Genomic DNA, 56,478 nt, shown 5'->3' on the forward strand with positions numbered 1-56,478 from the left:
AGCATCTTCCTTTGGTTCTTCGCCCACTGGATCGAACAGCTCAACAAACCTTTGCGCTGGGCGGATGCGCTGGGCTTGTCTGCCTATTCCGTGATGGGGGCGGCCAAGGCGATGAGCGTGGGCGACACCATGCTGGTGGCTGTGCTGATGGGCGTTGCGACCGCCACCTTTGGCGGCGTCTTCCGGGACACGATCGCCCGGGAAGCGTCCTCCATTGTGAAGCCGGAAATCTATGTCAGCGCCGCCTTTGCCGGAGCGGGCGGTTTTGTGGCCCTGTCGGCTCTTGGACTGCCGCAGACTGGCGCGGCCGTTGCCGGAGCGTCGCTGGCCTTGGTGCTGCGTGGAGGGGCGATCCTCAGGGACTGGACGCTGCCCGGCTACCGTGCCAAGAAAGAAACCTGATTTTTTTCGGTATTTGATCCGGCGCGGTGTGCTCTTTCAGCGGGCCGGACGCAGCCAAACGGCAGGGAGGCCGGTATGGTTCAGGTTGAGCATGGTGTTTTCTACTGGAATGAGTTGATGACCCGGGACACGGAAAAAGCCAAGGCGTTTTACGGTAAGGCCCTCGGCTGGACCTTCACCGACATGCCCATGGAAGAGGGTCCTGTCTATACGCTGGCTACTCTCGGCGATACGCCGGTGGGGGGCATCTTCCCGATGGCCGGGCCAGACTATGACGGCATGCCGGATCACTGGATGAGCTATGTGGCCGTTGACAATGTGGATGAGCGTGTCGAACTGGCGCTTGCCCATGGCGGCGAAGTCATCCGCCCGCCCTTTGATGTGGCCGGAATTGGCCGGATTGCCCTGTTGAAAGATTCTGGCGGCGCCGTTCAGGGCTGGATGACCCCGAGCGAGATGGCGGGCTGAGGGGCGAGGCTGGGTGTCGTTTCAAACCGGGAGGGCCCGCTCAAACCGTGAAGGCCCGCAAGCTTCAAGCTGGCCCGCCCACTGCCTGGCGTCCCACTGCCAGCCCCCACTGTCCGACCGCATGTTCTTCGTCCCACGACCAACCTGACCCATGCCACAGTCTTCTGAATTGCCGGGGATCGGCAAGCTGCCTGTCTCAGGCCAGAGTCGTCTGGATGCCTACTGGTTCTGGGGGGCGCTGCCCTCTGAAGAGGACATGCGAGCGCAGCTGGCCGGGTTCCGGGCGCAGGGCTTTCAGCGGATTTATATTCAGGCCCGGCTTTCCCTGCCGCGGCCTGTCTACCTGTCTGACGCCTGGCTGACGGCGTATCGCAAGGCGGTCGACCTCATGGCTGGGCTGGGTCTCACGGCCGGGCTTTATGATGACTATGCCTGGACCAGTGGCCAGGCCGGGGGGCGCACCGTTGCAAGCGCGGATCATCTGCGAGAGACCCATGTTTTCTGGGCTCGTGGATCGGCGCGGGAGATCCGGATCGACGGCATCAGGGCAACGCTTGGTGCAGCGCTTGGCCCGGCGGTTCAATCCTGGATCCATGAGAGCGGCACTCCGGAATTCGAGGACTGGAGCGTGGTGGCCGCTGTGCTCAAGGAGCCGGGGAAAGCGCCGCAAGACATCAGCTCCGGCGTTCGGCTTGAATCGTGTGATGCACAGCAGGCAACGGTCCGCTTGGTGTGGGACATGCCCCCTGGGGCCAGCTGGATGGTCTTTGCCCGCGCCCGTGTGCGGACCTCGCGGATCATCAACTATCTCCTGCCGGAGGCGGGCCGCCGTTTTGTGGAGCTTGGCCTTCAGCCCTATGCGGACGCGCTCGGCCCCCATTTGGGCACAACCGTGGACTGTCTCTTTTTCGATCAGCCGGCCCCTGTCCTTTACGACTGGCCGGGCCGCTATGGCAATTTGCGCAACAGCCTGCCCTGGAGCGATGCCTTTGCGGACGCCCTTGCCGCTGACGGGTCTGTGGCGCTCCAGCTGGCTGCGCTCTTGGACGGTTCCGACGCCGGTCCCGTCCGCGCCCGGGCCTACCATTTGCTCAACACAATGATGCAGAAGGCGTTTTTTGAGCCGGTTCGCGGATTTTGTGACCGTCATGGTTTGACGCTGACGGGTCATGAGATTTTGCCTCATGTGGGCAGCTTTGCGCTGAATGGCGGCTTTTCCGGCATTGATCCTCGGGTGGCAATGGCGGCGGATTTTTTTGGTCTGGACCGCTGGCGGGACGAAACGGCTGTTGATGCCAACAATCTGGGGGCCCAGCTTGCTCCGCTCCTGGGGGACAGTCTTGCCAGAGCCAGCGGGCGGAGGGGCTGCTGGACGGAACTCTATCTGACCGCAGAGCGCACACCGCGCAGGGCCGCAGGCCAATGGGAACTGACGCCTGCGGCCCTGCGCAGCCAGCTCTTGCGCCTGCACATGCTGGGGGCAAGCCGGATCATCCTGCATGCGCTTTATGCCGGAGGCGGCCGCTGCGACAGCCTCGGAGACGGGCCACCGGAGCCGCTTGAAACCCTGCTATTCGATTTTCCGCCGGGCTATAATCTTCAGCCCTGGTGGCCGGTTCTGGGAGACCTTTCGGAAGAGGCGGGCAGGCTGGCCGGGTTTTTGGAGGCGGCAAGCCCGCCGCCGCAGGTCGCACTGGTCTATCCGTATGAGACCGCCTTGCGCGAAGGTCCGGCCCATGCCCATGGTGTTGCTTTCGGGGCCTGGTGCGAACAGCTGCTGGCCCATGGCCACCGGCCTCTCATCTGCGACGAGGCCGGATTGGATCACCTTTGCCGCACCGGACAGCTTTTCGGATCTCAGATCGTGGCGGTAGCTCTGCCCGGAGAAATCACCTTTCAAACCCCGGGACTGTGCGCGCGCCTCGCAGATTTGAAGATCCCGGTGCTTGGAAAGCCGCCGGTATCCGTGTCCGGCCTGTTCCCGCAGGACGTGCCGGTGCTGGAAAAAGGGGTGGGCGTCCGCGCCTTGCTGGCTGGACGGGATGCTGCGGGACACTGGCAGGTGGTGCTTTTGAACGAAAGCGATCAGCCGGGCGAAGCCACTGTTCTGTCCTCTTTGGGGCTTGCTGTTTTGGAAAGTGATATCCCGGCGGCGAGAAGGCTTGATGTCCGGCTGGCACCCCAGGAGTTACGCTGTCTGCGCTTGCAGTCAATCCGGGCGGAGACCGGGAGGGTCTGGCTGCCCTCTGCCCATCCAACGCCCGGTCCCGCCTTCCAGGTCTTGGACACCGGATGGACGTTGGCAAGAGGAGACGAGATCAGACCGATCCGGGTTGATGAGGGCTGGCAGGCTCAAGGGCTGGCAGACTGGTCCGGAACCGGGCTCTATGAATGCCGCTTTGTGCTGGACGAAGACAGGGCGCTGATGCTGGACCTGCCCGGTGTGGCCTGTGTTGCGGAGGTCTTTTTGAACAGTCATCCGGCCGGGCGCCGCCACCACGCACCTTTCCGCTTTGAACTCGGCCTCCTGGCAAAGGGCGAGCATCATCTGGCCATCCGTGTTGCCAATACATTGGCCAATGCCCTTTATGCCGGGACGGAGTTTGCCGGGAGCCTCTGGCCGGATGCATCCGGCCTCACGGCCCCGCCCGTTTTGCGGGATCTGCCGGCGGACTGATGCCCTTATTCGCCCGAGAGAACAGTCTCCGTCGACGTGATCTTAAGCATCGGCGCGCGGTCGGCCATGACGGCAACGGCCCCTTCGTGCAGACCTTGGCTGCCTGCGGCGCAGGCATCCGCAACAAGGCGCAGATGACGGCCCGCATCCACTGCTTCGACGGCGGTCCCCAGAACACAGCAATCGGTCGCAACGCCGCATAACGTAATCCTGGCGTCCCCCGGCAGCACGGCTTCCAGTTCGCGCCATTTGGAAAAGCGGTGGCTGGTGACGCTGGGCCGGTCCTGCCAGCGCGGGTCGAGCTCCCAGACCCAGCGCATCTCAGGGCTTAAGGCAAAGGGCCATTGCTCATAGTAAGCCTGCCAGGCGCCCACGGGTTCGGCGGGGGGCACAAAACGGGTGAACAGGACCTTTTCGCCATAGCCGTCCACCATCCGGCCGATTTTCTCTGCGCAGACCTCATAGCCCGGCGTGCACCACGGGCTGTCGGGATGACCGAAGCCGGGCTGCATGTCGATCACCACCAGCCAGTCGGTCATGCGGGCACTCCAATCGTGTCTTCCACCGCCCAGCTGAGCCAGACATCACCGTCTCCGGCAAGTTCCGGAATATCCCGGTCCCGGGCAATCAGTTTCCAGTCCTGATCCTCCACCTGGATCAGGCAGGTGGCCATAGCCCCGGCAAACACCCTTTGGGTCAAACGCCCCTGAATGGCATTGTGACCGGGGACAGGGGCCGTGCCAATGGCAAGGGCTTCCGGGCGCACGGCGAACCGGCTCGGCCCCGGCCGGTCGGGCAGGGTCAGCCCGTCAAGGCGGGTTTCGGGAAGCCAGTTGGCTTCGCCCAGAAAGCTGGCGGCAAAGGCGTCGGCGGGCCGGTCATAGACCTCGCGGGGGGGACCGGCCTGGACAATGCGCCCATCTTTCAAGATCCCGATCCGGTCGGACAGGGTCAGCGCTTCTTCCTGATCATGGGTGACAAAAATCGTGGTGATGCCGATTTCGCGCTGAATGCGTTTGAGTTCAATCTGCATGTCGACCCGCAAGGTCTTGTCGAGCGCAGACAGGGGCTCGTCAAGCAGCAGCACCTTTGGATTGGTCACGATGGCGCGGGCGAGCGCGACACGCTGGCGCTGACCGCCCGACAACTGGGCAGGGTTGCGGTCCGCAAGACCCGAGAGCTGGACCAGTTCCAAAGCCTCTGCGATCCGTCGCCTTTCCTCCGCAGCCGGAACTTTTCGTACCCGCAGGCCGAAGCCGATATTGTCGGCGACGGACATGTTTGGAAAAAGGGCGTAGTTCTGGAACATCATGCCAATGTCCCGCTTCTCCACGGGCACTCGCTCAACATTGTGTTCGCCGATACGAATGCTGCCCGTGTCTGGAAAGCTGAAACCCGCAATGGTGCGCAACAGCGTGGTCTTGCCGGAGCCGGACGGGCCGAGCAGGGCGAAGAAACCGCCATTGTCAAAACGGATGGTCACATCGTCCAGCGCCGCCACGCGGCCGAAAGTCTTGGTCACATTTTGAACGTCGACAAGGGACATCAGCGGCTTCCTGCGAATTTGGACTTGCGGGTGGCCAGGAACATGACCCCCATGGACAGGGTGATGATGAGGGTGGAAATCGCATTGATCTCCGGCGTAAAGCCTTTGCGGATCGCGGTATAGATCAGCACCGGCAAGGTGCTGTCCCCCGGTTTGGAGAGAAAGTAGCTGACGACGAACTGGTCGAAGCTGACCGCAAAGGCGAAGAGTCCGCCTGCCACGATGCCCGGCGAGATCCAGGGAAGGGTCACCCGGCGCAGAACGGTCAGGGAACTGGCCCCAAGGGAGCGGGCAGCCTCTTCCAGGGCAATGTCGAAGCTGGACAGGCGGGCCGTCACCGTGACGATGACATAGGGCAGGGCCAGGGCCACATGGCCGATGATGACCGCCGGTGTGCCCCGGCCGATGCCGATGAAGAAAAAGAAGATCAGCATGGCCGTGCCCGTGATCAGCCAGGGAATGGCAATCGGGGGAAACAGCAGCGCCTGGAACACCCGCTTGCCCGGAAAGTCGTAGCGGAAGAGGGCAATGGAAGCGGCGGTGCCGAGGCTGGTGGCAATCACGGTGGTGGCAATGGCAATCAGGATGGAGCGGATCGCGGCCGCAATGATCTGATCGTTGCCGGCCATCTTCTGATACCAGGTCCAGGAAAAGTCGAAGGGCAGCTGATAGAAGGGCGAGGCGTTGAGGGACATGGCGGCCATGACCAGGATCGGGGCATAGAGAAACACCAGGATCAGGGCCAGCCACAGACGGCCGAGCACGGATAGCAGAGAAGGTCTCATGGGGTGGCCCTCCGCAGGATAGGGCTGGCACAGGCAAGGATCAGCAGCACCACAGCCAGCAGAATGAAGGAGAGGGCCGCGCCGAGCGGCCAGTTATAGACGGCAACGAACTGGTCTTCGATCACCGTGCCGTAATAGGTGCCGACCCGGCCGCCGAGAATACGCGGTTCCATGAAGGAGCCGACTACCGGCACGAAGACAAGCATGGCCCCGGCCAGCAGGCCGGGCATGGACAGCGGCAACAGCAGGCGGCGCAGGATGGTCAGTTTTGACGCGCCCATGGACCGGGCCGCCTCGATGATATCATCGTCCACCGCCTGAAGCGCCAGATAGGAGGTCAGCACCACATAGGGCAGGTAGCTGTGGACCAGGCCGATGACCACTGCCGTGGTGGTGAACATCAGGTTCAACCGGATGTCGAAGGGTAGGAAAAACTCGATGCTGCGCTCCAGCACCCCGTTGCCGCGCAGCACGATGGCCCAGGAAAAGATCCGCACAAGGGAATTGGACCAGAAGGGCAGGATCACGAGCAGGAACAGGGTTTCGCGGGCCCGGCCCCGGATCGTGCGGGCCAGGACCAGGGCGCAGGGATAGCCGATCAGAATGCACAGCAAGGTCACGGTCAGGCCCAGGGTGAGCGACTTCCACAACAGCTTGCCATAGGTCGGATTGGTCAGGAACCGGTCATAATTTTCAAGCGTAAATGCCCAGTCGGGCGTTTGCTGGGGCAGGTCGGTCAGGAAGCTGAAAAACAGCATGGCCGAAAGCGGCAGGAAGACGGCCACCAGAAGCCACAGATATGCGGGGGACAGATGCGCTGCGAGGCGCATTCGGTCCTGCGCGGACGTGAGTTCAGCCATGCGCATGTCCTTGCGTCGCGGAGGTCAGGAAGCGGGACGGGCCGGGATCTGACCGGCCCGTCCGCAGAGCATGTGTGGACTACTGCGCGGCCTTCAGGCCTTGCCACAGTTCAAGATATTTCTCGCGGGTCTCGTCCGAGATGGGGGCCATGAATTGGACACGGGCAGCCACACCCGGATCGCCCAGAACGCGCTTGTTGAAGGCGTCATCCGGCAGGGCCGCCGCCGCGTCCGCATTGGCCGAGGCCGGGGCCCCTTCCTTGTCCCACACGGTGTAGAAGGCCGGATCAATCATCCAGTTGATGAATTCCAGCGCCGCGTCCTTGTGTTCCGACGTGGCCGGCAGGGACAGGCCGTCAAGCCAGCCAATGGCGCCTTCCTTCGGCACCACGAATTCAATAGGCAACCCTAACCCGATGGACCGGGCCGCAGATCCGGACCAGTAGGTGGCAAGATCCAGTTCGCCGGCGGCCATGTACTGGTTCCAGTCGTTTTCACTGCTCCAGAAGGTGCGCAGGTTTGGCAGAAGAGTTTCCAGCTTTGCCTTCACTGCGTCCAGGTCTTCAATGTCATTGATGTTCTGGCCCGTTGCCAGTGCACCGAAATGCATGGCCTCAACCGCATCATCGCGGATCGCCACCCGGTCCTTGTGGGCTGGGTCCCACAGGGCTTCCAGCGTGTCGGGCACCTCGGACATGGCCGAGGTGTTGATGGCGAAGGAGGTCAGGCCCCAGACCCACGGAACCCCATAGACCTTGCCGTCCGGGACCAGCTGCGGATCGGTGGCAAACTTTTCCGAAATGCCTTTGAAATTCGGCACCTTGGTCGTGTCGATCGGCTCAATCAGGCCTTCGGATGCGGCCTGCTGGGTGTAGATCGAGTTGATCAGCACCACATCATAGGCCCCCGGATTGGTGCGCAGCTTGGTGAGCATCTCCTGTTCGGAGTTGAAATATTCATGCACGACCGTATGGCCCGTGGCCTTTTCGAACGGCTCCACGGCGAAGGACTGGTCCGTGCCGTAGCCCTGCCAGTTCAGGACACGGATTTCATCCGCGACGGCGCTCCCGGCCATAAGAGCCAGGGCAGAAAGGGAAATCAGGACTGTTTTCATCTGGTGTCTCCTTGTGAAGGTCATCGGGCCGCTTCTGTCTGGCGGGCCTCTTGTTTTGAAGTTAAAGCAGAGCTGCGACCTCCTCCCGCGCGGGGGGCGTGGCAGGTCCGGTGCGGGTGGTGGACAAGGCTGCAGCGATATTGGCGTAGCGGGCCGCCTGGAGCGGATCGCCGGTGCGCGCAAGTTCGGCGGCAAAGCTGCCGATATGGCAATCTCCGGCACCGTTGGTGTCAAGGGCGGTCACCTTGTGCGGGGGAAACTGAAGGATCTGTTCTCCCGTGGCTAGCAGACAGCCCTTGTCCCCGTCCCGTAGCAGCGCGCCGCGCCGCCCCGCGGCAAGTGAGGAAAGGGCTTTGTCTGGCGCGGTTTCTCCGCTTATGGCCGCTGCCTCGTGCCGGTTGGCGCTAATCCAGTCGGCCCGGCCCAGAACCGGGCCGAGAACAGCCTGCTCAAGACGGGCGGCCACCGGGGCGGGATCGAACATCACCGTGATCCGGGCGGGAAGCGCAGCGACCCACCTGGCAAGCGCGGTGCAGGTGCCCGGATGGGTGAGCGTGTAGCCGGAAAGAAGAACGGTGCTGACCTCTTCCAGGGCGATTCCGTCGAGGTCTTCGGGCGCGATCCGGCCTTCAGCACCGGGTGCGCTGAGGAAGCTGCGTTCTCCATCCGGTTCCAGCAGCACGGTGCAGCAGCCCTGGTCGATGCCCTCGAGAGGTGGGCGGGCCCGGGAAATGCCCAGCTGGTCGAGGCTTTGCGTCACGAGCGCAGCCAAAGGCCCGCTGCCCAGCGAGCCGCCCAGGCGGACCGGGATTCCGGCAGAGCGTGCTGCGGCCATGGCATTGAAACCACCGCCCGGTGTAACGCTAAAACCGGTCACTTCGGCTTCCGTTCCGGAGGCTGGCAGCGCTTTGACCGCATAGACCATGTCCACCACCGGAGCGCTCATTTGCAAAAGCAGGCTCATGCAGCGGCCCCATTCATGGAGGCTGCCCGAAGGGCCAGAAGATCCCGGACAAGCGGATCGATGCCGAGGTGATTGGCGGCCTGGACCGTGGCTTGTGCGGCATCCGGAATGGTACCGCCAAGGGCACCGGCCAAAGCGCCGGTAATGGCGCCAATCGTGTCGGTATCGTCCCCCGCATTGGCCGCGATCAGAAGGGCCTGCCAGAGATCTCCCTTGGCCAGCTGCAAAATTCCGAAGGCCATAGGCACGCTTTCCCGGCTGGCGACCGATGTGCCGATGCCTGCGATCAAGGCCATTTCGCTCCCCCGCGCAGCCAGCTCCAGAGCCAGTTCAATCCGGCCAGCCATGTCGGGCTCTCCGGCAGGATAGCCGCATGCCTGTCCGGCGCGGCAGGCCGCAAGGGCTTTCTTGAAAGCCGTGTCCCGGTCCTGTCCGGCAATCCCGCAGGAAATGGTCATGGCGACCGCAGAGGCAGCGGCAATGGCTTCGCCGGTATTGTGGGTGACACGGCAAGTGCGGGCGGTCCGGGCAACGAGGGTCTCAATGTCCGGCCCGGTCATGATGCCGACCGGCGCGATGCGCATGGCCGCGCCATTGGTGGTGCCGCTTTTACCGGTCTCCTCCGGCGCGGTGCCGGACAGAAGGGCTTTGATGGCGGCTTTGGACGAGGGGCCAAGCAGATCGGACAGTCCCTTGGCCCGGATGTCCTGTTCCCAGGACAGCAGGTCCTGTGCCCAGGCCGCTTCATCGAACCGGCCGGGGTCTGCAATCAGACGCCGGGCCAGCAGCAGGGTCTGCTCCGTGTCATCCGTTACCTGGCCTGCCGCAAGTCCGTGGGACACGGGATGGCCGGCAAACGGGGCCATGAACCCGTCAATCCGGCCATAGTGCATGGCAATTTCCGCGCGTGGCAGGGTCTGGGACGGCATGCCAAGGGCATCGCCGATGGCAAGTCCCATCAAGGTGGCGCGGGCGCGCGCCGTGATGCCGGTCTCGCTCATGCGGGTCAAAACTCCATATGCAGCCCGAACAGGGCCGGATCGAGCAGGCTTTCCACATATTCCATGACGGCCCCTTCTGCTGTGCGGGTCAGGCGGCGCAGACGCAGCATGGGCTCTCCCGCCGGGCGGCCCATCACCCGGGCATCTGCCTCGCAGAGCGCGGGCAGCACATTGGCCCATTCTTCTCCCGATGCAGGCCGGAGGCCGCACCGGTCCAGGGTCCGGCTCAAGGAGCCATTGTCCAGTCCTTTGTCCGGAAGGGCTGCGAAATCCGGCTGCCAGGGCACCCGGGCCCGCTCCAGTGTCAGCGTCTGTCCGAGCCCCTCATGGACCCGCACCCGGTCGACGGCGAGTACATCACCAGCTGCAAAGCCGGGCGCGTCCAGATCCATCGGCTGGCGGGTTATGGACAAAATGCGGGTTGTCAGTGTGGCGCCGGTATCGGACAGGGCAAGGCTCCAGCCCAGGTCGCTGTCGATCACCGCGCCGCCATAGGTCACAAAGGAACCGATGCCGACCCGTGTCTTGATCAGGCCCTTGGCAGCAAGAATACCAAGGCTCTTGCGCACGGTGCTCCTTGAAACGGCAAAGCGTTCCACAAGCGCGTTCTCGCTCGACAAAGCTTCCCCGTCGGGAAGCGCGCCGGAGCGGATTTCAGCTTCCAGCAAACGGGCAATGCGTTCCGGTTTGGTCTTGGGAGACATGTGCGGCATGTGGTCCTCCTGTCTTAATTTTAGACAGGTTCAGACAGGTCTGTCACCCTTTGAGCTGCATAAATTTTTGCCATGCTTTCAAAGTAGCTGATATTTATGCGTAAACAGGCGGCAAGCAGAAGCTCCGAGGCCGCCGCTTGCCCTATCCGGCCCGCCTGGCCAATTCGTCCCGGCTTGCGGTCAGGTAGCGTTCGGCATTGCCGGAGAGGGACGGGCCGAGATAGCCGCCTTCTTGAATGAGGGCGGTGGGCAGGCCCATGCGCACGATGCTGCGCGCCATGGTCTCAAAGCCGTTGCCCGTCATGCCGACCACTGACAGGGGATCGTCCCGGGCCATGTCGAAGCCGAGCGAAATCACGAGTGCCTCTGCGCCCCAGGTTTCAAGCGCTGTGATCCCTTCGTGAAACCGCTCCAGGATGACGGCTTCATCGGCACCGGGGGAGAGCAGGAGGTTCAAGCTGGTGCCATATCCGGCGCCTTCGCCGGTTTCATCCGCATAACCGAGATAGAAGGTCGGATAGTGTGCCGGGTCCACATGCAGAGAGCAGACAAAAATGTCCGCCTGATCATAGAAGATATCGAGGGTGCCGTTGCCCGTGTGGGTGTCGATATCAAACACTGCGACCTTGCTGAAGCGTTTCTGAAGCGCCTTTGCGGCAATGGCCGCATTGTTGAAGAAGCAGAACCCGTTCGCCCCGTTCTTCAGCGCATGGTGGCCCGGCGGGCGGCACAGGCCATAGGCCATCCGGTCCCCGTCCAGAACCCGTTGGGCGGTTTCAATGGCTGTCTGGGCGGACCAATAGACCGCCTCATAGGTGCCTTGGGTCAGAGGAACAGAGGTGTCGGTTGCATACCAGCCGAGCTGGCCGAAAATCGACGCGGGCACCCGGCCAGGCCTGTGACCGGGATGATAGGTCGGGATGGGTTCGGCATCGCCCGCTTCCGCGCACCAGCGGTCATAGGCATCTTTCCAGAATGCGACATAGTCGGGGTCGTGAACAGCCAGAATGGGCGTAAGGCCATGGTCCTTTGGGGCCTCGATGTCGAACCCGTTCCGGAGCAGCATGTCCCGCAAAAGGACGGCCCGTTCGGGCTGCTCCGGATGGGGAATATAGGCGCCCCGGCGGAAATACCGTTGCGGATTATGTTTGAGCTGACGCTCGTCGAAGATCGCTTTCATCAGGTCTCGCCTTCCTGAAAAGTGGTGGCCGCCCGGTCAAACGGCAGCTGCAAGGTCCTTCTCCCGTCCGGGGATCGCATCGATCAGAGACCGGGTATAGGCAGATTGCGGGTTTTCAAAAATCTCGAAGGCTGTGTTCAGCTCAACGATCTGTCCCTTTTGCATGACCGCGATCCGGTCACAGATCTGGGCGGCCACCCTTAGGTCATGGGTGATGAACACCAGGGAGAGTCCAAGGCGGCGTTTAAGATCCGCGAGCAGATCGAGAACCTGCGCCTGGATCGAGACATCAAGCGCGGAGACGGCTTCATCGGCAATGATGATTTTCGGGTTCAGGGCAAGTGCACGTGCAATACCGATGCGCTGCCGCTGCCCGCCGGAAAACTCGTGAGGATAGCGCTCGCTAGCCGCCGGATCCAGACCAACCAGATCAAGGAGCTCCCTGGCTTTTGCAAATGCCTCGGCCTTCGGGGTGCCATAGGCGATCGGTCCGTCGGCAAGGATGCGGCCGACTTTGGAACGCGGGTTCAGGGACGCGAAGGGATCCTGAAAGATCATCTGGATCGACTTGCGCGCAGCGCGCAGTCTTTCGCCGCGCAAATGGGCCATGTCGTCCCCGCCCAGAAGCACGGCACCCGCATCTGGTTCCATCAGGCGAACAAGACAGCGGCCGACGCTGGATTTGCCCGACCCGCTTTCCCCCACAATGCCAAGGGTTTCCCCTTCAGCCAGCCGGAAGCCGACCCCGTCGACCGCCTGCACCACCCTGCGGGCGGCGCCGAAGAGGCCACCGCCGGAGGTGTAACGCTTGCTCAGGCCGACCACTTCCAGAACCGGCTTTCCGGCCGGTGCGGCCTGTTTCCGCTTTGCCTGAAGCCGGGGGATCGCCGCGATCAGCTTTTGGGTGTAGCTGTGCTCCGGATGATCCAGCACCTTGGCTGCCGTGCCCCTCTCCACCACCTTGCCAAGCTGCATGACCGCAACACGGTCCGCAATTTCGGCGACAACTCCAAAGTCGTGGGTGATGAACATCACCGCCATGCCGTGCGTTTTCTGAAGATCCCGGATGAGCTCAAGGATCTGCGCCTGGGTGGTTACGTCAAGGGCCGTCGTCGGTTCGTCGGCGATCAGAATGTCCGGTTCCAATGCAAGGGCCATGGCGATCATGACGCGCTGGCGCTGACCGCCGGAAAGCTGGAACGGATAGGCCTTGGCCGCTTTGTCAGGTTCTGGAATGCCGACTTCGGTTAACAGGCTAACCGCGCGCGCAGATCTTTCTTTCTTGCTCAGAAGGCCGTGGGCCTCAAAGACTTCGGCAATCTGGTCGCCAATGCGCATCAACGGGTTCAGCGCCGACATGGGTTCCTGGAAGATCATGGAAATCTTGCGGCCCCGGAGCTTCAGCAGCTCCGACTCCGGCACTTTGAGCAGATCCCTGCCTTCGTACAAAATCTCGCCGCCTGTTGGATGGACACCTTCCGGCAGGAGCCCCATCATGGCATTGGCGGACATGGACTTGCCCGACCCGCTTTCCCCGACAATGCACAAGATCTCTCCCGCATGCAGGTCAAGGGAGACGTCGTCCACTGCAAAGGGCCGGTCGGCGCCTGTCGGCAAGGCGATCTGTAGGTCCTTGATGGTCAAGAGCGCAGCGGCCCGGGTCATGCCTTTCTCCCCTTTCTGGAAAGTCGAGGGTTCAAGGCGTCGTTCAGGCCTTCGCCGATCAGATTGAGGGCCAGAACCGTTACCACGATGGCAATGCCGGGAAAGAAGGACAGCCACCAGGCCTGGCGGATGACGGTGCGGGCCGCGCCGATCATATAGCCCCAGGACATGAGATTGGGATCGCCCAGTCCGAGAAAGGACAGGGAGGATTCCAGCAAAATGGCGGTTGCAACCATCAGTGAGGCCAGAACAATAATTGGCGACAAGGTGTTTGGCAGGATCTGGCGCAGGATAATGTTCCGGGTTTTCTGTCCCGAAAGGATCGCCGCTTCCACATATTCGCGTGAGCGCAGGGCCAGTACCTCGCCGCGTACCAGCCGGGCGACGGGCGGCCAGCTGACAATCGCGATGGCACCGACAATAGAATAGACGCTCGGTTCGAATATCGCGACCAGCACGATGGCAAGCGCGAAATTCGGCACGGTCTGGAAGAACTCGGTAAAGCGCATCAGCGCGTCATCCACCAGGCCGCCAAAATAACCGGCAAGTGCACCGATCGGAATGCCGATCAGAAGGGCGACCAACGTTGAGGTCAGGCCGACCAGCAGGGAGACCCGGGCCCCATGGGCCAGTCCGGACAGCACATTGCGCCCGAGTGCATCCGTGCCGAGGGGAAAGGCCTCCATGCTCAGGGGCGGCAGGAAGGGCCGCTGTACCATTTTCCAAGGAGATTGCGGAAACAGCGCCGAGGCGAATAAGGCGATCAGGATGACGCTGGTCAGGATGACGAGGCCGGCGACGGCGCCCTTGTTGGTTTTGAATTGGCTCCAGAAGCTCCGCATCATGCCACCCGGATTCTCGGGTCGACAATCCGGTAGAGAATGTCGGTCACCAGATTGAAGACGAGCACCATGGCGGCGGACACAAAGAAGACGCCGAGCAGCACATTGTAGTCCCTCTGGGCGAGGGCCTCGAACATCAGACGGCCAATGCCCGGCCAGGCAAAGACGGTTTCGGTCAGAACGGCTCCACCGACAAGCTGGCCCGCCTGCAGACCTGCCAGAGTAACAACAGGCAGGATGGCATTGCGCAAGACATGGCGGCGCTGGATCACACCGGGCCGCAGTCCCTTGGCCCGTGCGGTCTTGACGAAATCCAGCGTGTTGACCTCCAGCATGGAGGCCCTTGTCATGCGCATATAGACGGCCATGAAGAACAGGCCGAGCGTGCCGGCCGGCAGGATCAGGTGTTTGCCAATGTCCAGGACCCGGTCCAGACCGGTAAAATTGCCGCCTACGGTCTCATAGCCGAAGCCGGGCAGCCAGTTGAGTTGGACGGAAAACAAAAGCACGGCCATCAGCGCGATCCAGTAGAGCGGCGTGGCATAGAACAGGAGCGCCAGCGTGGAAATGGCCGTGTCGGACCATTTTCCGGCACGCATGGAAGCCAGCACCCCGGCAAGGGTTCCCAAAACCAGCGAAATCACGAAAGCGGTGACGGTCAGAAGAAGGGTCGCGGGCAGCCGCTGCAGGATCAGATCCAGAACCGGCATCTGCTGGCGGTACGAATAGCCGAGGTCAAATTTCAAGATCCCGCCGAGATAGATCCCAAGTTGGGTCAGGAGCGGTTTGTCGAGGCCGAATTGTTCCTTGAGTTGTTGAAGGAACACTTCATCGGCCGCCCCGGCTTCCCCGGCCATGACAGCAGCCGGGTCGCCCGGGGCAGCGTGAATGAGAAAGAAATTCAAAGTCACGATGGCGATCAGGATGAACGCCGCCTTGACCAGTCGCAGAGCGATGAAACGAAGCATGAGCTGTGTGGGCCTGTTGTCATCCGGACGAAACAGGGGCCTTGCGCCAAGACCCGGCAAAGGGGCGGCGTGCCGCAAAGGCCACCGCCCCGATCAGGCACTGCGCCTAGTTCTTGTCGATATAGGCGTCCCGGAACCCGTCATTGACGCCGATGGCGGTGGTGACGAGATCCTTCACATTGCAGCGGTAGATGGTGGGAAAGCCCAGTTCCAGGAGCCAGGCAACCGGAACATCCTCCGTCAGGATCTGCTGGACCTCCGTATACAATTTCTGGCGCTCGTCCTGGGAGGCGGTCACTGCAGCCTTGGCGAACAGCTCATCCACCTTGGGGTTCTCATAGCCTTCCACATTGTTCCAGGGTGAGCCCTTGGCAATGTTGGAGGAGATATAAGTCCGGGACACGCCCAGGGCCGGATCGCCATACTGGTAGAGATAGGTGAAGGCGAGGTCATAATCCCACTCGCTGATCTTCTGGTTCCAGCCAGCCACGTCAGAGGCGACCATATCGACCTTGATACCGACCTCTTCAAGGTTCTGCTTGATGGCCTCCGCCCACCGCTGCCAGGTTTCCCCGTAGGGCAGGGGCAGCAGCCGGACGGCAGTGCCGTCATAGCCCATCTCTGCCAGTAGGGCCTTGGCCTTTTCCGGATTGTAGTCATAGTGGGCCACATCTTCGGAAAAGAACCGGGTGGAAGAGGAAAGCGGCCCCTGGGCCACCTTGCCGAGACCGTTCCAGAGCGCGTCCTTTGCAAAGCCCCGGTCCATGGCGAACATGACCGCCTGGCGGAAGCGTTTATCGGCCATCGGGCCTTCCCGGTTGTTGAGCCACAGGAAGGACAGCGGCCCGAAGAACTCCCAACCTTTGTCGGTGACGCAGGTGTTGTCCAGGGCAGTCAGGCGGCCGACATCGAAGTTTTCAACGGACCCGCCTGGCAGGATATCGACCACACCGGTTTCATAGGCAACCGCGCGGGAGGCAGCATCCGGAATAACATGCCAGTAGATCTCGTCGAGATAGGGCAGGCCGTCGATATAATAGTCCTCGTTCTTCGTCAGAAGAATATGGGAGCCTTTGACCCATTCGGTGAATTTGAATGGACCGGTGCCAATCGGAGTATTGTTGGCCGGATTTGTCTTGAAGTCCGTGCCCTCATAAATGTGCTTGGGCACGATTGGCATAGTGCCGGATTCAAAAATGCCGATGAACGGGCCGAAGGGCTGCTTCAGCTTGAAGACCACCGTGCTGGCGTCCGGCGCCGTTACGCTGTCCACATGGGTAAGGGAAGCGCGCAGGCGGGGATTGGTTTCCCGCAAGAACGTGTCGACTGAGAAGACCACGTCGTCTGCGGAAAACGGTTCGCCGTCATGCCACTTCACATTGTCATAAAGATGGAACGTGTAGGTCAGGCCGTCGTCCGAAATCTCCCAGGACTTGGCCAGTTGTGGCTTCGGCTGCAGTTTATCGTCGTAGCGCAGCAGGCTTTCATAGATATTGCCGGCCACCATCTGGGTCGGGCCGTTCTGAACCACGCCGAGCATAAGCCCGGGCGGCTCGGGCTGAATAACGACATTGGCGCGCCCGCCGGAAACGGGATCTGCAAATGTTGCGCTGGTGGAAAGCAGAAGGCATGCCGCGAGCGCGGCCAAACGCTTTTTCATAGTTCATAGTCCCCTTTGGCTGCCGGCTCTTGGTTTTGATCTGTGCCGGAAATCTTTGTGCTGGAAGGTGCCGGTTGTCCGGCTTATGTCGAAAGATCGGGATAGTGTTTCAGGGCCAGGCGCTGGAAAGCGTCCCATTCGGGATCGGCCTTCTTGCTGGAGTGCTGGTCGCCCCAGGCCTCATATTGACGGGCGGTCTTCTCCGCCAGATCCCCGCCGACCGGCCGGGGCGTCCCGCCGGAGGACATGATCGCCAATTGTGCCCGGCAGGCCCGTTCCAGATTGAACATTAGGGAAAAGGCTTCCCCCACCGAGTGGCCGCAAGTCAGAAGGCCGTGATTGCGCAATACCATCACCTTGCGTGTGCCAAGATCGGCGACCAGCCGTTCCCGTTCTGCGAGATCGAGCGCAATGCCCTCATAATCGTGAAAGGCCAGACGGCCGTGGAATTGCAGCGACCACTGGTTCAGCGGCAGCAGCCCTTCTTCCATGGAAGAGATGGCAACCCCGGCCACGGTGTGGGTATGAAGAACACAGTGCAGATCGGGTTTGGCGGCATGTACCGCACTGTGAATGGTGAACCCGGCCTGATTGATCCCCGCGCCATAAGGATCGTTCAGCACTTTGCCGTCCACATCCACGGTGACCAGATTGCTGGCAGTCACTTCGTCAAAACGAAACCCATAAGGATTGATCAGAAAGGCATTCTCGCCTTCCTCCACCGGGGCCTTTGCCGAAATATGGGTGAAGATGCTGTCATCAAGCTGGAAGTGGGCAATCAGCCGGTAGGCCGCAGCAAGTTCAAGCCGCTCTTTGGCCGGTGAAGAGGAGGGAATGGGTGAAACTGTCATGCGTCCGCCTTGGAAATGGGGCCTTTGAACGCGCATCGGATATTGGAACGTGATGCCCGGCCCTCTGAAGTTCCTTAAGGCAACCATGCAAACTTTGGATTGTCAATTGTCGACAATAAACATAAATTAGGCATTCTGCCGTATTGCGGAGCAGGCCCTGGCCAGGGACGAAATGCGCTTTCAGGTCCGGAGAAGACCTGTTCAAAGCAGCGGGCGTTGCCGGTATAAACGGTCGTCCGACAAGATTGGAAAGACCGCATGTTCTCAACCGTCACCACCACTGATCTCGTGCGTCAGATCGCCCGGCAGATTGCCAGGGCCATCACGGAGGGGCGCTTGAAGCCGGGCGAACGGTTGACTGAGTTGCGGCTGTCAAAGGAATTCGGCACCAGCCGCGCCCCGGTCCGCGAGGCCGCGCGTCTTTTGGAAAGCCAGGGTCTGGTGGTGTCGAGCCCACGGCGCGGGTTTTTTGTGCGCACGCTTACGGCCACGGATCTGAAGGATATTTACGAGCTGCGCATGGCCCTGGAATTGCACGGCGTCGATCTTGCCCTGCGGGATCTCGATGAGGCGAAACTGAACCGCCTGAAAGCGCAACTGGCGAAACTTTTCGAAATGGCCGAAAGCAAAACGGCCGAAGAGCAGATTTTTGAAGATCTCCGGTTTCACCGCATGCTGTGCGAGTTCAGCGGCAATGCGCGCCTGTTAAAAACTTATGACGACCTGGCTGTGGAACTGACCGCCGGTATTACCTTGATCGGGAAACTTTATGACGATCCGCAGCGGATCGCCGAAACCCATGTACCGATCATCGAAGCCCTGGAGCGCCGGAGCCGTGACGAACTGCGCGGTGCGCTGGAATATCACATCGGCTATGCGCGGGATCAGATTGTGGATCTGTTCAGCACCCTGTCTGATGACGATGAGGATTAAGGCTCGCTCCTCTGAGAGGCTGCGGCGGTAAAAGCCGGCCACGCCGCCGCAGTGTCAGGAGACAAGTCCCGAACTGTCTCAGTAGACAAGCCCCGAAGTGGCTGACACGAACACGATCAGCCCGATGGAAATCGCGGGGAGGCTTGCCGAATAGGCAAGGGTCGTCAACATGTTCTGCTCCTTTGCAAAACGGTTGGAAAGCGCGCTTTGGTCCAGCTGGTCTCTGGAGTGCTGTGCGTTCTTCTGGTTCTACCGGACTGTCTTGCCGCGCCAACATCAAGGAATGTCAGGCGGAAAAAAGGCAGTGCGAATTTGCGGCTGCAAGCTCCAGATCAGACAGGTCTTTAAGCATCTGCTTTCAAGGTCTGCCCCCTCTGACCGCATATATCGGGGCTACACGCAAAAGTTCCAGATCTTATGACCTCAAAAAAATGTGTGCGGCGAGAGCGTGGTCGGCAAGGCCTGTTCTGGCACCAGGCAGAAACAGGGTCCGCTGGCCATAATAGCGGCGGCCCGCCTTGCTGCCCTTGGCAAGATCAGCCAGATCAGCGGCAAATTCCAGGTCCGGAAGCGGCGGGGCTGCTAGGTCCGAGGTGAAGAGCCTGGCGTCGTCCAGAAGCTCCCCGGTGAGGTCTGCGTCCGGATCGGCGACATCGATATGGCATCCGGCGGGCGGGTCAAGAAACCGCAGTGCTTCATAGGCGCCCGACTGCCAATCGGGTCCGGCAATGCAGATCATGTCGGCTCCGTCCTGAGCAGCGTCAAGTTCGCTGGTTTCCCCCAGGCTGACATTGGCAAGTGCCGGTTGAAGGGCGATCTTGCGCCGGACCTCCGCCGAGGTTCCCAGGCACAAGACGGAGGTCAGGTTGCGCACCCTGGCAAAGGCGGAGAGCATGCGCGGCAGACGCGGATTGTCGCCGATCACGAGCAGCCGCGAGGTGTCCTCCCGGGACAGATAGGCAGCGGCAAGTGCGTGGAGCCCTGCCATGCGCCACACTGCCAGCCTCATGCCGTCCAGAATGGCAATCGGCTGGCCCCCTGTCCCGGAAAACAGGAGATAGAGATTTGACCGGAATTCCTCGGATTCGGGAAGGCTGAGGGACAGGCCGCAGCCCACATAGCCCCGTGTCACATCGTTCTGGGCGGGAAAATCGGTCCAGGCGGGCTGGAGCGAGAGATGGCCGGTCTGGTCACGCAGCCGTGCAATAGGCTGATCGGGAAGAAACGGTGCGATGGTGGTGGACCGGTAACCACGCCGGAGGGTCTCCAGAACCTCCCGGTCTTCCAGACAGGCATCGATTTCGTCGGTGGAAATAATTCGCATTCATGCTCCGTGATGGAACAGTCTGCGCGTCAGGCGGCCGAGCGTTTGCCCGGTGCCAGCAGTCCCTTGGCGTTTGAGGCGGCAGGGGCTGCGGCCGTCATCTCACGCAGCTGGTCGGCTTCCTTGTGCCACTTGTCGGCTTCGCGGCGCTTGAGGCGCGCTTCCTTGCGCCAGCGGCCCTGTTTGGCCCAGGCGCCCATGCCTCCCACCAGGATGCCGACACCAAGGCTGGCGAAAATCACCCAGAACAGGGGAACGCCGGTCAGGGTCAGGCGGGGGTCCTGGGGATCGAACGGGTTGAACGACAGGAATACCGTGTGACGGTTGGCCACGGAGAGGGGGACCAGAACCGCCGCAATGGCAAGAAGGATCAGGTTCCTGATGAAGCGGGTCAAAGCGGTCTCCCCCGGATATATGTCTCGTCACATGTCGGTGGTCAGGCACTGCGGCAAAGCCCTGCCTCAGTCGTCGCCGTGATCGACCCCGTCATTCAAACGTATACGCATTTCCTTACCGGTTTTGAAGAAGGGAACGAATTTCTCGTCGACTTCCACCTTTTGGCCGGTGCGCGGATTGCGTCCGGTCCGGGCCGGACGGTTCTTGACGGAAAACGCGCCGAAGCCGCGCAGTTCGACCCGGTCCCCGCGCATCAGGGCTTCCGTGATCTCATCGAGGATGGCGTTGACAATATTCTCGACGTCCCGCTGGTAAAGGTGCGGGTTTTGTTCTGCGATGTGCTGTACCAGTTCCGATTTGATCATGAAAAGCCCCCTCGATTACTGTTTATTATCTGCCGCGTCTGAAGCCTGCCAAACAGATACGAGCCCGTCAAGCGTAAGACCTCGAGGAATCAGCCCCTTAGCATCATCAAAAGGGATTAAGAGAGCCGATCCGATCCCTTTTCCGAATTCCCGGGAGATCCGGGCGGAAAATGGCAGTTCGTCCAGGTTTTCATTTGGTGTCCATGTGACAATAGGAAGGTCTTTCGCAACGCCCTTTTCCGAGACCAGCCATTCCACCGCCTTGTCTTCGCCGCCAATGGCGTCGACGAGCTTCTCCTCCAGCGCCTTGTGACCGGTCAGAATGCGGCCATTTGCCAGGGCTTTTGCCTTGACGGCGGCCAGTTGCCGGCGTTCGGCCACGAGGCCGACAAACCAGTCATAGGAATCGTTCACCAGCGACTGCAGCATGGCCCGTGCTTCAGGAGTTGCCTCGGAATAGAAGTCGGGTTCAGCCTTAAGCGGCGCGCTCTTGACCGCTTCCATCTTGACGCCCACCGTCTCAAGCAGTTTTTGCACATTGCCGAACTGGAACAGGACGCCAATGGAGCCGGTGATGGAATTGTACCTCGCGACAATGTGATCGGCGGCCAGCGCCACCATGTAGCCTGCGGAGGTGCCCACCGTGCGGATCTCGGCAACAACCGGTTTCTTTTGCGACAATTCGCGCAGCGCTTCATACAGCGCTTCGCCGCCGGTGGTGCTGCCACCGGGAGAGTTGATCGAGATCACCACGCCCTTGACCGCATCGGCCTTGCCGATCTTTTCGATCATCTGAAGCGTTTTCCGGTTCTCCATGATCACGCCTTCAATCGGAATGCGAGCGATATGAGCCGAGCGTTTGGACAGTCCGGACAGGCCGGACACATAGGCAAGGGAGCCCAGAAGGGCAGCTGCGATCACGACAAAGGTCGCCGCGCGCCAGAACGTCACCTTGCGCCGCAACCGTCGTCTATCCACCAGCGCATCAACATCTACAGGCATGAACAGGGCATCTCCCGGCAAGATCGTATGAAAACCAATAACCTACATAGGAACACAAAGTTCAAAAATGCAATTGAATATAAATACGGCTCGAACACAATGCCGCAGTTTCGGGCAAAGTGATGGCGAAAATGACACTTCTGGACAGATTGATCAAAAAAGCGGCCGCTTGGCCTGCCTGTGAGCCCGGAATCCCGTGCAAGAGCTTTGAAACACCGGGAAAAGTCCGGGAGGACGGTTTCAAGCATCTTGACGACAGCGGCTCCAACGGGCGCTGAACAGCGGCCTTGGAGTGGTCCCGGCAGGGTGAGGGCCGGTCTCCTTTGCCCGCTGACATCGTTGGATCGCATGTGTGGAGGGAAAACACCACATCGCGCAATCCGCCTCCTCAGCAGACAAAGCAGATCCGGTTAAATCGTGCTGACTTATCGCCCGAGGCTCTAGTTGATGCCTGTGAGCTGGATTTCGAAGGTCAATGCCTTTCCCGCCAGCGGATGGTTGGCGTCCAGTACCACCTCGTCGCCGGAAATCTCGACAACAGTGACCGACATGGTCTGACCGTTCTCGGTCTGGGCCTGGAGTTGCAGGCCGATTTCCAGCGGCACATTGGCCGGGATGGTCGTGCGTGGCACGGACTGGCGGGCGTCCGGGTTGTGCGGGCCATAGGCTTCGTCGGCTTCCATGCGCACGGTCTTTTCATCGCCGATCTTCATGCCGGGAATGGCCTTGTCGAGGCCGGAAATGATCTGGCCCGAGCCGACAGTGAATTCCAGCGGCTCGCGTCCTTCCGAACTGTCGAAGACGGAACCGTCATCCAGGGTGCCCTTATAGTGCAGGCGAACCGTGTCGCCATTTTTGGCTTCGGTCATGATGGGGTCGCAATTCTGTCTGGGGTGGGTTTTGAGGCCGCTTCCTTTTGGCGGGTACTCGTCGTATTTTTCCCAGCCTAAAGAGCATGGAGCAAATGTAAAGGGTTGTGTCCCTTAGGTTAGAAAAAGAAAACCCGGCATTTCAAGCCGGGTTTTTCAACTCTATTGTCAATTCAGCCTAGTGTGTTGAATCTGAAATACGACTCATCTTGGCAGTAACCGCCGGAGTGTATTTCAAATTCGAAAACCACACTAGAAACATAAACTTGCTAGTCACCTTCTTGAATCTGAAGTTCGTTCGGAGCGCACCGGGAAATCTGGCGAACTTCAGTTTCAGGTGATTAGCGTTTGGGCAGCGGAATCCATTCGGCAACGGACACATTTGCATGCTGGAACTGGGGCATCTTCTTGCCCAGGTCTTCCATGTTGCGCACGTCCTGTTCGTTCAGGAACTCCTGGGTGATCAGGGTCGGCGGGACGATCACCTGTTTGCCCGGATCTTCTCCTGCCAGCATCAGGGCCAGGGTGCGCACACTCACCTCGCCGACCACGGCCGGGTTGGTGGCCACAGTGGCCGCCCAAGCGGAGTCCGGTTCGCGCATGGCGGAGATATCCGCCGTTGAGACATCGGCGGAATAGATCTTGATGTCCTGATTGAGACCGGCTTCGTCAACGGCAATCTTCACGCCCTTGGCAAATTCGTCATAGGGCGCGAACACCACGTTGATATCCGGATGGGCCTGCAGTACGGACCGCGCCTGGTTGGCCACCGAATTGGCAATCGGGTTGTCGAGCGTGCCGAACATGGCCGCTTCCTTGATGCCCGGATTGTCCTTCTTCACTTCCTTCCAGGCAACGTCCCGCCGGTCGAGCGGGGCAATGCCGGGCACATAGACATAGCCTGCGGTGAAATTTGTGCCATTGTCCCTGATGGCCTGTTCCAGCGCCAGCTTGCCAAGCATGTAGTCGGACTGTTCGACCTGCGGGATGGCATCGTTTTCCACGTTCACATCAAATGCAACCACCTTGATCCCGGCCTCAACGGCGCGCTGGGCAGCCGGTTTCATGGATTCAGTCAAGCCGTGCTGGATGATGATGCCGTCCACGCCAAGGGCAATGGCCTGATCCACCATGTCGGCCTGGAGCGCAGCGTCCTGGCGGCTGTCCAGCACCCGCAGATCCACGCCGAGGGCCTGGGCCTGCTGTTCAACGCCCGAAAGATAGGACTGAAAGAAGTCCCCGGTCGACAGGTAGCGCACCAAGGCGATTTTCACCTCGCCCGGTTTGTCGAAAGGGGCGGGCATGTCGGCGGCAAGAGCGGCGCCGCTGAGGCTGCCCCCAAGGCCAAGCGAGGCCGCAACGGCCAGTTTCACGAACTCACGTCTTAGCATTTTTTTCCTCCCGTTAATGGCGCCGGACCGGCGTCACGCTGTTCGCCTGCCGCCGCGCCGCGACGACAGGTAGAATGTGAAGACAAGGGCGGCGACGAGCACGGCGCCCTTGACGAAGTCCTGCATGTAATAAGGGGCGTTCATCATGGTCAGGCCCTGCAGCAGGATGCCGACAAACAGGGCGCCCGCCGCTGTTCCGAACGCGTTCGGCCGCGCAGCGCCCAGAACCGCAAAGCCGATCAGGGCAGCGGCCACGCTGTCGAGCAGCAGGTTGTTGCCGGAAGCAATGTCCCCGCGCCCGAGCCGGGCCGCCAGCAGAATACCGCCAACGGAAGCCAGCATGCCTGAGATCATATAGGCGGTGATCTTGTAACGGTGCACATTGGTGCCCACCAGTCCGGCGGCCCGTTCATTGGAGCCGATGGCATACATGAGGCGGCCATGGCGTGTGTAGCCCAGAAACAGCCAGATCAGGAGGGCGATCAGCAGGAAGACGACCACCGGTACCGGCAGCAGCCGGTCCAAAAAGAGGTCGAACCGGTGACGTCCGAGCCACAGAAACGCGGCTGAAAAGGTGCCTTCGGCAACCGAGCCGTCCGCAAGGCTCATGCCGGTGGCAATCGAGTTGCCCTGGGTCGGAATGCGCTGAAGTCCGATCAGAAGAAACATCATGCCAAGGGTGGCCAAGAGATCCGGCACACGCATCTTCACAATCAGAAGCCCGTTCGCCAGGCCGACAAGGGCGCCCATGACCAGGCACAGGGCGACCGCCACAAAGGCGGATTGCTCCAGGATCACCATCGTATAGGCGGACAGCATCAGGGCCGAGGTGGCGACCGAACCGATGGACAGGTCAAAGCCGCCCACCACCAGCGTGCAGGTGACACCGAGGGCGAGAATGCCGGTAATGGCAACGGATTGCAGGACAAACACTGCAGAGCGCGGGCTGGCGAAGCCGCTCGCATAAAGCGAGAAAAACAGGGCAAGGCCCCCAAGCAGGATCAAAAAGCCGTATCTGATGGCATAGTCGAGTGCGGTCTTGTTCATGCGGTCCATTTCATCCTGCAAGTGCCATCTGCGGGCTGGGGCCGGAGACATCGGCAACCAGGCTGTTCAGATCGACATTCCTGTTCACATATTCGCCAACAACCGCCGCCTCGTTGAGGACAATGATCCGGTCGGCGATTTCGAGGGCTTCATCAATTTCCGCGACAAAAACGAGGGTGGTCCGGCCCGGTGCGGTCTGGCGGATATGGTGGCCGATATCCCGTCGCGCGCCGATATCGACCCCTTGAAAAGGCTCGTCGAGCAGAAGCACGCGGGAGGGCTGCAGCAGCCAGCGGCCGATCATGACCTTTTGCTGGTTGCCGCCGGACAGCGTGCCGATCCCGTCCGAATTGTGCTGGCAGACAATGCCGATCCTGCCGATCATCCTGTCCGCAGCCTTGCGCTGGGCGGCGTCGCTCAGGAACGCGGCCCGGCTGAAGGCTTTCAGGAACGGCAGTGTCATGTTGTCGGAAATGTCAAAATCCGGCACGACTGCATTTTCGCTTCGGTCTTTGGGGGATAGGAACACCCCTTGCGAGACCGCATCTCCGGCACCTTCCGGCCGATAGGCCTTGCCATCCAGGCGCAGGCCTCCGGCGGCAGGCGCAGCCAGCCCGAAAATGATCTCCGCAAGCCGCGTCTTGCCGCTGCCCAGGAGGCCGGTAAAGGCAATGACTTCACCTTCAAAAGCGGTGAAGTCGATCCCGGCGCTGTGGTCGAATAGCTTCACACCCTCCAGCTGCAGCACAGGGTCCCCGCCGGAGACGGGCTCGATATCGACTTCGGTCATCTGGTGGCCAAGCATGGCATTCACCGCGCCCACATAGTCCAGCGGCTCGGTGTCAAAGACCCCGGAAATGGCGCCGTCGCGCATGGATATGATCCGGTCGGCGATGCGGCGGATATCGGACATGCGGTGAGAAATATACAAAATGGCCACCCCGTCGGCGCGCAGCCGGTCAATCAGCGCGAACAAGCGCTCCGCCTCCGAAGAGGACAGGGACGAGGTTGGCTCATCCAGAATGAGCAGCTTTGGCGCGCGGGCCATGGCCCGTGCAATGGCAATCATCTGCCGGTCGGCCACATCCAGGTCCGCAACCCGCATGCGCACATCCATGGTCAGGCCCATGCTGCCGGCAATCTCGCGGGCCTGACGGCGCAGGGCCCTGTCATTGACGAACAGTCCGGCGCCCGGCTCGGTCAGCCGGTCAAGCGTCAGGTTGGTGGCCACATCGAGGTCGGGGATCACTCCGTCGTCAATGGACTGGTGCACGGTGACGACGCCCTTGGCAATCGCATCGGCAGCGTCGGCCGGGGCAAAGGGGGCACCGCCCAGCTCAATGGTCCCGGCATCCGCGTGGTGATAGCCGCACAAGACCTTCACCAGCGTGGACTTGCCAGCCCCGTTGGCACCCATAAGTGCGGTGACTTCTCCGGCCCGCAGGTCCAGATCAATGCCTTTCAGAACGTGATTTCGTCCAAAAGACTTTTCCAGACGGCGGAGCCTGCAGGTGACGTTTTGCACCTTTCCTCCCATATTTTTTGAACGAGCTCCCATCTCGTTGTCCGGAGTTACAGCATGCAAGATAGGCATTTGTCAACTCGGTTGACTTTTGAGTAATCTTGCCCATTATCGGGCCGCAACAGGGAGGAAAAAGACAGTCATGGAAACGCCGGAACAGTATCAGCCCCTGACCCCTGAAAGCCTGGGCGACCGCCTGGCGCCGGTCGCGGCCGTTGCTCAGCGTGTGGGAGAAGATCCAGCCTCCTGGACCGTGCGCGAGGTCGGGGACGGCAATCTCAATCTGGTATTCATTGTGGAAGGCCCGGTGGGAACCGTGATTGTCAAACAGGCGCTGCCCTATGTCCGTCTGGTCGGAGACAGCTGGCCGCTGCCCCTTTATCGTGCCTTTTTCGAGTATCACGCGCTTGTCCGCCAGGCGCAGCGGGACCCGGGCGCGGTACCGGAAGTCTATCATTTTGACGAAGAGCAGGCGCTGATCGTCATGGAATTTCTTGCGCCCCACAAGATCCTGCGCCGCAAGCTGATCGAAGGAGAGACCGTTGAGGGGCTGGGCACGTTTCTCGGCACTTTCTGCGCCAGAACCGCCTTCCGCGGCTCCGAACTCTCCCTGAAGAGCGCGGACAAGAAGAAGGATGTCGGGCTCTTTTCGGGAAATGTCGAAATCCCGGCGATCACAGAGGCGCTGGTCTTCACCGACCCTTATTTTGAAGCGGAGATGAACCATCACACGCCGGAGCTGGATCCGGTGGTCAAGCAACTCCGCCTGAACGGCGAATTGAAGGCTAAGGTGCAGCGGCTGTTGATGAAATTTGCCTCCAACACCGAAACCATGGTCCATGGAGATCTGCACAGCGGCTCGATCATGTCGACCGGCACCGAAAGCCGGGTGATCGATCCTGAATTTGTGCAATACGGGCCGATGGGCTTTGATCTCGGCATGTTGCTGGCCAATTTCCTGATGGCCTATTTCAGCCAGCCGGCCCATCGGCCGGCTTCGGACCTGGACAGCTATCAGGAATGGATCCTGTTCGTGATTGCGGACACTCTGCAGGCCTTTGAGGCAGAGTTTTTGAACCTCTGGGCGACGGAACGGACCGGCATGCTCTATCCGCATGCCCTGTTCGAAGCGCAGGGGCTGTCGTCACAGCCCGCTTGCGCCGCCCTGTTATCCGGCATCCTGGCAGAGGCGATGGGGTTCTGCGGGATTGAAATGCACCGGCGCACTTTGTCGCTTGCCCACAACGCGGATTTTGAAGAGATCGAGGACAAGGGTCTGAAAGCCCGTCTGGAAGCGCGCAATCTGAAGATGGGGGCCGAGCTTGTCTTGACGCCCAGGGCGGTAACGTCCAGGGATGCCTTGCTCACGCTGGCCCGCCGTTTCAACAAAAGGGATATCATATGAAGGTCAACGGAACCCATTACCGTTCGCTCTGGTGGGATGCGGACAAGGGGGCTCTTCAGATCATCGACCAGCGCTGGCTGCCCCATGACTTTCGGGTCCAGCAGGTCGGGACGCTGGACGATTTCGCCGATGCGATTGTCGAAATGCGGGTGCGCGGCGCGCCCCTGATCGGGGCCACAGCCGCCTATGGCATGGCGCTTGCCGCAAAGCTGGACCCCTCCGATGCGGGCCTGAACGCAGCCTGGGCCTTTCTGGAAAAGACCCGGCCCACCGCCATCAATCTGCGCTGGGCGCTGAACCGGTGCCGGGACTATCTTTTACCCCTGCCGGAGGCCGAGCGCGGGCAGGCGGCGCTCAACCTCGCCCATGAAATTTCCGATGAGGATGTGGAGATCAACCGCAGCATCGGCCAGCACGGGCTCGAGATCATCCGCAAGATTGCTGCTGGCAAACCGGCGGGACAACCGGTGAACATTCTCACCCATTGCAATGCTGGCTGGATCGCCACGGTAGACTGGGGCACGGCCACCAGTCCCATGTATCAGGCCCATGATGCGGGAGTGCCGATCCATGTGTGGGTTGACGAGACGCGGCCGCGCAATCAGGGCGCCCTGACCGCCTGGGAACTGGGCAGCCATGGCATTGCTCACACCTATATCACCGACAATGCGGGCGGGCATCTGATGCAGCATGGCCAGGTGGATCTGGTCATCACCGGCACGGACCGAACCACCCGGCGCGGTGATGTCTGCAACAAGATCGGCACCTATCTGAAGGCGCTTGCCGCAAAGGCCAATAATGTGCCGTTCTATGTGGCGCTCCCATCGCCCACGATCGACTGGACCGTGGATGACGGCGTTGCAGAAATCCCGATCGAAGAGCGCAGCACCCGGGAAGTAACCCATATTCAGGGACTGACGGAAGAAGGCGGGATCGGCCACGTCCAGGTGACGCCCCGGGGCACATCCGGTGGCAATCCGGCCTTTGACGTCACGCCGAACCATCTGGTGACCGGTCTGATCACCGAGCGGGGCGTGTGCGAAGCCTCTCCGGCAGGATTGGCCGGGCTGTTCCCGGACCTGTCCAAGACCGCCGAGAGCGCATGAGCCCGGTCCCGGCGGGATCTGGAGCGCGCGGGACCGGAGCCCGCGTGCGCAACCAGGAAGAGGCAATCATCGAGGTGACCTGGTGCTATTATCAGGACGGCCTGAACCAGAACGAGATTGCCGCCCGCCTGGGTATTTCCCGGGCCACCGTGGTCAATCACCTTCAGGAAGCGCGCAAGCGGGACTATGTACGCATTTCCCTGGACAGCTCCATCTTCCGCGATCAGGAGCTTGCCCGCAGGCTTGCAGACCGTTTTGGCCTGCAGGATGCGGCGGTCATTCCGTCCGCGCCGGGTAGCGCCGATCAGTCGCTGGACCGGGTCGCGCGCATGGTGGCCGATTGGCTGCCCAGCCTGCTGGCGCCGGGAGACCGGTTGGGGGTTGCCTGGGGCGAGACCGTCTACCGGGTTGCGGAGGCGGCCCCGCGTGTGGCGCTTGAGGACCTGACGGTGGTGCAACTGGTCGGCTCCCGGCCCGCTGCTCTCGGTTTTGCCGCCGAAACCTGTTCGGCAACGCTCGCCCGCCGCTATGGCGCCCATTGCATCAATCTTCATGTGCCTCTGGTTCTCTCCGACAGGGACCTGGCCGAACGGCTGAAACAGGAACCGGTGATCCGGGACCAGCTCCAGGCCGTGGCCGGTTGCAACAAGACCCTGTTTGCCTGCGGCACCTGCAGCGCGGACAGCCACGTGGTGCATACGGGGCTTCTGGAGCCCGGGGACATCGGCACCTATGCGCGAAAAGGCGCAACGGGAGTGATCTGCGGCCGCCTGATCGATCAGGACGGTAACGGCCTGGAACGGGAGATCGAAGACCGGATGATCGCGGTGACCCTGGATCAGATGCGCGGCAAGGACATGGGGTTTCTGGTGGGCTCAGGCCCAAACCGGGCCATGCCTATGCTGGCGGCCCTGCGCGGGGGCTATGCGACCCATGTGGCCACCTGTTCCGACACCGCCTCTCACATTCTCAAACTGGCTGACGGCAATGCTTAAGACCCCTTATGCGGATACGCGCGATCTGCGCCAGTCCATCATCGACACCTGCCTGGAAATGAACCGGCGCGGCATCAATCAGGGGACCTCGGGCAATGTCTCGGCCCGGGCCGGAGACAGGATGGTGATCACGCCGTCCGGCGTGCCCTATGACGCCATGACCCCGGATATGCTGGTCTCTCTGCCGCTTGCGGGGGACGGCCCGGCGGAAGGGCCGCTGCCGCCCTCAACAGAATGGCAGTTCCACTTGGCACTGCTGCGGGCAAAACCAGACATGCATGCGGTGGTTCATGCCCATCCGGTCCATTGCACCGCGCTGTCCATCAACCGCATGGAAATCCCCGCCTGCCACTATATGGTCGCGCTTTTTGGCGGCAATTCGGTGCCGCTTGCCGGCTATGCCCTGTTCGGCAGCGATACTCTGGCCGAATGTGTGACGTCGGCCATGCAGGACCGTCACGGCTGCCTGATGGCCAATCACGGCGCCGTTGTGGTCGGCGAGACGCTGGAAAAGGGGCTGTGGCGGCTGGAGGAGATGGAAGTGCTGGCAAAGGCCTATTGCATCAGCCGCACGGTCGGCCAGCCGCATATCCTGTCCGATGCGGAGATCGGCGAGGTGCTTGGGGCCGTGGCCAATTACGGCATAAAATCGGCCTGACCTTCGGCGCCCTCTTGGGTTTCAGTGCCTGCCGGACAGAGCAGGAGCAAAATGCCGCCGGGCGGCCAGGGATCCAAAGCCGGAGACGGCGATCAAGGTGAGGCCCATCAGGGCCAGCCCGTCCGGCCAGTCGCCGAAAACAAAGATGCCGAGCAGCGTGGCGGCGAGCAGCTGGCTGTAAACCAGCGGTGCGACCAGACTGGCATCGGCCATTTTGTTGGCCAGGACCAGCAAATAGTTTCCGGCTGCCGAGCCAAGGGCGCTCACCACCACCAGCGCCCAGAACACACCATCTTGTTCAGGGAGATCAAGGCTGAGGCCAATGGGTGCCAGCAGAAGCGCGCCCAGAAAAAGCTGGGACATGAGCAACAGGCTTGGCCGCATGGTTCCGGCCAGAATTTTGGTCATGAACAGAAAGCAGCCGTAGCAAAGGCCCGCCAGAACCGCGTAGAAAATGCCCGCTGACGAGTCAAATCCAGGCTTGACCACCAATAGGACCCCGGCAAAGCCGAGCGCGAGCAGGCCGGATTGGACCCGGGTGGGCCGTTCGCCCAGAAAGACCGCCGCCAGCAGATAGGAAATGATCGGACCGACGAAAAAAGCTCCGAAGACATTGGCAATCGGCTCCGTCTTCAGGGCGGTCAGGATCGAACAGATCCCGCATATGATAAAGAGCGCCCGCAGGACCACCCGCCAGTCCTGATAGGCGGCCAGTTCATGCCATTTGATCCGGGCCAGGGGCCACAGCACCAGGGCGCCGATCAGAAATCTTGAAAACGCGACAAAAAGAGGCGGCACACCGCTGGAGGTGAGCAGTTTCCCGCAGGTGTCGCCAATGACAATCAGCGTCACGGCAAGAAAAACGGTGCCGGCAATCCGGCAGAGCAACAGGGCAGGCATTGGCGGAAAATTCGTCCGGTCAGGCAGGAAGACCCTGACCGGTAGATCCGAGCGGGCGCGGGCGTGCAAGTCCGGTTTGCGCGCTTTCGGTTCTGAAGGAAGGCGATCTAAGGGCTGGGGGTGTGTGCTACGACCGCGCCTCATAGGCTGAGGGGAGTGGCTGCCGGAATGACGCTATGTATCAGCGGGTTTTGCGGTTCTTCTGAGTATGGGAGATGCCCATAGGATTTCCTGAAGGCTGTTTGGGAGAAGGGTTTTTAACGGCCGGGCGGAATGCAATCGATGCGAAGCGAACCGCGAGAAAAATTAGAAAAGGAAAAAACAACTAGAAAGAGTATAAATTACATATACGTCAAGTGCAGATATATCACCTTCTAGTGCTCCTTTCAGGGAGGCTGTGAAGTGACAAAGGAAGAGCTTGATAGGAAGCGCGGAGACAGGCTGAAGCAGGCAATGCAAGTCCGCGGATACCTTAAGTCAATGGCATTGGCGGTTGAGTTGGACATTTCTCCAGCTGCTATCTCAAAAATTCTCGATATTTCAATGGATTGGTTGCTTCTTGGGCGCAATGGACCGGACTGGCTCGAGCCTGGCCACCTGAATGCTCAAGAGCTTGAACTCCTGCAGAGCGTCAGACAGAGACCGGCGCGTGTCACGCGCCTGTTGCTGAACATCCTGGCGGAGATCCCGCAGAAGTAGCGGGCCGAACATTCAGCAAATCAACCATAGGTAAAAACTGGAAAAGAATCAACCAGAACTAAACTGCTTTTATTGGAAATTATATGAAGAATTAGTCAAAATAAAAATGCAATCAGATTAATTGATTTGATGAAAAAATCAATAATATTCTGATTGATGGGAGATAATAGAGTTGGAGGATATGTAAAATGTCTACGTTACTTACGATAAATGTAAAGAACTTGGAAAGTGCTACTCAGGGCTTCTATTTTTTTCAACAACCTTCAGTTTATACGGGTGGAGGGCAGGTCTACAGCAATAGTCTCTTTTCGCAGAGCCTGGGCAACTACGGCGAAACCGGGTCGATTCTGACCTTCCAGGTGAACATGCAGTATTACGCGGGTATCCAGGAAGCGCACAGCACACCCCAGGTTGGCCAGTCTTCGGGCTTTTCTTCGGCAAGCCGTGCAATCGATCTCGCACCGGCGGCTGGAACGGCCAACGACTGGACGACTGCGAGTGTGAACCCGTTGGGTCTGACACAGCCAACCTCGGGCACGGGTGTTCAGCCGGGGGCATTCCGTATCACGACACCGACATATTCGCCGCCGGCGATCTACAACGTTGGCTCGGCAGTCCAGGTCAACGGAGGAATTACTCTGTCGAACTTCGTTGTGGCGAATCCAAGCAACAACACGGACTGCCAGCCTATCCTGAAATACTACGTTCAGACCGGCGACTACACGCCTGGAACTGTCATGAACTTCACGGCTTCAAGTGTGAATGCAGCATTGTGTGATTTCACGGGCGGGCACTCGATCATCGACGTCACGCTGAATGCCAACGGCACTTGGTCGACCGTTGTAGTCGCCTAGCCAAGATGGTGCGCCATGAGCGGGCGATGGCTCAAAGAGGCCTGCTCATGGCCGGGCTGCAATAGGTGCTCGCCAATCTCATGCCATCGATTGAAGAGGGGACGGATAGCACAGCACCTCTAACGGCATGACGGGTAAGGGGGAGGTGGTGTCACATGGCCTCGCAATACAAGATCATCATTGAAAACCAGTGGTCCCAGGACACAGACTTTTACGCCTTTCAACAACAAGCGGGATTCCAGAATTCCGGAGGTGGCCTCACGATCTTGTCCAGCTGTGTCGCCTGCGGTCCCTTAGCCCCGCATGCGAGCTCTGGGGCGCAGCTGGTCTTTGAATTTGACCAGCAGACCTATGCCGGCGCGAAAAGCACGATGTTCTCCGTCAATGAGGCAGCTTTCAATGTTCTGATCTCGTTGGCAGACAGCGTTGAGACGGCAATGCAAACCTCGGCAGCTCAGCCGATAGATCTGACCCCCGCCACGGGTCAGAGCAACAACAGCACAACGATGACGGTGAGCCCACTCGGTCTGTCGTCACCCGCCTTTCAGAGCGGATTGGACGCAGGAAGTTTCGGTATCGAAGTTCCTCCCTATACGTCCATGCCGACGCCCGAACTGTATTGCGGTTGCGCTGCGATCAACCAGGACGGCAGCATTATGTTGTCCAGTTTTATCGCTCCAAGACCCAACAGCGTGGTGATGTGCGCTCCTGAGCCGGTCTTCTTCGTAAAGGTGGGAGATTTCGGTGTCGGTCAAAGCATCACATATGACACGTCGAATGCGGCCAGATGCGACTTCACGCAAGGCTTCACCGTCATCAGTGTCACCTACACCCAGAACGGGAGCTTCACGACAGCAGGCAGCTGATCTGGGGAGGGGTGAAGAGCCGAAAGGCACAAACTTCAACACTGCAAAGGAAGGGAAGACGATGAAACATGCACTTTCTAAGGGTTGCATCCGCAAGATGCGCAGAGGCGCTCAGGTCGGTCTTGCTGGCACACTGTTTTCAGGCGCGTTGCTGATGACAGCATATTCGGCCTCGGCACAGTTGGCCTTTTCACCAGATTGCCGGAACTTTCAACAGATTCAGGTGGCTCCGCCCAGCAATGCAATCCTGTTTTCCAAGCACCCGGTTCCGCATCCTAACGGCACTGCAACGGTGTTTGCGATCAATGGGCTGCAGAATTATGTGATCCCGAACGGGAACAATTCCTGCATTGTCGCCGCGCCTGCAGCAAATGACAGTTATTGTTTCCAGGCCAGAAACGACAACACGATCGATCAGGTCGGAGCTCAGGCGATCAACAATCCTGGTGGCTTGCCCGCCTGCCAGTGACAAGGTTGCTGCAACAAGAGGAGGACGCAGGGTGCCATATGTGCTGAAGACCTTTGAGAAAGGAACAGTTCTTTCTCAGACCGATGCAGCGCCTCAAGCGACCGGAGGGTTTGAGGAATACGCTCAAGCAGGTTGGGCTCCGGTGGTGCCCAATCTCAATCTGGTCAAGGGCGGCGTGTATCGCCTGGATGATCCGATGCCTGGAGGCGTGAAGCGGAAGATCAAGGTTGTCTCCGTTGGTGTTGGTTTGAATGCCTTCACCTACCAGCGCCAAGGCGTTGCTTGACGCAAGAAATAAAGCATTCCGAAAATGCAAAAAAAGCCCGGCATCGCTGCCGGGCTTTTCAAGGTTAGGCGGGTGCCTTGACCGCTTAGTCTTCGGACTGCTGCTTCAGAGCCGCACCCAGAATGTCACCGAGGGAGGCGCCGCTGTCGGAAGAGCCGTACTGTGCGACAGCTTCCTTCTCTTCGGCGATTTCCAGGGCCTTGATCGACACGGTAACCCGGCGGGTCTTCTTGTCGAACTGGGTGATGCGTGCGTCGAACTTGTCGCCAACGGAGTACTTTTCCGGGCGCTGTTCTTCGCGGTCGCGGCTGAGGTCCACACGGCGGATGAAGGCGGTCAGGTCGCTGTCGGCGATCTTCACGTCCAGGCCGCTGTCCTTGACCTCGGTCACTTCACAGGTCACGACGGAGTTCTTGCGCAGCTCGCCGGCTGCACCGCTTTCCATCGGGTCACCGGTGAGCTGTTTGATGCCGAGGGAGATACGCTCCTTGTCAACATCCACATCCAGAACGACGGCCTGAACCATGTCGCCCTTCTTGTACTCTTCGATGACCTGCTCGCCCGGACGGTTCCAGTCGAGATCGGACAGGTGCACCATGCCGTCGACATCGCCGTCGAGGCCGATGAACAGCCCGAATTCGGTCTTGTTCTTGACTTCGCCTTCGACATTGGTGCCGATCGGGAACTGCTCGGCAAATGCATCCCACGGGTTCTGCAGGGTCTGCTTGAGGCCCAGGGAAATGCGGCGCTTGACCGGGTCGACTTCCAGGATCATCACTTCGACTTCCTGAGAAGTGGACACGATCTTGCCCGGATGGACGTTTTTCTTGGTCCAGGACATTTCCGAAACGTGGATCAGGCCTTCGATGCCCGGCTCCAGCTCGACGAATGCACCATAGTCGGTGATGTTGGTCACGCGGCCGTTGAACTTGGCTTCGATCGGGTATTTGGCTTCGATTCCATCCCACGGATCGGTTTCAAGCTGCTTCATGCCGAGGCTGATGCGGTGCGTTTCCTGGTTGACGCGGATGATCTGCACCTTGACGGTCTGGCCGATGGTGAGGACTTCCGACGGATGGTTGATGCGGCGCCACGCAATGTCGGTGACGTGCAGCAGGCCATCGATGCCGCCCAGGTCGACGAACGCACCGTAGTCGGTGATGTTCTTGACCACGCCTTCCACGGTATGACCTTCTTCCAGGCTCTGGACCAGTTCGGAGCGCTGTTCGGCGCGGGTCTCTTCCAGAACAACACGGCGGGACACGACGATGTTGCCGCGGCGCTTGTCCATTTTCAGGATCTGGAACGGCTGCGGCGTGTGCATCAGCGGGGTCACGTCGCGCACCGGGCGGATGTCCACCTGGGAGCGCGGCAGGAAGGCCACGGCACCGTCCAGATCGACGGTGAACCCACCCTTGACCTGGTTGAAGATCTGGCCGTTGACTTTTTCGTTGGCTTCGAAAGCAACTTCCAGGCGGACCCAGCTTTCTTCGCGGCGGGCTTTTTCGCGCGACAGAACGGCTTCGCCAAGCGCGTTTTCAACACGCTCCAGATACACTTCCACTTCGGTGCCAACGCCCATTTCGCCGTCGCGGCCCTTGGCGCCGAATTCCTTCAGCGGCACGCGGCCTTCGACCTTCAGGCCGACGTCGATGACGGCGAGGTCTTTTTCGATGGCAACGACGGTGCCTTTGACGACGGCACCTTCATAAAGGTCGTTCTGGACGAAGGACTCTTCGAGAAGAGCTGCAAAATCCTCGGTAGAGGGATTAAAATCGGTCATTTAGTCTCCTGAGCGCCTGTTGGCGCACCGCCGGCGGGTTGGTGTTGCACTCCGGATTGTCCGTCTCCCGGGATCGCGGTATCCGCTGATCCTGCCGCGTGTCAAAGCGGGCCGGCGGAGGCGGAAGACAGAAAATCCAGTCTCGTCACAGGACGCTGTTTTGGCCGCGCCCTGCCGAAATTTCTTTATCGTTCAAAGAACTGTGCCGTTTACAAGAACCGGCCGTTCATCAGAACCTGCGGCTTTGAGGAGCCGGGCCTGTTCCAGATCAGCGCTGTCAGGATGCACGAAAAGGGGCGCACCTTTTGGTGAACCCCGGCGGTCCGTCACACTTTGGCAGCGCGGGAAATGATATCCACAGCCGCCTGGAACGCGGTCTCTATATCCATTTCCGTCGTATCAAGCAAGACCGCATCGTCGGCTTGTTTCATGGGAGCCACGGTTCTTTGGCTGTCCCGCTCGTCCCGGCGCTTCAGATCGTCCAGAACCGAGGCGTAGGTTGCCTCGGCGCCCTTGGACAGCATCTCGTCCGTGCGCCGGCGTGCCCGCGCCTCTGCCGAGGCGGTGACGAACAGCTTCACGGTGGCATCCGGACAGACCACCGTGCCGATGTCGCGCCCGTCCAGAATGGCTCCAGGCGGGGTGGCCGCAAACCGGCGCTGCAGGGCCACAAGCTCTTCCCGCAAGCCGCCAAGCACGGCAATGCGCGAGGCGGCTTCGCCGATTTCATGGGCGGACAGCACGCCTTTGTCCATATGGGCCAGATCGAGATTTTGCGCAATCTCGATGGCGACCGCCTCATCGCCAAGCGGCAGGCCCTTGGCCAGAAGTGCGGCCGCCACTGCCCGGAAGGTGAGCCCGGTGTCCAGATGGTTCAGGCCGAAATGCCCTGCCAGCCTGCGGGCAAGGGTGCCTTTTCCTGAAGCGGCGGGCCCGTCTATCGCGATGATCATGCAGCCGCACTCGCCTTTGTGCGCAAAGAGGCGCCAAGGCCCTCAAACAGTGGCGTGAAAGTGGGGAAGCTGGTGGCGATCACCGCACCGTCATCTACGGTCACCGGCTTGTGGGCGGCCATGCCCAGCACCAGGAAGGCCATGGCAATGCGGTGATCGAGATGGGTTGTCACCGTGCCGCCGCCAATGGCGTTCGCGCCGCCCGTCACCGTCAGCGTGTCTTCGGTTTCAACGCACGGAATGCCGTTGGCCTCCAGCCCGCGGGCCACGGCGGCAAGTCGGTCGGATTCCTTCACCCGCAATTCCTCAAGGCCGGGCATGAACGTGTCGCCCTCGGCAAAGGCGGCTGCCACTGCCAGAACCGGGTATTCATCGATCATGGAGGGTGCCCGCCCGGCCGGAACGGTGATGCCTTTCAGGCGGCTTGCTTTCACCTTCAGGTCACCGACCTCCTCTCCGCCGGTTTCCCGCCGGTTGACGACTTCAATGTCCCCGCCCATCTCGATCAGTGTGGTGATCAGGCCGGTGCGGTGCTCGTTGAGCAACACATTCTCGATCGTCAGATCCGAGCCTGGCACGATCAGCGCGGCCACAAGCGGGAACCCCGCCGAGGACGGGTCGCCGGGAACATCAATGTCCTGCGGGGTCAGCTCGGGCTGGCCCTGAAGCTTGATCTCCCGTTCACCATCCGCATTGAGGCTCACCGAAATGTCGGCCCCAAAGCCCTTCAGCATCTTTTCCGTGTGATCGCGGGTCGGCACCGGCTCGATCACGGTGGTCTCGCCCGGCGCGTTCAGTCCGGCCAAAAGCACGGCGGATTTCACCTGGGCCGAGGGCATCGGCACCCGGTAGGTGATCGGCAGGGCAGTTTCTGCACCCCGGATGGAGGCAGGCAGCCGGTCGCCATCCCGGGCAATCACCTGGGTGCCCATGTCCCGCAGCGGGTTCAGAACCCGGCCCATCGGCCGTTTGGACAGCGAGGCGTCACCGACAAAGGTGGCAGCGATGTTGTGGCTGCCGAAAATGCCCATGGTCAGGCGCACGCCCGTGCCTGCATTGCCAAAATCAATCACATGCTCGGGCTCCAGCAGGCTGCCCAGGCCGATGCCGTCCACCGTATAGGTGCCGTCCGCATGTTTCTCGATGGTTGCGCCAACGGCGCGCATGGCCTCGGCGGTCGCCAGAACGTCTTCGCTTTCCAAAAGGCCCTGAACGGTCGTGCGGCCAACGGCCAGGGTGCCGAACATCAAGGACCGGTGGGAAATGGATTTGTCCCCCGGCACGCGGATTGTGCCGGTCAGCGGGCCCCCGGCGCTGGCGGTGAGAGGGGAGGGCGCAGAATCGTGTGACATTTTCAATGTCCGCAACTACGGGCCTTTCAGGTCAGGCCCATCAGGGTTTCAAAAGGTGCCACGTCCTATCACGCCGATACGCGCCCGTCATCTCCCCAGTTCGCGCGTCAACGTCTCCGAGGTTCTTAGCGCCTCCGGGCCCCTCAGCGCCCCTCAGCGCCGCCCCGGCCACCGTGCCGGTGCCTTTGGGCCGCCCCGGCCACCGTGCCGGTGCCTTTGGGCCGCTCAGGTCGAAGCGATGCCTGACAGGAGGGCTTGTTGACTGAGCATGTATGAGGGCGCGTGCGGTCAGGTCCAAGGCGCTCTCCTCTCTCTCGTCTCTTTCCTACGCGCAGGAAACCCGGGAAACGCCGCCGCGCTGCGCATGAACAGGCACTTCGGTAGACCTGGTCCCGATTCTGCGCTCAACTTTGTCCAGAGGGCAATAAAGGGGCGGCCCGGCAGGACCATCCTGCCCCGGCGGCCGATTCGGGGCTTTCCCCTGAGGACAAGAGGGGATTAGGGGCCGTGAGGCTGTTCCCGTGCTTGATCTTTTATCCGCAACGTGCAGAAGAATGGATCAATCGCATGATTTGAATTGAATAGTCTTTGACAGCGGCGGAGCTTGACGCTATGGGGCGCCCCACCTATCAAGTCAGCCAGAAAACAATCAAAGGGTGAGCACAGTGGCAAAACCTGAACTTGGCACAAAGCGGCTGTGCCCCAGCTGCGGCGCAAAATATTACGATCTGAACCGGGATCCGATCACCTGCCCGAAATGCGGCACGGTCTTTGAAACCGTCATGACCTCCCGTGCGGCCAAGGCGGCCAAGGTGGAGGAAACCAAGGATGACGAGGAAGAAGAGGAGGACCTGGCAGCGCCGGAAATCGTGACCCTGGAAGAAGCGGACGCGGAAGCTGAGGGCGGCGATGATGTGCCGGATCTGGAAGGCGACGATGTCGAGATCGACAGCGACGAAAGCGAAGATGACGTCTTCCTCGACGATGAGGACGAAGACGAGGAATCCGTTCCGGGCATCCGCGTGGAAATCGAAGACGACAGCGACCAGTAAGCGCCTGTCCGGAAAGAGGTTTTTCTCTTTTCGGTGTTTTCCACACCAAGCAGACACAATCTTTGAAAAATCTGCTTGATCTTGGGAGGCGGTGTGACTATGTTCCGCCTCCATCAGCCGCCGGACACACGGTCCGGCCGCTCCCAAGAAGATGGGGCCATAGCTCAGCTGGGAGAGCGCTTCGCTGGCAGCGAAGAGGTCAGGGGTTCGATTCCCCTTGGCTCCACCATTCCGCACTTTGGGGTTAAAAAATCTCCTAACAGTTTGAAAGGAAAGGAGATTTTAGCGGTTCGATAGCCGTGTTTGCGGCTATACTGCAAAGGCTCTGCGAAGGCCAGTTTCAGCACTGTGCGCTTGATGGCCAGATTGCCTTTTTCGTATATTTTCCAAGGGTTTGACAGAAATTCCAGAGCGGGTTCGATAAACTCCTCATACCTGCCCTGTGGCGGTAGGGTCTGATCAGCCTGTTCGCTCAAACGGATCTTCTGGCGTTCCAGCTTTTCAATGCGCTCCTCATAGGCCCGAATGACCTTATCGTTTGACGCATCGACGATTCGGTCCAGAAGGGCTTCAACTTGCTTTTCGGTATCGCTGATCTGCTTTTCGAGCGTGGTTTTAGCTTTGCGGGCCTCTGCAAGCCGCAAATCCCAAAGCTCTTTGAACATCGCCTTGGCCAGGGCCATGAGCTGGCGTGCAGGTTTGAGGGAACGCAGGAGCTGTTCCGCCCCATCCTCGATATCCGCGCGGCGAATGGATTTGCGCTTGGAGGCGCAGCTTGGCGTATCGCAAAGATAATAAGGGTAGCGCTGCGTGCGGCCCGTGGACCAGCACGAGGTCATGGCTTCCCCGCAATCATCGCAGAGCACGAAGCCGCGTAGTGGGAAGTCTTCATTGATATCTTTGCGCGCCGGAGCCACGGCTTTTCCGTTCAGCCGGGCCTGAATGCGCTCATACGTCTCAAAGCTAATCAGCGCTTCATGATGGCCCTTGCGCAGGGATACCTCCCAATTCGGTGCTTCTACGTAACCCGCATAGGTCACGCGCTGGAGCATTTCGGTGATTTTGGTATAGCGTAGCTTGCCCGTGGCCTTGCTTTTCGGGAATTGCGGCTTGGTTTCCAAAAAGCGCTTGATTTCCGATTGCGAGCCAAACCGCCCGGAGGCAAAGCCTTCCAAAGCTTCCTGCACGATAGAAGCGACGGGTTCGTCCCGCACCAGCAGCTTGCCGTGCGCCCTGTCTTTTTCATAGCGGTAGCCGACAGGGGGATAAAAGACGTAATAGCCTTTTTCGACCCTGGCCTTCATCTTCTGGATCACCTGGCGCTGGTTCTGTTCGCGCTCAAGTTGGCCGGAAGCCGCAAACATGGTTTCAACAAAGCGGCCTTCGGGTGAATCTTCAAATTTGAAATTCAGGCATTCCACACTTGCCCGGCGGGCCGCGAGCTGATCGCGCAAATTCCAATGAAAGCGCGTATCGCGGGCAAAGCGCTTGAGGTCATCAAAGATGACCACGTAATTGCGGTCTACTTGCGCATCCAGATAGGCCAGCAAAGCCCGCATGGCGGGGCGCTGCATGAAATCAATGCCGCCCGTGATGTCATCGAGAAAGACCATCTCGACGTCAAAGCCGCGCTCACCCGCATATTGGCGGCAACGATGCTCCTGGCTTTCCAGACCATGCCCTTCCGTCTTTTGTTTCTTATCAGAAACCCGGCAGTAAATGAGCGCCGTTGGCGGGTGAACGTTGTTCTTGTCTATACGCATTATGAATCCTGCCTCTCTGCGGCAGTGTTCCTCGCCGCTTTATCAAGTTCTTTCGCAATTGAAGTATTTGAATGGGTTTTATTATCGGGCTTTATTGCTTCTCTATCAATGAATTTCTCAGGAAATTCATCGGAAACGCACTGCACAGGATGGACGCCAAACCCCATATCTACAAAGGGCTGAAGTATATCTTTTAATGCCATTATCACTTCTATTATTTCTGCCTCGGACAAGCCGGAGCCTTCAAAGAAGATTGAAAGCTTGTCAAAATCCAAGCCGACCAGATTAGACGGCGGGGTTTCCGCGCTCTGCGCAAGCCTGAAAAGTTCAGAGATGTGTTCGATGTCAAATGGTGTTCTGGTATCCATGGACTTACCCTTTCCCAAACGTAGCAATCGGTTCTGCGGCGGTTTTGCCTGAGCTATTCAGGCTGCAAATCGCCATGCCCCGTTTCATCGATCCGGGTGGACCGCTTCCTGAAAAAGAAAGGGTGATGTCCTTCGCATCTTTACTTTCCATAACTCGACCTATAGGTGAGTTATGACTATTTATATATACTTTAAGTTTAACATACTTTTGGTTAGCTCCGCAAAAAACATGAGAGTTTCTGCGGGATTGAGTTCTGCTCTGCATCATTAGCTCCTTACCGTTCCCGGTCTTTTTTCTGGTAGTTCCGCGCAGTGCCAAAATCTCGCCGAGCTTTTTGAGAGCCTTCGCGAAATTCCCGGCGCAGGGCATTGATCTGGTCTTGATGGTCTTGCCGCGCATCTTCCAATGCCGCGTGGCGCAAGGCCGGACTATCAATGGTCAGTGTCGGTGCTGGCGCGCCTGGATGCCGGGCTTCCAGCCAGTCGAGACTTTCTTTGGTGCGGATGCCACGCTCGCTCAGAGCTGCCGGGTCCGGCAAGCCCTCACGCCGCCAGGCAGCATCCTTGGCGGCGGCGCGCTCAAAAGGTTTCTTGCTCATCTTTCGCGGTCTCTATCTCTATCCCGGTCCCTTGAACGCGGGCGCTCTTTGGGTTCCTGCTCGCGGGCAGCTTCCCGGATGGCTTTGATCCGGTCATAGGACTGCTCTGCGAGCCTGGAGAGACGCAGCAAATCATTGCTGCCAAAGCTGTCCGTGTCGCGGTACTGCCCGTCCTGATCCCGGTAGCTCTTGCGGAACTGGACGTTATGCATTGTCTTGTCCTCGCGCTCGTTCTCCCAGATCGCAGCTTTCAAGCTGCCATCGCGCAGGGTTTCGATGGGGCGGTTTTTGGGATCGCTCATTTTACTTCTCCTTCCTGGTCAGGTCTTTCGGGCGATAGCCCTCGATGAATTGCCATTCGCCATGGCGGTATTGCGGAAAGTCACGGAAGCAGGCCGGAACGGCCTCGCGGATGACGCGCCGTTTCCTGTATCCGAAGTGCGTGCGCACGCGCACTTGATCCATGTCCCTGTCGAAATACGGGTTCGGGAAGAAGCGCCCTGCATATTCACGGCGCGTGAAATACGCCACCTTGTCCGCAAAGAACGGGCGTATGCCGTAGCCCGAAGCCCAGACCAGTGCCTTGTTCGCTGGCATGGACAGGATTTCATCGGACGTCATCAGAGGGCGGGGCATTTTGCGCGTATGGCTCATTTCGGTGTCCATGGCGCGCAGGGCGAGCCCGGTCTTTACCGGGTCTGCGCCGCCGAAGAACGCTGCATGCATGGCTTCCCGCCGTGCCCGCTCTGCCCGCGCATTGGTCAGCGGATCGTTCAGACTAAGCGTTTGATTGCCGAGCTTGCGGCTCAGATGCTGCGCGGTTTCCAGATCGGAAATCCCGCCGCCGAGGTAAATCTCGATGTCCGAGCTGGCAGAGAGCGTCATCGCGCCTTTGGGGCCGAGATTGGCCTTGGGCTGGCCGATATCCTGATAGACGCAAAGCGGCGACAAGCCAAAGCCCCGGCCTATGGCGTAGAATTCCGCGATTTCGGGGAAGCGGCCAAGCTGGGCCGCCTCATCGATGACGAGGTTGACGGTCGGCGCTTGAGGCTTGCGCTGTTTCAGCGTGCGCAGGCTTGAAAAATAACCCCTGATTATCGCAGCATATTGGGCGATCAGCTCCGCTGGCATGATCAGGAAAACATAGACCGGACGGTTGGTCTCTTCGGTGAGAACATCCAGTGTCACGTCAGCTTCGTTCACACCTGTGAACGTGTCTTGCAAAGCCGGATCGGCCATATGCGCCATGGCGTTTGTGATCTCGGCCATGACCGAGTCATAGGTACGGCGGCTCTCAGCAGCCATTTCCCGCATCTCCGCATAGGTGAAATTCAGGTCAGGCTCACCAAGCGCTGCCATGTGCACGGACATCTCCGCCCAGGCTTCCGGCGCGGCCCTCATCATGCCGACATGTTCAAACAGGCTGAGCGGAGAAATGCCGCCATCGGCGTGAACCAGACCGCGAATGATCGCGTCCAACCAGTTCTGCGCCTTTTGTTCGAAGAACCGCGCTTCGCCTCCACCGCTTTCCGGCAGCAAAGTTCTGGCCGCTCGCCGGGAGTCCGCGACGAGCGTTCGTGAACCTGGAACCAGATGGCTGTAAAGCGCCAGAGTGTGGTTCAGGATGCCGTGCAGGCCATAAGGATTGACGAAATAGACATGCGCTCCGTTTTGGACGAGGCCGGGGCTGATAACGGCAGCCATCTCGCCTTTGGGGTCGAGGATCGCGTAACGTGCAGGTTCGCCCTCGCGGCCACGTGCAGCCATGATGTGGGAAAGAATGGTCGTGAACTTGCCGCAGCCCGCCCCGCCAAAAACCAGCGCTCCGGCTTGCCCGGAATGGCTCAGCATCCGGCCATGATAGAAACCTATCGGCAAACCGCCTTTGCTCCGGAAAGCGCGGCGCACTTCCAGTGTAGACGCAAACCGCGCAGAGCCGTGCGGATGATCATGAGCGTGGGACAAAACGATGCTCCAGTGAAAGGGAAGGCAGGGGCGGATAAACCGCCCCCGCATGTTTTTTGAGTTATTGGCTAAGGAGCAGGTACACGATCACCATGATCACTACTGCACCAGCTCCGATCCGGGCAGCTTCCTTCACGTAGTCGCCGAAGGATTTGGTCTGACGGTAGGTTTTGACGTTGTAGCTTCCGGTCTGTTTCCATTTAGGCATGTCATTTTCCTTTCTGGTTTGTCGGGGTCAGGGGTTAGATGAAGCGGTAGGCGAGATAGATGCCCGCCGCCGTGAGTGCGTAGGCAATGCCTGCCCGCGCGGCGAAAAATGTCAGCGGGAATGCCAAAACCATCCACGCCGTCTCAAAGAGCGAAACGATGTCGGGCGGATAGGACCGCCGGGCGATCCCGACCACGTAGGGCAAGGTGAGTTCGCTCAATGTCGGGGCGAAGATCATGGCCAGCATCAGCGCCGCAACGCTCGCGAAACCGCCTTTCAGATCATCACCCGGCCCGCCGCGCTGGCCGCCTGGCTGCTGGTTGTTTCCAAACATCCTTTGACCTTTCGATTTGCCGTCCTTCAGGACGCAGCTTTCCTGTCCTCCGAAAGCGCTGCTTTCAGTGGTTTTGATGGTCGTTTCCGGTTTGTTGGTTGCGGGATGCGCTTACAGCGCGTTTAGTTTGTTTCCGCGAAAGGACGGTTCCGCCCTTCCGACACCCGAAACATGGCCCGAATTCAGGGCTTTGCCAAATTGCAGGCGAGCAATTTCACAAGCTAAACGGCCCTAAAAATCCCTCAATTTGTTGATTTCATGCGCTTTTTGATGTCGCAGTTGAGAGCGGAGACGCACGCATGCCAGCGCCGATCCTGAGCCCCCGTTCCAGGGTTCCGGCAGCGAAAGCAGACAAGCTGTTGAAGTGTTATGCGGAGCGGTTGCCACCGAGCGAAGCGGCACGGCGCGCAGGATTGTCGCTCAACACAGTCTATGAGCAATACAGCCGTATCCGCTGGCGGCTGATTGAAGTGCGCTATTACCGAGATGCCGCGCTCAGTATTGACGAACTCGGACTGGCCCCGGAGGTCAAACAAGAGCTGAAAAGACGGAGGGGTTTAGGACCGGACGATATCTACGCCCATGCTGCCGAAGCCATCGAATGGGCCGAAGAATTGCCATCAGGCGAGGTGCTACGCCATTTGCGCAAGATCATCGCGCTTACCGGACCAATCGACCAGCCACTTGGACTGACCGATCTACAGCGACAACTCGTGGATGCCTACGTGCGCTACGCCCGCACCAAACTCATCCATGATCGCGTGAAGCAAAAAACGGAAACAGACGAGACGCAAACCGTATTCCTCGAACGTGCCAAATCCGCCCTCGAAAGCGAATGGAGAGTTTATCGCACCTTAGGGAAGCAAATAGGCCGTAATCGGCAAAGGAATAAAATTAACTCTGGATTTTAAATTTGAACTTCACGCGAAAGCTCCAATAGCTCATAGTAAAAAAAATTATTTATACTTTAATGTTGTTTTCCAGTATAGATAATTTATAATAATAGTAATGATAAACATGAAGTTAATAAACTCTAACGGAGATACTATTGCTCAATATGATGGACCCAGCCACATAAGCGGAGAGCCGGTTTCGAAACTATTTGCCCAATTCGCCCTTGAAAAGCACAAATCAGAGGGTTTTTCTGCAGAAGAGATAGTAGAAGTAATTGTGGAAAGCGAAACTGGAATTTATAAATCTTATTCAATTAATTCACTCACGCTGTATTAGCTCCTGCCAAGTTGGCGGATAAGGATTTTTTCTAGAATTAACTTCCCAGACTTCATTAACCTCTATTTTGTATTCATGTTCTGAGCAGTATTCAAAAATAGCTTTCTTCAGGAAGGACCAAATATCATATATACAGTTGAAACCAAATAAACTAATAGATTCCAGTTCCTCTCGAATATTCGGCGAAAGACCCGAATCGAATGAAGAACGTAAATTTTTGTAGTTGTTGTATTGACAGAAAAATCGAAACTTAGGGGATGGATGAGATCGCCTTAGTGCGAGGGAATAAGCGCAGTCTTCTTTGGGGCTAAGATTTGATATTATGTTTCCTTTGTTCGCAATAAGACTCATCATATATTCAATGCAATCATTTATTACGAGCCAGATAAGCGGACCAATGATGGCGATTACACCAGCCTCGTGCGTAAGAATTGTGTTGGCTGCTTTAAGGTCAGCAGATAGTTCGTCTCGCTGAAGTCTCCAAGATGTTTCATATTTTTCTTGATTTGTGTCTTTCTCAATAATTTCAAACAATTTCCTAAATTCAAAATAATCTTCCGTAATATTAAAATATGAATGTTCACCATACCTTTCATCAAAGTGAGCCATCTCATGAAGTATTATAAATGAAACCAAACCGTTTTCTATCTCATTCCAGAAAAGAATAAATTCTGACTTGAATAAATCTTCGTCAATATTATTTGGAATTGATCCGTCATGTTTTACGATAGACAAGATAAGTCCCGCAAGTGGGCCAAGAAGACGAGGGTTCGAATCGAACAATATTACTCGTTCAAACTTTGAATAATTTCCCAAAAAATATTTAGAGTTAGGGTGGAACAAAATAGACATGGAATAACCTATAATAGATGCATTATGAAATATTGCCGGATTCAATATCATGTAAGAAAAATCGTCTTTTTCTTGATGAAGAGCATCAGTTTGACCGATGTGACATGTTGCGTGAATTCGATCGGTTAAGCTGTAAAACTTCCTAAGTGGATAATTTTCGTAGTGATTTAAATAATACATAAAAAATTGTTCAAATTGCAGGCGATTTTGCAGGTTAGTTGGACACCCAAAGGCTTTTCGGGCTTGTTTCCAGTGCTTAGGTCGCTTTCCACTTAATTGGCCCTTTCTGACCATCTTTTTTAGTCGTTGACCTAACGCACGAAGCTGGACGTCGTTAAAAGTGGATGGCCACATTTTGTTTGACAGGTTTTGGTAGATTTCGATATCTTTTGAGAGATTGTCCAATAAGGTTTTTCTGCTCATAAAGGATTTCTGGGTTGCCCATTCCATTAGAAAACGCCTTGGAAACTTTGGAAGAATTATGGGAAATTGAACCTCCTCGAGGTTCCCAAAATTTGGGGCCGCGTGCAAGGTTTTTAATTGTAGTTCATCGGCTGCGTGATGCCGTTTGTCCGCAGCTAAAAATGGCAAGAACAGTTCTAGGTAGCGAAGAAGCAGCACTTATTGCCGTATTAATTGACGTAATCGGTCCGTCGGCGTCAGGTAATATCTACTTTGTAGGCTCTCTTTATCGCGCAATTATCTTACTCGGCATTGAAAGATTCTGTGGTAATCCAGAAGAGATATTGAAATAGAGTGCAAGTTAATTTTTAAATTCAGTAAGATTAACTAACAAGAATTGTGTAAATATCTAAGTCATGCTTGCGTTCCGGCGCTGGTATCGGCAAAGATGTGTTCGACCCAGATCATGCACCAGATTAAGAATCCGGCAGATCAATTCTTGCAAATAAATGATCCAATTAGAACATACGCAAGATGTGTGTTGTAGTACAACACATCTTGGCAAGGAGGCCCGCTGCGCGCCCCCGTTGCATCCCCCCGGCCATTGGCTCTTCCAGGGTATTCGAACCCATTCCGGAGCCAGTAGAACGTATCGCCGTTCAATCACTCGAAGGGCCTTGGAGCACTGCCGCTCCACCCTTCACCCGAACCATGCACGAAACGGCTGGCCGTTCGATCACCAATCAGGGGAGCTTTCAAGCTCCCACCGATACCCCCATGACCATTTCATGGAGATGATTTCATCAAGAGCAAAGGGCGTTCCTGCCCTTGTGCAATCCTGACCAGGAAGGGGGCATTTCATAGCTCCCTTGCCTTGGAACCATCCCGTCGACCAGAGGACGTTTCGCCGCCCCTGGACCCACGAGCAAGACTTGGAGACACGCCTCTCCACCTGCACCGTACCATGCACAATCGACTGACCTATTGACCGCCATTCAAGGGAGCCTCCAAGCTCCCCTGAAATCTCCTTGGCCATTTCATGGAGACCAATCCAGCGTGGATAGGATGCTTTCAATGTATCGACACTGAATGTGGACATTTTTGCCGATTTCATTGGCTCTTTGTGTATCCAATGGCTACACTGGTTGCATGAAGGATTCAGGGCTACGAATACGTGTTGAGCAGAGGCTTCGGCAAGAGTTTTTGGAACTCTGCCGTAAGCAGGATAAGCCAGCGTCCCAAGTTATTCGTGAGTTCATGCGTGACTACATCGCTTCGAATCAAAATAGTGAAGGGCAACCAGATACGAAGAAAAAGAACGCATGATCCCAGATTATCAATCGTTGATGTTACCGGTTCTGAAAGCCGCAGAAATTCACCCTGTTCACACTCAGGACGTGATTGCAGCGCTTGCTGATGAATTTGGGCTTTCCCCTGATGAGCGCGAGCAGTTGCTGCCGTCTGGAAAACAGCGGATTTTTGATAATCGTGTCCAATGGGCAAAGACTTATTTGAAGCAAGCCGGTCTTCTTTCTTATCCGCAAAGAGGCCATTTTGTAGCGACGGAAGAAGGCCAAAAAGTCTTAGTCAAACCGCCTAAGCGAGTGGATGCAAAATTTCTGCGGAAATACGAAGCATTCCAAGAGTTTCAGAACAGAAAAAGCGGTTCTGATGATATTTCGGATGATGTCACCGAAACCTCAAATAAAGCGGATGCTACTCCGGACGAAATCATACGCGCGGCACATCGCCAGATTAACTCGGCATTGGCAGCAGATCTCCTAGAGAAAGTGCGCACAGCAACGCCTCAGTTTTTTGAAAATCTGATTGTTGATCTGCTTTTGGCTATGGGCTACGGCGGCACATCGGAAGATGCAGCCCGTGCACTTGGGCAAACAGGCGATAACGGTGTTGATGGCGTCGTTGATCAAGATCCCTTGGGGGTTGATCAAATCTATGTCCAGGCCAAGCGTTACGCCGAAAAAAACAATATTGGCGCGGGAGACATCCGGGACTTTTTTGGCGCGCTCAATCTCAAAAAAGCGCAAAAAGGCATCTTCTTCACCACATCCAGCTTTAGCCCGAGCGCGACCCAGACAGCAAAAGACCTGGGGATGCGGATCGTTTTGATCGATGGACACCAACTCGCAAAACTCATGATCCGCTACAACATTGGGTGCCGCGAAGAGGATGTCTTATCTCTCAAAAAAGTGGATGATGAATTTTTTGAAGAAGGGCTTTCGTGAGCCGAGAAACAATAGAGCCAGGGACTGAAATTGAACGCCGTTGAAATTGAAGAAGCCATTTCCGCACTTGCTAAGCAGCCATTTGATGCTCAGGAGTTTCCGTTCGCCTTCTTAGAGGCCTTTGGGAACAAGGCGACCACTATTAAGCGCCTACGCAGCGGTTCTTCTAACAAATCTGACCTCGGCGGCGTTCTCCAAACAAGCAACATTCATATCAAGGCTTGCGATCCTGGCGAGGTCACGCAGGCTCTGACGGAGTTGAAGGGAAGCCCGGCAACCAAAAAGGCCAAGGCCAAATTCGTTTTGGCGACAGATGGCGAGCAACTTGAGGCCGAAGATTTGGCGTCTGGCGAGACCGTTGCCTGTTCATACGAAAGTTTTCCCGATCACTTTGGCTTCTTTCTGCCGCTCGCCGGTATCAGCACCGTCAAGCAAATCCGCGAAAGCTCTTTTGATATCAAGGCGACTGGTCGCCTTAACCGGCTATATGTCGAGCTTCTGAAAGACAATCCCGAATGGGGAACCGCTGCGCGCCGGCACGACATGAACCATTTCATGGCGCGGCTGATTTTCTGCTTTTTCGCCGAAGACACCGACATCTTTCACGGCGAAGACCTGTTCACCGCCACCATTGAGCAGATGAGCGCGAACGATAGCTCCAACACCCATGAGGTGATTGGCGAGCTGTTCCGCGCAATGAATACGAAGACCGAAGACAAGGGCACCGCAAAACTTCCGCGTTGGGCCAATGGCTTTCCTTATGTGAACGGGGGCTTGTTTTCGGGGTCAACCGATGTTCCGCGTTTCAGTCGTATTGCTCGTTCTTATCTTCTGCATATCGGTAAACTCGATTGGCAGCAGATTAACCCCGATATATTTGGGTCGATGATCCAGGCTGTGGCGGACGACGAGGAACGCGGCGCGCTTGGGATGCACTACACCAGCGTCCCGAATATTTTGAAGGTTCTGAACCCGCTCTTTCTCGATGATCTACGGCAGAAATTGGAAGAGGCGGGTAACAGCCCACAAAAGCTTCTGAACCTGCGAAAACGCATGGCCCGCATCCGGGTTTTTGATCCGGCATGCGGTTCAGGGAACTTCCTCGTCATTGCTTATAAGCAGATGCGGGAAATCGAGGCGGAAATTAATCGCCGCAGGGATGAGAAGGATCGACCTACCGATATTCCACTAACCAATTTTCGCGGGATTGAGCTTAGGGATTTTCCCGCAGAAATTGCGCGGTTGGCGTTGATTATCGCCGAGTATCAGTCTGACGTTCACTATCGTGGTCAGAAAGAAGCACTTGCCGACTTTCTTCCCCTGGATGCGATGAACTGGATCACCTGCGGTAATGCCCTGCGCCTAGATTGGCTGAGTATCTGTCCACCAACCGGAACCGGCGTGAAACACCATGCCGATGATTTGTTTCATTCGCCGCTCGACCAGGCTCAGATCGACTTTGAGAATGAAGGTGGCGAAACCTATGTGTGTGGAAATCCTCCTTACCGTGGAAGCTCCTGGCAAACGAAAGAACAGAAAGAAGATTTAAAGTCCATATCTGAGGGGAAGATCAAGTCGTGGAAGAGCCTTGATTATGTCGCTGGATGGATAATTAAGGGAGTCGATTTTTTAAAATCTGTTGAATCCAGCTTTGCTTTCGTAACCACAAAAACGATTTGTGAGGGAGAGCAAGTGCCAATTTTATGGCCATACGTATTTAACTCGGGCTTTGTAATTAACTTTGCGCATGCGCCATTTAATTGGTCGAATTTAGCTTCGAATAAAGCGGGCGTTACAGTGGCTGTTACTGGTGTCGGTCGCCCAGAGCTCAAACGTCGAATATATGATGGTGATCAACGTCGCTTCGTAGAGATTATAGGTCCATATTTAGCGCCTGGATCGGATGCCGTCGTAACTAAAACAATGAGCCCTTTGAGCCTGCAAGCAAAAATGCTTCGTGGTAATATGCCGACCGATGGTGGAAATTTTATTTTTTCACGAGATGAAGCAAAAGACTTGCTGGAGAAAGGGCTTGTTCCTGATGAACTAGTACGGCCATATATGGGCGCTAACGAAGTCGTAAATGCCCGCCCTCGTTATTGCATTTGGATTGAAGATCAAAATCTTGAACTGGCGAATAGTTCCGATTTTGTGCGAAATCGCATTGAAGCCGTTCGGCAATCTCGTCTACAAAGCAGTGCGGCGACTACTCGTTCCACAAAAGTGCCTCCGCATAGATTTATGCAAGTTGAAGGCACTGCAGACAATTATACTATTGCAATACCTGCAATTACGTCTGTCAATCGTGATTACCTTCCTGTGGCGCTACTGGACGGAAAGGTGATTTTTTCAAATAAGTGCTATGTTCTGTATGATGCATCTCTATGGAATTTTGCTATAGCAGCGTCTTCAATTCACAAGACATGGATAGGAACAGTATGTGCTCGCATGCGCTCAGATTTTTCCTACTCCAACACCCTGGGTTGGAACACCTTTCCTATTCCCAAGTTGACCGAAAAAAATAAAGAAGACCTGACCCGCTGCGCCAAAGACATTCTCCTTGCTCGTGAATCGCATTTTCCGGCGACCATCCACGACCTTTATAAACCCGACGCAATGCCCGAAGACCTGCGGGCTGCGCACGAGCGCAACGACGAGGTGCTTGAGCGCATCTATATCGGTCGCCGCTTCAAAAACGACACCGAACGCTTGGAAAAACTGTTTGAGCTTTATACCAAGATGACCGCTGGCAAATCGGGACAGAAGAAAGCCGGTGCCCGATGAAGCAGCAAAAAAGTTACAGCCAAGGTGGTGATGCCCAAGCGATCAGCCGGATCGCTCAGACTTACTATGGCAGCTACCGAAACATGTTCGAAGTGCACGGGTGGGATGCGCCTGGCAATAAAATGATGACGTCTGCGCCGAAGCTTATTGTTGAAGCCTACGGAAGCATCCAGCGTTTTGAAGAATTGCACGAGCCCTCCGAACTTATGTCGCCGATGGAGGCAATCTATTCGGACCCGCCGAATGTTTGGCTGACAAGCTTCTATGGATTTCGCCCTGAAGAATGGGGCCTGCTTGGTTTTACCGATGAGGGACGCAGGAAGAGTTTCCTCGAAGGAAGCAAGCCTGGCGTCTTGGTCGTCGTGTATGGTGCAGGGCAAGCCTCCAAGGACGAACTTGGTAAGGTTATCGGCATTCAGCAATGCTCGCACCAGTTAGGGCATGCACAACAATTCATGGCACCACATGAATGGAACGCAAAAGAAAAAGACCCCGAAAGAGCGAATAAATGGAACTATGCCGTCAAGGCGACCCGCGCATGGCGTGTTACGCCTGAGAGCCGCATCAATGTTCGAGACTTCGCTCCAGAGGCTACCGCGAGCGAGGCTTGGCAGCATATTGGCGCTCGCGGGGCTCGACTGACCAAACGGGAAGCCTTGAATATATTGCGCTTGGATCTCCAGGAGACTGATGTCTACGGAGAAACGGAGATAATTGGCTCCACCCCGGGCGGTGCCAGGGAAATTCTTGCGCCAAGCAAAGCAGGCCCCGTCTCGCAAAATCCGTTCGCAACCCGAGAATCGGAGGGGCCGAAGCACCTCTACATATTAAAGCTTGAAGGCGATACAGATGCGTTTCTCGGCGAACCGGCCAACGATAAAGTAATCGTGAAAGCAGGCTTTTCTAAGAGTCCGCAAACGCGTTGCGATGATCACAATCGTGCTTTGCCTCGCTGTGCGTTCCGCTGGAAGATTCATCACTCCGGCTCAAATTCCGGATTTCACCCTTATGCAACTTCTGAGCACGCCAAGGCGGGCGAGCGAGCTATGCAAGATGTACTCTGCAGAGAGCCGGATGGTAGTTCTCTTGGGGGTGAGTTTTTTTTAGCCAATAATCAATTGATTGAAGAGGCTTGGGCAAAAGGCAATTTAACAGCGAAAGAATATAAGAAATGAACCAGAAATCCGTCCCCTCAGTTTCCGTCACTTACGGCCAGAAAGGCACTTCCACCAAGTCGAATGAACTTGGAATGCGCGTGATGCAGGAACGGGCCTATGAGCGGCGCGGCGAGCAGTATCTGTTGATTAAATCTCCTCCCGCCTCGGGTAAGAGTCGAGCGCTGATGTTCATTGCTCTCGACAAACTTCATAATCAGGGACTGAAGCAGGCGATTGTCGTGGTTCCGGAGAAATCTATTGGGTCTAGCTTTAACAACGAGCCGCTGACAGATTTTGGTTTTTACTGGGACTGGAACGTCGAGCCGAGATGGAATCTGTGTAATGCGCCTGGTACTGATGGCGGCAAGGTGAACTCGCTCGGAGCCTTTTTAGAGAGCGACGACCGTGTTCTAGTATGCACCCATGCAACGTTCCGTTTCGCTGTCGATAAGTTCGGAGTCGAGGCATTCGATGACCGGTTGGTGGCCGTTGATGAATTTCATCATGTTTCGGCAAATCCGGATAATAAGCTCGGGGCACATCTCGCCGAATTCATTGCGCGGGATAAAACCCATATCATCGCGATGACGGGCTCTTATTTTCGCGGCGACGCGGAAGCAGTTCTTTCGCCTGAAGATGAAGAAAAGTTCGATAGCGTCACGTATACCTACTATGAGCAGCTCAACGGCTATAAGCACCTAAAAGCGCTGGATATTGGTTACTTTTTCTATTCGGGCTCCTATGCCGACGACATCTTGAAAGTGCTCGATCCAAACGAGAAAACGATCATTCACATTCCAAGCGTGAACTCGCGGGAGAGTACGAAGGACAAGCACCGTGAAGTCGAGCACATTATTGACGCTTTAGGTGAATGGCAGGGCACCGATCCAGCGACCGGCTTTCAGCTAGTAAAAACACCGCAGGGACGGATTTTAAAAGTAGCCGATCTGGTCGATGATGAAGCCACAAAACGCGATAAAGTCTCCGCTGCGCTCAAAGACCCAGATCAGAAAAACAATCGTGATCATATCGATATCATCATCGCACTTGGCATGGCCAAAGAGGGATTTGACTGGATCTGGTGTGAGCACGCGCTGACGGTCGGTTATAGAGCCAGCCTAACCGAAATCGTGCAGATCATTGGGCGGGCAACCCGCGATGCTGAGGGTAAGTCTCGCGCGCGTTTTACGAACCTCATTGCTGAGCCCGACGCTTCTGAAGAGGCTGTGACAGAAGCCGTCAACGACACATTGAAAGCCATAGCGGCGAGCCTGCTTATGGAGCAGGTGCTCGCCCCGCGTTTTAACTTCACACCAAAGACGCCTAAGAGCGGGCCAGTTGAAGGCTTTGACTACGGTGAAGGCGGTTATGACACGGAGAAACCCAACGTGGGCTTCAATGAAGAAACCGGGCAGTTCCAGATTGAAATTAAGGGCCTTGCTGAACCCAAATCCAAGGAAGCCGAGCGTATCTGCAAAGAGGATTTGAACGAGGTTATCACAGCCTTTGTTCAGGATAAGCAGACGCTTGAGCGAGGGTTGTTCGATGGGGAGCATGCTGGCGGCGAAACGCTCCCTGAAGAGCTTACACAAGTGCGTATGGGCAAGATCGTCAAAGATAAGTTCCCGGAACTTGACGACGAAGATCAAGAGGCTGTTCGGCAGCATGCAATTGCAGCGCTTAATCTTACCCAGAAAGCTAAGGAAATCGCCGTCGGTGGAGATAATCAAGAAAAGGGCAATACTGCGCTTATCGATGGCGTTCGTAAGTACGCGATGGATGTGCGTGAGCTTGATATAGATTTGATCGATCGGATCAATCCGTTCGGTGAAGCCTACGCGATCCTCGCGAAGACGATGAGCGAAGAGAGCCTGAAGCAGGTTGCCGCGATTATCTCCGGCAAGCGTGTTAACCTGACGCCTGAAGAGGCGCGCGATCTTGCCAGGCGTGCTCTGAAGTTCAAGCAGGAACGCGGTCGTCTTCCGTCTATTACTTCCGCCGATGCGTGGGAAAAACGCATGGCTGAAGGTGTGGCCTTCCTCGCCCGCATGAAAGCGGAGGCCGCGAATGGCTAAGCAATTCACCGATGAAGACGATGTGTTGCTCGCCGAACTCGGTGTCGAGGTTGAGGCTAAGAATCATGTAACGCGTACGCCTAGAGAAGAGCGGATTCTTGCAGGATTTGAAGAAGTTCAGCGTTTCTTCGAAGAGCATGGTCGCCCCCCACAGCATGGCGAAGACAGAGATATATTCGAACGGCTATACGCCACCCGATTGGATCGCATCCGCGAGGTCGACGAATGCAGATCACTGGTGGAGACGATGGATCATCAGGGGCTTCTTGAAGTACCAGCCAAAGCAAATGTTCCGGACATCGACGAGATTGATGATGATGCTTTGCTTGCCGAGCTAGGTGTTGAGGTTGAAACCGCAGATATCACCGAACTTAGGCATGTTCGTTCAAATGCCGAGAAACGTGCTGCCGAGGAAATTGCAAACCGCGAACGGTGCGAAGATTTCGAAAAATTCAAGCCACTCTTTGAGCAGGTCAAACACGAACTTGATCAGGCAGTCCGGACGTCGCGCGTCATCCGCAAGGACGCGGGCTTTCTAAAGACCGATATCAAAAAAGGTGAATTCTTCATCC

At 57.8% G+C, this 56,478-nt stretch carries 55 protein-coding genes, 1 tRNA gene and 1 pseudogene (2 of these 57 only partly in view); 24 read left to right on the forward strand and 33 right to left on the reverse strand.

The genetic code is table 11. The features are described from left to right. The 3 genes from ACXAH0_RS04230 to ACXAH0_RS04240 all read left to right on the forward strand — a co-directional run. On the forward strand, window positions 1-402 hold the 3' portion of the coding sequence (locus ACXAH0_RS04230) for a trimeric intracellular cation channel family protein (RefSeq protein ID WP_475189515.1). Its footprint begins 210 nt before the window's first position; 402 of the gene's 612 nt are visible here — the last part of the coding sequence; its start codon lies off the left edge, out of view; it ends in the stop codon at window positions 400-402. Between the two features lie 75 nt (window positions 403-477). Continuing rightward, the gene (locus ACXAH0_RS04235; RefSeq protein ID WP_475189327.1) at window positions 478-870 is read left to right on the forward strand and encodes a VOC family protein; all 393 of its coding nucleotides are present in this window, start codon (window positions 478-480) and stop codon (window positions 868-870) included. A gap of 151 nt (window positions 871-1,021) precedes the next feature. Next, entirely contained in the window at window positions 1,022-3,547 is a 2,526-nt protein-coding gene (locus ACXAH0_RS04240) for a hypothetical protein (RefSeq protein ID WP_475189330.1), read from the forward strand. 5 nt (window positions 3,548-3,552) lie between these two features. Here the strand turns inward: ACXAH0_RS04240 and ACXAH0_RS04245 are convergent, their stop codons facing one another. The 14 genes from ACXAH0_RS04245 to ACXAH0_RS04310 form a co-directional block, all read right to left on the reverse strand. Continuing rightward, entirely contained in the window at window positions 3,553-4,086 is a 534-nt protein-coding gene (locus ACXAH0_RS04245) for a cysteine hydrolase family protein (protein WP_475174095.1), read from the reverse strand. Beyond that, window positions 4,083-5,093, reverse strand: a complete 1,011-nt coding sequence (locus ACXAH0_RS04250) for an ABC transporter ATP-binding protein (RefSeq protein WP_475189333.1) — start codon at window positions 5,091-5,093, stop codon at window positions 4,083-4,085. Before ACXAH0_RS04250 ends, ACXAH0_RS04245 begins: the two co-directional genes overlap by 4 nt. Further along, window positions 5,093-5,878 carry an ABC transporter permease gene (locus tag ACXAH0_RS04255; RefSeq protein WP_475174090.1) on the reverse strand — a complete coding sequence of 262 codons (786 nt, stop codon included), beginning with the start codon at window positions 5,876-5,878 and terminating at the stop codon, window positions 5,093-5,095. The genes ACXAH0_RS04250 and ACXAH0_RS04255 overlap by 1 nt, the downstream gene beginning before the upstream one ends. Continuing rightward, window positions 5,875-6,744 carry an ABC transporter permease gene (locus ACXAH0_RS04260; RefSeq protein WP_475189335.1) on the reverse strand — a complete coding sequence of 290 codons (870 nt, stop codon included), beginning with the start codon at window positions 6,742-6,744 and terminating at the stop codon, window positions 5,875-5,877. The genes ACXAH0_RS04255 and ACXAH0_RS04260 overlap by 4 nt, the downstream gene beginning before the upstream one ends. A gap of 73 nt (window positions 6,745-6,817) precedes the next feature. Further along, a complete protein-coding gene (locus ACXAH0_RS04265) occupies window positions 6,818-7,852 on the reverse strand; it encodes an ABC transporter substrate-binding protein (protein ID WP_475189337.1) in 1,035 nt (344 codons plus the stop codon). A gap of 61 nt (window positions 7,853-7,913) precedes the next feature. Continuing rightward, window positions 7,914-8,816, reverse strand: a complete 903-nt coding sequence (locus ACXAH0_RS04270; RefSeq protein ID WP_475189338.1) for a PfkB family carbohydrate kinase — start codon at window positions 8,814-8,816, stop codon at window positions 7,914-7,916. Further along, entirely contained in the window at window positions 8,813-9,817 is a 1,005-nt protein-coding gene (locus tag ACXAH0_RS04275; RefSeq protein WP_475189339.1) for an ADP-ribosylglycohydrolase family protein, read from the reverse strand. Before ACXAH0_RS04275 ends, ACXAH0_RS04270 begins: the two co-directional genes overlap by 4 nt. A 5-nt stretch (window positions 9,818-9,822) precedes the next feature. Continuing rightward, a complete protein-coding gene (locus tag ACXAH0_RS04280) occupies window positions 9,823-10,530 on the reverse strand; it encodes a GntR family transcriptional regulator (protein ID WP_475189341.1) in 708 nt (235 codons plus the stop codon). Between the two features lie 142 nt (window positions 10,531-10,672). Further along, window positions 10,673-11,710 (reverse strand): histone deacetylase family protein, encoded by a 1,038-nt coding sequence (locus tag ACXAH0_RS04285; RefSeq protein ID WP_475189343.1) that lies wholly within the window; start codon window positions 11,708-11,710, stop codon window positions 10,673-10,675. Between the two features lie 36 nt (window positions 11,711-11,746). After that, window positions 11,747-13,375 carry an ABC transporter ATP-binding protein gene (locus ACXAH0_RS04290; RefSeq protein WP_475174079.1) on the reverse strand — a complete coding sequence of 543 codons (1,629 nt, stop codon included), beginning with the start codon at window positions 13,373-13,375 and terminating at the stop codon, window positions 11,747-11,749. After that, a complete protein-coding gene (locus ACXAH0_RS04295; RefSeq protein WP_475174227.1) occupies window positions 13,372-14,217 on the reverse strand; it encodes an ABC transporter permease in 846 nt (281 codons plus the stop codon). The genes ACXAH0_RS04290 and ACXAH0_RS04295 overlap by 4 nt, the downstream gene beginning before the upstream one ends. Next, window positions 14,217-15,185 (reverse strand): ABC transporter permease, encoded by a 969-nt coding sequence (locus ACXAH0_RS04300; RefSeq protein WP_475174077.1) that lies wholly within the window; start codon window positions 15,183-15,185, stop codon window positions 14,217-14,219. The genes ACXAH0_RS04295 and ACXAH0_RS04300 overlap by 1 nt, the downstream gene beginning before the upstream one ends. Window positions 15,186-15,291: 106 nt before the next feature. After that, complete coding sequence (locus ACXAH0_RS04305; protein WP_475189345.1) at window positions 15,292-16,845, reverse strand: ABC transporter substrate-binding protein; 1,554 nt, start codon at window positions 16,843-16,845, stop codon at window positions 15,292-15,294. 83 nt (window positions 16,846-16,928) lie between these two features. Beyond that, the gene (locus ACXAH0_RS04310; RefSeq protein ID WP_475174074.1) at window positions 16,929-17,696 is read right to left on the reverse strand and encodes a class II aldolase/adducin family protein; all 768 of its coding nucleotides are present in this window, start codon (window positions 17,694-17,696) and stop codon (window positions 16,929-16,931) included. 258 nt (window positions 17,697-17,954) lie between these two features. Here ACXAH0_RS04310 and ACXAH0_RS04315 point away from each other — a divergent pair, with 258 nt between their 5' ends. After that, window positions 17,955-18,629, forward strand: coding sequence for a GntR family transcriptional regulator (locus ACXAH0_RS04315; protein WP_475174073.1), 675 nt, complete (start codon window positions 17,955-17,957; stop codon window positions 18,627-18,629). A gap of 415 nt (window positions 18,630-19,044) precedes the next feature. Here the strand turns inward: ACXAH0_RS04315 and ACXAH0_RS04320 are convergent, their stop codons facing one another. From ACXAH0_RS04320 to ACXAH0_RS04355, 8 genes are all read right to left on the reverse strand, one after another. Continuing rightward, complete coding sequence (locus ACXAH0_RS04320) at window positions 19,045-19,953, reverse strand: ornithine cyclodeaminase (protein ID WP_475174071.1); 909 nt, start codon at window positions 19,951-19,953, stop codon at window positions 19,045-19,047. Between the two features lie 29 nt (window positions 19,954-19,982). After that, the gene (locus ACXAH0_RS04325) at window positions 19,983-20,348 is read right to left on the reverse strand and encodes a LapA family protein (RefSeq protein ID WP_475174070.1); all 366 of its coding nucleotides are present in this window, start codon (window positions 20,346-20,348) and stop codon (window positions 19,983-19,985) included. A 66-nt stretch (window positions 20,349-20,414) separates the two neighbouring features. Then, window positions 20,415-20,714, reverse strand: coding sequence for an integration host factor subunit beta (gene ihfB, locus ACXAH0_RS04330; RefSeq protein ID WP_475174068.1), 300 nt, complete (start codon window positions 20,712-20,714; stop codon window positions 20,415-20,417). A gap of 15 nt (window positions 20,715-20,729) precedes the next feature. Further along, entirely contained in the window at window positions 20,730-21,716 is a 987-nt protein-coding gene (gene sppA / locus ACXAH0_RS04335) for a signal peptide peptidase SppA (protein WP_475174067.1), read from the reverse strand. Window positions 21,717-22,156: 440 nt separating this feature from the next. Continuing rightward, on the reverse strand, window positions 22,157-22,585 hold the full coding sequence (locus ACXAH0_RS04340; RefSeq protein WP_475174065.1) for an FKBP-type peptidyl-prolyl cis-trans isomerase: 429 nt from the start codon (window positions 22,583-22,585) through the stop codon (window positions 22,157-22,159). A 341-nt stretch (window positions 22,586-22,926) separates the two neighbouring features. Then, entirely contained in the window at window positions 22,927-23,976 is a 1,050-nt protein-coding gene (locus ACXAH0_RS04345; protein ID WP_475189347.1) for a substrate-binding domain-containing protein, read from the reverse strand. Between the two features lie 33 nt (window positions 23,977-24,009). After that, window positions 24,010-25,023 (reverse strand): ABC transporter permease, encoded by a 1,014-nt coding sequence (locus ACXAH0_RS04350; protein ID WP_475189349.1) that lies wholly within the window; start codon window positions 25,021-25,023, stop codon window positions 24,010-24,012. A 10-nt stretch (window positions 25,024-25,033) separates the two neighbouring features. Further along, entirely contained in the window at window positions 25,034-26,548 is a 1,515-nt protein-coding gene (locus ACXAH0_RS04355; protein WP_475189350.1) for a sugar ABC transporter ATP-binding protein, read from the reverse strand. A 139-nt stretch (window positions 26,549-26,687) separates the two neighbouring features. Here ACXAH0_RS04355 and mtnK point away from each other — a divergent pair, with 139 nt between their 5' ends. From mtnK to ACXAH0_RS04375, 4 genes are read left to right on the forward strand one after another with little or no spacing between them, the layout of a single operon-like run. Continuing rightward, window positions 26,688-27,950, forward strand: coding sequence for an S-methyl-5-thioribose kinase (gene mtnK / locus ACXAH0_RS04360; RefSeq protein ID WP_475174057.1), 1,263 nt, complete (start codon window positions 26,688-26,690; stop codon window positions 27,948-27,950). After that, complete coding sequence (gene mtnA / locus ACXAH0_RS04365; protein ID WP_475189352.1) at window positions 27,947-29,056, forward strand: S-methyl-5-thioribose-1-phosphate isomerase; 1,110 nt, start codon at window positions 27,947-27,949, stop codon at window positions 29,054-29,056. The genes mtnK and mtnA overlap by 4 nt, the downstream gene beginning before the upstream one ends. A 44-nt stretch (window positions 29,057-29,100) precedes the next feature. Beyond that, the gene (locus tag ACXAH0_RS04370) at window positions 29,101-30,051 is read left to right on the forward strand and encodes a sugar-binding transcriptional regulator (RefSeq protein WP_475189355.1); all 951 of its coding nucleotides are present in this window, start codon (window positions 29,101-29,103) and stop codon (window positions 30,049-30,051) included. Next, a complete protein-coding gene (locus tag ACXAH0_RS04375; RefSeq protein ID WP_475174050.1) occupies window positions 30,044-30,709 on the forward strand; it encodes a class II aldolase/adducin family protein in 666 nt (221 codons plus the stop codon). The genes ACXAH0_RS04370 and ACXAH0_RS04375 overlap by 8 nt, the downstream gene beginning before the upstream one ends. Window positions 30,710-30,730: 21 nt before the next feature. On the opposite strand, the gene ACXAH0_RS04380 is transcribed toward ACXAH0_RS04375, so the two are convergent. Further along, window positions 30,731-31,609: a DMT family transporter gene (locus ACXAH0_RS04380; RefSeq protein ID WP_475174047.1), complete on the reverse strand. Its 879-nt coding sequence runs from the start codon at window positions 31,607-31,609 to the stop codon at window positions 30,731-30,733. 402 nt (window positions 31,610-32,011) lie between these two features. Between ACXAH0_RS04380 and ACXAH0_RS04385 the strand changes: the two genes are divergently transcribed. From ACXAH0_RS04385 to ACXAH0_RS04405, 5 genes are all read left to right on the forward strand, one after another. Next, window positions 32,012-32,308, forward strand: coding sequence for a hypothetical protein (locus ACXAH0_RS04385; RefSeq protein WP_475189357.1), 297 nt, complete (start codon window positions 32,012-32,014; stop codon window positions 32,306-32,308). A gap of 188 nt (window positions 32,309-32,496) precedes the next feature. Further along, window positions 32,497-33,162: a hypothetical protein gene (locus tag ACXAH0_RS04390; protein WP_475189359.1), complete on the forward strand. Its 666-nt coding sequence runs from the start codon at window positions 32,497-32,499 to the stop codon at window positions 33,160-33,162. A 155-nt stretch (window positions 33,163-33,317) separates the two neighbouring features. Next, window positions 33,318-34,028 carry a hypothetical protein gene (locus ACXAH0_RS04395; protein ID WP_475189360.1) on the forward strand — a complete coding sequence of 237 codons (711 nt, stop codon included), beginning with the start codon at window positions 33,318-33,320 and terminating at the stop codon, window positions 34,026-34,028. 154 nt (window positions 34,029-34,182) lie between these two features. Further along, a complete protein-coding gene (locus ACXAH0_RS04400) occupies window positions 34,183-34,497 on the forward strand; it encodes a hypothetical protein (protein WP_475189363.1) in 315 nt (104 codons plus the stop codon). Between the two features lie 31 nt (window positions 34,498-34,528). Continuing rightward, entirely contained in the window at window positions 34,529-34,783 is a 255-nt protein-coding gene (locus ACXAH0_RS04405; RefSeq protein WP_475174034.1) for a hypothetical protein, read from the forward strand. Between the two features lie 85 nt (window positions 34,784-34,868). Here ACXAH0_RS04405 and rpsA read toward each other — a convergent pair whose 3' ends face one another. The 3 genes from rpsA to aroA all read right to left on the reverse strand — a co-directional run bounded on the left by rpsA (window position 34,869) and on the right by aroA (window position 38,871). After that, complete coding sequence (gene rpsA, locus ACXAH0_RS04410; RefSeq protein WP_475174031.1) at window positions 34,869-36,566, reverse strand: 30S ribosomal protein S1; 1,698 nt, start codon at window positions 36,564-36,566, stop codon at window positions 34,869-34,871. Window positions 36,567-36,892: 326 nt separating this feature from the next. Next, complete coding sequence (gene cmk, locus ACXAH0_RS04415; protein ID WP_475174029.1) at window positions 36,893-37,519, reverse strand: (d)CMP kinase; 627 nt, start codon at window positions 37,517-37,519, stop codon at window positions 36,893-36,895. After that, on the reverse strand, window positions 37,516-38,871 hold the full coding sequence (gene aroA, locus ACXAH0_RS04420) for a 3-phosphoshikimate 1-carboxyvinyltransferase (RefSeq protein ID WP_475174028.1): 1,356 nt from the start codon (window positions 38,869-38,871) through the stop codon (window positions 37,516-37,518). Before aroA ends, cmk begins: the two co-directional genes overlap by 4 nt. Window positions 38,872-39,536: 665 nt before the next feature. On the opposite strand from aroA, the gene ACXAH0_RS04425 reads away from it, so the two are divergent. The 3 genes from ACXAH0_RS04425 to ACXAH0_RS04435 all read left to right on the forward strand — a co-directional run bounded on the left by ACXAH0_RS04425 (window position 39,537) and on the right by ACXAH0_RS04435 (window position 40,801). Continuing rightward, window positions 39,537-39,923, forward strand: coding sequence for a TIGR02300 family protein (locus ACXAH0_RS04425; protein ID WP_475174026.1), 387 nt, complete (start codon window positions 39,537-39,539; stop codon window positions 39,921-39,923). A 153-nt stretch (window positions 39,924-40,076) separates the two neighbouring features. Continuing rightward, window positions 40,077-40,152 (forward strand) — tRNA-Ala (locus ACXAH0_RS04430). Window positions 40,153-40,498: 346 nt separating this feature from the next. Continuing rightward, window positions 40,499-40,801, forward strand: a complete 303-nt coding sequence (locus ACXAH0_RS04435) for a hypothetical protein (protein ID WP_475189365.1) — start codon at window positions 40,499-40,501, stop codon at window positions 40,799-40,801. Here the strand turns inward: ACXAH0_RS04435 and ACXAH0_RS04440 are convergent. From ACXAH0_RS04440 to ACXAH0_RS04465, 6 genes and pseudogenes are all read right to left on the reverse strand, one after another. After that, window positions 40,712-41,686 (reverse strand): annotated as a pseudogene (locus ACXAH0_RS04440) (recombinase family protein); the annotation flags it as partial. The gene ACXAH0_RS04435 and the pseudogene ACXAH0_RS04440 overlap by 90 nt on opposite strands. Window positions 41,687-42,329: 643 nt before the next feature. Beyond that, entirely contained in the window at window positions 42,330-42,653 is a 324-nt protein-coding gene (locus tag ACXAH0_RS04445) for a hypothetical protein (RefSeq protein ID WP_475189368.1), read from the reverse strand. Further along, on the reverse strand, window positions 42,650-42,955 hold the full coding sequence (locus tag ACXAH0_RS04450; RefSeq protein ID WP_475189369.1) for a hypothetical protein: 306 nt from the start codon (window positions 42,953-42,955) through the stop codon (window positions 42,650-42,652). Before ACXAH0_RS04450 ends, ACXAH0_RS04445 begins: the two co-directional genes overlap by 4 nt. A 1-nt stretch (window position 42,956) precedes the next feature. Beyond that, window positions 42,957-44,618 (reverse strand): type IV secretory system conjugative DNA transfer family protein, encoded by a 1,662-nt coding sequence (locus tag ACXAH0_RS04455; protein ID WP_475189372.1) that lies wholly within the window; start codon window positions 44,616-44,618, stop codon window positions 42,957-42,959. A 61-nt stretch (window positions 44,619-44,679) separates the two neighbouring features. Beyond that, window positions 44,680-44,826: a hypothetical protein gene (locus ACXAH0_RS04460; protein WP_475189375.1), complete on the reverse strand. Its 147-nt coding sequence runs from the start codon at window positions 44,824-44,826 to the stop codon at window positions 44,680-44,682. 34 nt (window positions 44,827-44,860) lie between these two features. After that, complete coding sequence (locus ACXAH0_RS04465; RefSeq protein ID WP_475189377.1) at window positions 44,861-45,160, reverse strand: hypothetical protein; 300 nt, start codon at window positions 45,158-45,160, stop codon at window positions 44,861-44,863. A gap of 299 nt (window positions 45,161-45,459) precedes the next feature. Here ACXAH0_RS04465 and ACXAH0_RS04470 point away from each other — a divergent pair, with 299 nt between their 5' ends. Further along, entirely contained in the window at window positions 45,460-46,071 is a 612-nt protein-coding gene (locus ACXAH0_RS04470; RefSeq protein ID WP_475189379.1) for a hypothetical protein, read from the forward strand. A gap of 301 nt (window positions 46,072-46,372) precedes the next feature. On the opposite strand, the gene ACXAH0_RS04475 is transcribed toward ACXAH0_RS04470, so the two are convergent. Continuing rightward, entirely contained in the window at window positions 46,373-47,692 is a 1,320-nt protein-coding gene (locus tag ACXAH0_RS04475) for a hypothetical protein (protein ID WP_475189381.1), read from the reverse strand. Window positions 47,693-47,703: 11 nt separating this feature from the next. Here ACXAH0_RS04475 and ACXAH0_RS04480 point away from each other — a divergent pair, with 11 nt between their 5' ends. From ACXAH0_RS04480 to ACXAH0_RS04510, 7 genes are all read left to right on the forward strand, one after another. After that, complete coding sequence (locus tag ACXAH0_RS04480) at window positions 47,704-47,997, forward strand: hypothetical protein (RefSeq protein WP_475189383.1); 294 nt, start codon at window positions 47,704-47,706, stop codon at window positions 47,995-47,997. A 796-nt stretch (window positions 47,998-48,793) separates the two neighbouring features. Continuing rightward, complete coding sequence (locus ACXAH0_RS04485) at window positions 48,794-48,970, forward strand: hypothetical protein (protein ID WP_475189518.1); 177 nt, start codon at window positions 48,794-48,796, stop codon at window positions 48,968-48,970. After that, window positions 48,967-49,890 (forward strand): restriction endonuclease, encoded by a 924-nt coding sequence (locus ACXAH0_RS04490; RefSeq protein WP_475189385.1) that lies wholly within the window; start codon window positions 48,967-48,969, stop codon window positions 49,888-49,890. Before ACXAH0_RS04485 ends, ACXAH0_RS04490 begins: the two co-directional genes overlap by 4 nt. 30 nt (window positions 49,891-49,920) lie before the next feature. Beyond that, on the forward strand, window positions 49,921-52,674 hold the full coding sequence (locus ACXAH0_RS04495) for a class I SAM-dependent DNA methyltransferase (RefSeq protein ID WP_475189387.1): 2,754 nt from the start codon (window positions 49,921-49,923) through the stop codon (window positions 52,672-52,674). After that, complete coding sequence (locus tag ACXAH0_RS04500; RefSeq protein WP_475189388.1) at window positions 52,671-53,849, forward strand: hypothetical protein; 1,179 nt, start codon at window positions 52,671-52,673, stop codon at window positions 53,847-53,849. Before ACXAH0_RS04495 ends, ACXAH0_RS04500 begins: the two co-directional genes overlap by 4 nt. Next, complete coding sequence (locus ACXAH0_RS04505; RefSeq protein ID WP_475189391.1) at window positions 53,846-55,906, forward strand: pseudomurein-binding repeat-containing protein; 2,061 nt, start codon at window positions 53,846-53,848, stop codon at window positions 55,904-55,906. The genes ACXAH0_RS04500 and ACXAH0_RS04505 overlap by 4 nt, the downstream gene beginning before the upstream one ends. After that, window positions 55,899-56,478 carry the start of a GIY-YIG nuclease family protein gene (locus ACXAH0_RS04510; protein WP_475189392.1) on the forward strand. The gene runs 635 nt beyond the window's last position, so 580 of the gene's 1,215 nt are visible here — the first part of the coding sequence; it begins with the start codon at window positions 55,899-55,901; its stop codon lies beyond the right edge, outside the window. Before ACXAH0_RS04505 ends, ACXAH0_RS04510 begins: the two co-directional genes overlap by 8 nt.

The organism is Roseibium sp. AWQ4_290, from assembly GCF_056160985.1.

Bases quoted from the DNA above. Each gene is read 5' to 3' on its own strand.
- ACXAH0_RS04235 (WP_475189327.1), top strand. From the start codon at position 478: ATGGTTCAGGTTGAGCATGGTGTTTTCTACTGGAATGAGTTGATGACC.
- ACXAH0_RS04240 (WP_475189330.1), top strand. From the start codon at position 1,022: ATGCCACAGTCTTCTGAATTGCCGGGGATCGGCAAGCTGCCTGTCTCA.
- ACXAH0_RS04245 (WP_475174095.1), bottom strand. From the start codon at position 4,086: ATGACCGACTGGCTGGTGGTGATCGACATGCAGCCCGGCTTCGGTCAT.
- ACXAH0_RS04250 (WP_475189333.1), bottom strand. From the start codon at position 5,093: ATGTCCCTTGTCGACGTTCAAAATGTGACCAAGACTTTCGGCCGCGTG.
- ACXAH0_RS04255 (WP_475174090.1), bottom strand. From the start codon at position 5,878: ATGAGACCTTCTCTGCTATCCGTGCTCGGCCGTCTGTGGCTGGCCCTG.
- ACXAH0_RS04260 (WP_475189335.1), bottom strand. From the start codon at position 6,744: ATGCGCATGGCTGAACTCACGTCCGCGCAGGACCGAATGCGCCTCGCA.
- ACXAH0_RS04265 (WP_475189337.1), bottom strand. From the start codon at position 7,852: ATGAAAACAGTCCTGATTTCCCTTTCTGCCCTGGCTCTTATGGCCGGG.
- ACXAH0_RS04270 (WP_475189338.1), bottom strand. From the start codon at position 8,816: ATGAGCCTGCTTTTGCAAATGAGCGCTCCGGTGGTGGACATGGTCTAT.
- ACXAH0_RS04275 (WP_475189339.1), bottom strand. From the start codon at position 9,817: ATGAGCGAGACCGGCATCACGGCGCGCGCCCGCGCCACCTTGATGGGA.
- ACXAH0_RS04280 (WP_475189341.1), bottom strand. From the start codon at position 10,530: ATGCCGCACATGTCTCCCAAGACCAAACCGGAACGCATTGCCCGTTTG.
- ACXAH0_RS04285 (WP_475189343.1), bottom strand. From the start codon at position 11,710: ATGAAAGCGATCTTCGACGAGCGTCAGCTCAAACATAATCCGCAACGG.
- ACXAH0_RS04290 (WP_475174079.1), bottom strand. From the start codon at position 13,375: ATGACCCGGGCCGCTGCGCTCTTGACCATCAAGGACCTACAGATCGCC.
- ACXAH0_RS04295 (WP_475174227.1), bottom strand. From the start codon at position 14,217: ATGCGGAGCTTCTGGAGCCAATTCAAAACCAACAAGGGCGCCGTCGCC.
- ACXAH0_RS04300 (WP_475174077.1), bottom strand. From the start codon at position 15,185: ATGCTTCGTTTCATCGCTCTGCGACTGGTCAAGGCGGCGTTCATCCTG.
- ACXAH0_RS04305 (WP_475189345.1), bottom strand. From the start codon at position 16,845: ATGAAAAAGCGTTTGGCCGCGCTCGCGGCATGCCTTCTGCTTTCCACC.
- ACXAH0_RS04310 (WP_475174074.1), bottom strand. From the start codon at position 17,696: ATGACAGTTTCACCCATTCCCTCCTCTTCACCGGCCAAAGAGCGGCTT.
- ACXAH0_RS04315 (WP_475174073.1), top strand. From the start codon at position 17,955: ATGTTCTCAACCGTCACCACCACTGATCTCGTGCGTCAGATCGCCCGG.
- ACXAH0_RS04320 (WP_475174071.1), bottom strand. From the start codon at position 19,953: ATGCGAATTATTTCCACCGACGAAATCGATGCCTGTCTGGAAGACCGG.
- ihfB (WP_475174068.1), bottom strand. From the start codon at position 20,714: ATGATCAAATCGGAACTGGTACAGCACATCGCAGAACAAAACCCGCAC.
- sppA (WP_475174067.1), bottom strand. From the start codon at position 21,716: ATGCCTGTAGATGTTGATGCGCTGGTGGATAGACGACGGTTGCGGCGC.
- ACXAH0_RS04340 (WP_475174065.1), bottom strand. From the start codon at position 22,585: ATGACCGAAGCCAAAAATGGCGACACGGTTCGCCTGCACTATAAGGGC.
- ACXAH0_RS04345 (WP_475189347.1), bottom strand. From the start codon at position 23,976: ATGCTAAGACGTGAGTTCGTGAAACTGGCCGTTGCGGCCTCGCTTGGC.
- ACXAH0_RS04350 (WP_475189349.1), bottom strand. From the start codon at position 25,023: ATGAACAAGACCGCACTCGACTATGCCATCAGATACGGCTTTTTGATC.
- mtnK (WP_475174057.1), top strand. From the start codon at position 26,688: ATGGAAACGCCGGAACAGTATCAGCCCCTGACCCCTGAAAGCCTGGGC.
- mtnA (WP_475189352.1), top strand. From the start codon at position 27,947: ATGAAGGTCAACGGAACCCATTACCGTTCGCTCTGGTGGGATGCGGAC.
- ACXAH0_RS04375 (WP_475174050.1), top strand. From the start codon at position 30,044: ATGCTTAAGACCCCTTATGCGGATACGCGCGATCTGCGCCAGTCCATC.
- ACXAH0_RS04380 (WP_475174047.1), bottom strand. From the start codon at position 31,609: ATGCCTGCCCTGTTGCTCTGCCGGATTGCCGGCACCGTTTTTCTTGCC.
- ACXAH0_RS04390 (WP_475189359.1), top strand. From the start codon at position 32,497: ATGTCTACGTTACTTACGATAAATGTAAAGAACTTGGAAAGTGCTACT.
- ACXAH0_RS04395 (WP_475189360.1), top strand. From the start codon at position 33,318: ATGGCCTCGCAATACAAGATCATCATTGAAAACCAGTGGTCCCAGGAC.
- ACXAH0_RS04400 (WP_475189363.1), top strand. From the start codon at position 34,183: ATGACAGCATATTCGGCCTCGGCACAGTTGGCCTTTTCACCAGATTGC.
- rpsA (WP_475174031.1), bottom strand. From the start codon at position 36,566: ATGACCGATTTTAATCCCTCTACCGAGGATTTTGCAGCTCTTCTCGAA.
- cmk (WP_475174029.1), bottom strand. From the start codon at position 37,519: ATGATCATCGCGATAGACGGGCCCGCCGCTTCAGGAAAAGGCACCCTT.
- aroA (WP_475174028.1), bottom strand. From the start codon at position 38,871: ATGTCACACGATTCTGCGCCCTCCCCTCTCACCGCCAGCGCCGGGGGC.
- ACXAH0_RS04445 (WP_475189368.1), bottom strand. From the start codon at position 42,653: ATGAGCAAGAAACCTTTTGAGCGCGCCGCCGCCAAGGATGCTGCCTGG.
- ACXAH0_RS04450 (WP_475189369.1), bottom strand. From the start codon at position 42,955: ATGAGCGATCCCAAAAACCGCCCCATCGAAACCCTGCGCGATGGCAGC.
- ACXAH0_RS04460 (WP_475189375.1), bottom strand. From the start codon at position 44,826: ATGCCTAAATGGAAACAGACCGGAAGCTACAACGTCAAAACCTACCGT.
- ACXAH0_RS04465 (WP_475189377.1), bottom strand. From the start codon at position 45,160: ATGTTTGGAAACAACCAGCAGCCAGGCGGCCAGCGCGGCGGGCCGGGT.
- ACXAH0_RS04470 (WP_475189379.1), top strand. From the start codon at position 45,460: ATGCCAGCGCCGATCCTGAGCCCCCGTTCCAGGGTTCCGGCAGCGAAA.
- ACXAH0_RS04475 (WP_475189381.1), bottom strand. From the start codon at position 47,692: ATGGAATGGGCAACCCAGAAATCCTTTATGAGCAGAAAAACCTTATTG.
- ACXAH0_RS04485 (WP_475189518.1), top strand. From the start codon at position 48,794: ATGAAGGATTCAGGGCTACGAATACGTGTTGAGCAGAGGCTTCGGCAA.
- ACXAH0_RS04490 (WP_475189385.1), top strand. From the start codon at position 48,967: ATGATCCCAGATTATCAATCGTTGATGTTACCGGTTCTGAAAGCCGCA.
- ACXAH0_RS04500 (WP_475189388.1), top strand. From the start codon at position 52,671: ATGAAGCAGCAAAAAAGTTACAGCCAAGGTGGTGATGCCCAAGCGATC.
- ACXAH0_RS04505 (WP_475189391.1), top strand. From the start codon at position 53,846: ATGAACCAGAAATCCGTCCCCTCAGTTTCCGTCACTTACGGCCAGAAA.